The following is a 53,870-nucleotide window of genomic DNA, read 5'->3' as shown; positions in this document are numbered from 1 at the left end:
CGCGGCGGCGAGCGCCGTCGTCACCGCCCCGGCCAGCCACCGCCGGCCCGGGGTGACCGATATCGGTCTGGTCATGGTCTTTGAGTCCTCGTCTGCGATGAATGTGCAGCCCAGGACGGCTCCAAGCCCCCCCGAGCGGGAAGCAGCCTCCCATGAAGTTCGATCACGTGCTAGCACGATCTCGCAGGACACCGGTTCGAGGAGTCCCTCCGGTCAGGGCCGGTAGGCGTCCGACGTGGTGAACTCCCAGCCTCCGCTCTGCACCGTGTAGACGGAGAACTGGCGGTTGGTGGTGTCACCGTAGGGGTCGAAGGTGACGGGTCCGGTCACGCCGTCGAAGGAAACGCGCTGCATCTCGGCCAGCACCGTCCTCGTCGAACGGCGGGTGGCCTTCGACGGCGTGGTAGAGGGTGGCCCCGAGGGCCCACAGGTCGTTGGCGGGGGTGGGGCGCTTGCCTTCGAACTGCTCGGGCGGCATGTAGAGCGGGGTGCCGATCACGGTGCCGCTGTGGCTCAGCCTGGTGGTGGCGTCGGCGAGGTGGGCGATGCCGAAGTCGGTGAGGACGGTGCGGTCGCGGGCCAGCAGGATGTTGTCGGGCTTGAGGTCGCGGTGCACGATCCCGGCGTCGTGGGCGGCGGTGAGGGCGCCCAGCAGGGCGGCGCCGATCTCGGCGGTCCGCCGGACCGACAGGGGGCCGTGTTCGCGGAGTTCGGCGGCGAGCGAGCGGCCGCGGACGAACTCCATCACGATGACGGGCGCGCCGCGGTGCTCGACCACGTCGTGGATGGTGACGATGCCGGGGTGGCTGAGGATCGCCGCCGCGCGCGCCTCGCTGGTGAACCGCTGCAGCAGCAGGGCCCGTTCGGCGTCCTCCAGCCCGCGCGGGAAGAGGATCTCCTTGACCGCCACCTCGCGGTCGAACAGCTGCCGGTCCAGGCCGAGCCAGACCCGGCCCATCCCGCCCTGCCCGATGCGCTCCACCAACTGGTAGCGGCCCGCGATGAGTTCCGGCTCCTCGGTCACAGTCAGCACTCTAGGCGGCGCCGGAGAGCCGAACGGCCTTAATCTGCAAGGGTGCTGACATGCCGTCCGCTCAGTCGGCCAGTGCCAGTCTGACGCCGAAGCCCAGGACGGCGACCCCGGTGACCCGGTCGAGCACGCGGCGGGCGGCGGGGCGGCGCAGCCACCCGCGCAGCGTGTGCGCGAAGGCGATGAGCACGGCCGACCAGAGCGTGCCCTCGGCCACGTGCACGCAGGTCAGCAGCACGCCGGTGGCCAGGTGCGGCGCACCGGCGGGGATGAACTGCGGCAGCACGGCGACGTAGAACACCCCGACCTTGGGGTTGAGCAGGTTGGTCAGCGTGCCGCGCCGCCACCCGTCCCACAGCCCGCCGTGGGCCGCCGCGGTCCCGGCGGCCTCGTCCACCGCGCCGCCCCGGGAGCGCAGCATCTGCACGCCCATCCACAGCAGGTAGCACACGCCGGCCCAGCGCAGCGTCTCGTACGCGGCCCGGGAGGCGGTCAGCAGCACGCTGATGCCGGCCGAGGAGGCGGCTCCCCACAGCAGTGTGCCGGTCTGGATGCCGAGCACGACGCCCCAGGCGCGGCGCCGCTCACCGAGGGCGGCGGTCCGCAGGATGAGCGCGGTGTCGAGTCCGGGGGTGAGCGTCAGCAGGCCCACCACGAGGGCGAAGGAGGCCAGGGCGGTCGTCAGGTCCATGGACCGCCATCCTACGAAACGGCCCGGCGCCCGTAGCGGGCGAGGAGGTGCCAGACCCGCTTCAGGTCCTGCGGGTCGTGCCGGCCGGCGCGGGCGGCGGCGCCGATCAGCCGGGCGTCGAGGACGCCGTCGCGGGCGAGTTCGGCGCCGAGGGCGGTGAACCCGGGTCCGCGGTAGTCGGGGTGGCGGGCGAGCTCCTCGACGGTGAGCAGGTAGCCGGGGTGCCATTCGAGGCGGCAGGGCAGCAGCCGGGCGGCGGCCTCCACCTCGGTGTCGCGGAAGCACGGGTCGAGGACGAGCGCGTCGACGTGGTCGGCGAGGCGGACCGGGCCGTGCAGGTGCGCCTCGACGTAGTCGTCGAGCGCGTCCCGGGTGTCGGCCTCGGCGAGCGCGATCAGCGCCATGGCGGCGGCGGTGCCGAAGTCCTCGGGGTCCAGCACGCTGTCGGGGTAGCAGAAGGTGGCCCGGTGCAGGGTGGCGGCGGTGAGCCGGAAGTACCCGGAGCCGAACCGGGGCGCGCCGCCGTACGGGCTGCGGCGGTGGTTGAGCGCGCCGTAGACGGGGCGGCGCTCGGCGGGGGCGTCGTCGTACGCGCCGCCGAACATCCGGCTCTCCCAGTGCCAGCGGTCGCCGCCGGGGTGGGCGGTGAGGCCGCCGTTGCTGGTCCCGGTGGAGAACTGGGAGCGGTAGACGCCGTCCTCGGCCATCGACGCGAGGATCGGGCGGCCGGCGATCAGCCGGTCGGGGTGGAAGTGCAGGGTGACGTCCAGCCCGGGGGGCAGGGGGCCGCCGGTGCTGCGGGCGGCCACGTGGCGCAGGGCGAGGTCCTCGACGGCGTTCATGCAGGCGAGTCTGCCGCCCGGGCGAACCGCGGTGCAGCCGGTTTTCTCCTGGGCGCCGAATGTTCGACACCGGGACTTGTCCAGACACCTACTGACGGGTAGTAAGGTCCTGGCCCGCCGCCGCGCCGGACCGCTCCGCACGACCTGGGGCGCGGGCGGGCCGATGCGCCGCCACCCTTCCCCTCACCCTCTCGGGATGGCCATGAAGAGCTTGCTCCAACGCGTCCTGGCGGCCGGTGCCGCCCTCTCGATCAGCCTCACGCTGACCACCACGACCGCCGCCGTCGCCGCCTCCACGGCGACCGGCGCCCCCGCCGTCCTCACCGGGCCGCAGCTGGCCGCGTCCTGGACCGGTCCGCTCAGCACCCGGGGCCGGTACATCGTCGACGCGAACGGCGGCCGATTCAAGCTGAAGGCCGGCAACTGGGCCGGCGCGCAGGGGACCTGGGAGGGCAGCGGGTCGACCACCGACCCGGCGAACAACCAGGCCGGGCAGGTCTCGTACAACATCCCGCTGGGGCTGGACCGGGCGCCGATGGCGGACATCCTGGCCGGGTTCCACCGGCTGGGGATCAACAGCGTCCGGCTGCCGTTCGCCAACGCGCTGATCCACGACACCGCGGCGGTCCCGGACGCGGCGGTGACCGCCAACCCGCAGCTGCGCGGCCGGACCCCGCTGCAGGTCTACGACGCGGTGGTGGCGGCGCTGACCGCCGACGGATTCGCGGTGATCCTCAACAACCACACCACCAGCTACCGGTTCTGCTGCGGCCTGGACGGCAACGAGCGCTGGAACAGCGGCCAGTCCACGCAGGCCTGGGAGGACGACTGGGTGTTCCTGGTCAACCGCTACAAGGCGAACAAGCGGGTGGTCGGCGCCGACCTGCGCAACGAGGTCCGCCGCGACACCTGGGACGACCCCAACTGGGGCCTGGGCGACGCCCACGACGAGTTCTCCGCCTTCGAGGAGGCGGGCAACCGGATCCTCCAGGCCGACCCGGACATGCTGGTCGTGATGGAGGGCATCAACTGGTACGGCATCCCGGCCGCCGGGTTCAGCCACGGCCGGCCGCAGCTCACCCCGGTCCGCACCCTGTCCCACACGCTGATCGACTCCGGCAAGCTGGTCTACTCGGCGCACTTCTACGGCTACACAGGCCCGGCCAACACCGGTGCGGGCAGCGGCCCCGGCTCCACCGGTGACCCGCGCTACCAGGACTTCACCCCCGACCAGCTGGCCCAGGTGGTCGACGACGAGGCGCTGTTCGTCACCCAGTCCGGCCAGCACTTCACCGCCCCCGTGTGGATCAGCGAGTTCGGCGCCGGCGGGCGCGGCGACACCGACGCCAAGGAGCACGCCTGGTTCGACGCCTTCACCGCGATCCTGGCCGCCCACGACACCGACTTCGCCATCTGGCCACTGGTCGGCTGGCAGAACGCCGGTGTCCCGAACGACAGTTGGGCGCTGCTGCACTTCGACACCGCGGGCCGCGCGCTCAGCCTGGAGGACCCGGGCGACTGGCGCGCCGAGTACTGGAACCGGCTGGTCAGCGCCCCGTCCGCCACCGGCCGGATCGCCCCCGTGACACACTGGAACCTGCTGGACCTCGACCACGCCGACTTCGACGTCTCCCGCCGCATGCTCTCCCTGCCGGACTGGAGCGGCGGCAACCGCAAGGCGAACTGCCCGGACGGCCAGCGCGTGGTCGGCCTGGGACGCGGCTCCTCCCGGGGCCTGTGCACGGACGCCACCGAGCCCGCCACCGCCGCGGGCGACTGGGTGACCGTCACCGACGAACGGTACGTCAGGTCCGACTGGGCGTCGGGCTACAACAAGCTCCAGTGCCCCGACAACACCTTCGCGGTCGGCTACAGCGTCCGCTCCAACGCGATGTCCGCCCTGCTCTGCGCCCCGGCCGCCGCGCCGCTGCCCACCGGCGGCCGCAACGTCTGGTTCGACCACGGCGACAACCGGCCCGCGACTGGCGGCTCGCAGGCGAGCGACTGGGCGCCGGGCTCCTACAAGGGCCAGTGCGCCGACAACGAGTACCTGGCCGGCGTCGCCTACACCTGGAAGTGGCTGCACTACGGCGTCCCGGACGCCGTACTCTGCCGCCCGCTCGGCTGAACTCCGGCAGCACGAACGGCGGTGCGACCCCCGGGCCGCACCGCCGTTCCCCCGCTCCTTGTTCTTGCGGCGAACCGACGCCGCGTCAGCCCGCGTTGATCTGGGCCGCCTTGCGCAGCAGCCCGGGGCTGAGCCGCCCCAGCAGTCGGGCCGCCTTGGCCTCGACGGTGACCGGGACGACGGGCTTGCCGGTGCGGACGGCGCGCACGATCTCCGCGGCGACCTTCTCCGGCGGGAAGCCCCGGCGGGCGTACATCTTGGACACCTTCGCCTGCTTGTCGGCGACTTCGGCGTCGCCGAGGCCGGAGAAGGTCGTGGTCCGGGTGATGTTGGTGTTGACGATGCCGGGGCAGATCGTGGAGACGCCGATCCGGTGCGGGGCGAGTTCGGCGCGCAGGCAGTCGGAGAGCATGTAGACGGCGGCCTTCGAGGTGGCGTACGCGGCGAGCACCTTGGACGGCAGGTAGGCCGCGGCGGAGGCCAGGTTGACGATGTGTCCGCCCTGGCCGCGCTCGACCATCAGCTCGCCGAAGGCCCGGCAGCCGTGGATGACGCCCCACAGGTTGACGTCCAGGACCCGCCGCCACTCCTCCTCGGTGGTCTCCAGGAAGGTGCCGGAGTGGCCGATGCCCGCGTTGTTGACCACCACGTCGGGCACCCCGAAGTCGACGGCGACCTGCCGGGCGAAGGCGTCCACCGCGGCTCCGTCGCTGACGTCCACCTGGTACGCGGCGGCCTTGACGCCGGACAGCGCGCAGAGTTCGGCGGTGCGCTGCGCCGCGGGCAGGTCGCGGTCGCAGACCACCACCCGGGCGCCCCGGTCGGCGAAGGCCAGCGCGGTGGCCCGGCCGATGCCGCTGCCGCCTCCGGTGACCACCACCAGCTCCCCGCCGCCGGACGGCTCCTGCACCGGGTCGGTGTGGTCGCGGGCGGCGAACTCGCGGACCAGGCCGGCGATCGCCGGGCCCTTCTCCAGCAGCGCCGACCAGTGGGTGGCGTTCACCGCGCGCCGGGTCAGCCGCGGCACCCACTGCTCCAGCCCCTCGGAGAGGAAGTCGGAGACGTAGTGGTCGCGCTGCAGGGTGATCAGCTGCACCGGCACCTCGGTGAACCGCTCCCGCGGGCGGGAGACCGCGGGCCGCATGTTGGCCCGGTACAGCTCGATGCCGTGCACGGCGTCCCTGGCCAGCGTCGGCTGCGGGTGCCCGACCCGCGGGGTGACCGCCTCCAGGTCGTGCAGCACCCGCGGCCACAGCCGGGCCAGGCCGAGCCGCCAGGCGGCGGGGGCGAGCACCGGCAGGTGGAACAGGCCGATGTACCAGGAGTGCAGGCCCTGCCGCAGCAGCTGGCCGAGGTGACGGGGCGTCGGGCGGCGCAGCCGGTGCCGGATCCAGTGGCCCATGTGGTCCAGGCACGGCCCGGACATCGTGGTGTAGCTGGCGATCCGCCGGTACGAGCCGGGCGTGGTGATCGCCTCCCACGACTGCACGCTGCCCCAGTCGTGCGCGACCACGTGCACCGGCCGGTCCGGGCTGACGGCGTCCGCCACCGCGAACAGGTCCTGCCCGAGCAGCTCCAGCCGGTAGTCCTCCCGCCGCGCCGGCACCCCGGAAGCCCCCGAACCGCGCGTGTCGTACCGCACCACATGGTGGTCGACCGCCAGATCGGCGGCCACGTCATGCCACACACTGTGGTCGTCCGGATACCCGTGCACCAGCACCACGGTGGGGTTCGCCGGGTCGCCCTGCTCGTACACGGCCAGCGTCAGACCACCGGAGTTGACGGTGCTTCGGCGGATCTCGGTCATGCGGCGTCCTCCAGGAGTGCCCAGCGCCGCACGTGCGGCAGGTCGTCGTCGAGCCAGAACGCGTCGTCGTCGGTGACGACGAGGAGTTCCTCGAACTTGATGCCCACCTCCCGGAAGCCGATGTGCGGTTCGACCGCCCACAGGCCGGGTGTCGGGGCGTGGCGGGAGGCCTTGCCGCCGGCCCAGAGCGGGGAGCGGCCTTCGAGGCGTTCCTTGACCAGCTCGCGTCCCAGGGTCTGCAGCGTACGCACTCCGAAGCCGAACAGGTTCACCCCGGCCGGGCCGCGGGCGGTCGTGCGGGTCACCTGGTGGCCGATCACCCGGCCCGGGTAGACCTGGTGGCGGTTGTCGTAGCCGTGCGCGGCGATCTGCGCGTCCACCGCCGCGTACACCTCGGAGAGGGTCCGGCGCGCCTTCACCTCACGCAGGATCAGCTCCCGGTAGACCTTCAGGTCCTGCGCCAGCCGGTCCCAGACGGCGTTCTCGCCGACCTTGCCGCCGTAGCCGATGTCCGCGGTGTACCCGTCGACCACCGGCGCGCAGTCCAGCACGTAGGGCATGCCCTCCTCGAGCACCCGGGAGCCCGCGAAGAACTGCAGCGGGGTGTGGAAGTGCCGGAACGCCGTCCGGTCGCCGAACCAGGCGAAGGGCACGTGGAAGAAGTCCTGCACGCCCTCCTGCACCAGGCAGCGCCGCAGCTTCGCGGTCGCCTGACGCTCCGTCACCCCGGGCTCGATCCAGGCCGCGACCTGCTCCGCGCAGTGGTACGCGAGCTGCTGGACCTCCCGGAACCTCGCCAGGTCCCGCTCCTCGAACGGGAACTGCGGCAGGTCGTGCTTCATCTCACACCTCCAGGACGAGGGTCTCGCCCTCGCCGGCCCGGGACACGCACGGCAGCACCAGGCCGGCCGCGCGCTGTTCGTCGGTCAGTCGGCGGTCGCGGTGCTCTGGCGTCCCCGACGCCACCTTCAGCACGCACGTCCCGCAGAACCCCTGCTTGCACGAGTACGCCAGCTCCGGCCGCACCTCGCGCACCACGTCCAGCGCCGAGCGGTCCGCCGGAACGGTCAACGTCTCGCCGTCGGCGCCGAGTCGGACGGTGAACGGCCGGCCGTCCAGGATCGGCGCCGCCCCGAACCGCTCGTAGTGCAGCGCCGTCGCCGGCGAGGCGTCCAGCGCCCGCTGCACCGCCACCAGCATCGGCGCGGGCCCGCAGACGTACACCGCCGCGCCGGGCGGCGCGCCCGCCAGCAGCTGTGCCGCGTCCGGGACGCCGTGCACGTCGTCGGTGCGGATCTCCACCCGCGACGGGTCCAGCGCCTTCAGCTCCGCGGTGAACGGCAGCGCCTGCGCGGTCCGGCCGGTGTGCACCAACCGCCAGTCGAGGCCCGCGAGTTGGGCGGCCCGGGCCATCGGCAGCAGCGGGGTGACGCCGATCCCGCCGGCCAGGAAGAGCACCTTCTCCTCCCCGCAGAAGGCGAACCCGTTCCGCGGCCGGCGCACCCGCAGCCGCACCCCCACGTGCAGCTCGTCGTGGATCTCCACCGATCCGCCGCCGCCGTCCGCGATCCGCCGCACCGCGATCCGGTAGCCGTGCCGGTCCGCGGGGTCGCCGCACAGCGAGTAGTGCCGCTCGCGCCCCGAGGGCAGCGTCACCAGCAGCCGGGCGCCCGGCTGCCACGACGGCAGCATCCCGCCGGACGGGTCCTTCAGCCGCAGCTCCACCACCCCGTCGGCGACCGTCTCGTGCGAGGTCACCACCAGGTGCAGCGGTGGCACCGCGCGCGCCTGGGGCCGCCGCGGGCTGCGCCGCAGTCCCGGCCGCCCCAGCGCCGGGCTGTACCAGTCGCCGAACGAGGTCAACCGCTGGAAGAACCGATCCGCCCTCGGTCGGCCGTACAGGTCGGGCGGCGGGGTCGAGAGATCCATAGAACACGGCTCCGGAGGAGAAGGGGGGACGGTCGGGGGCGCGAGGGCGGGCCGCTAGGGCCTGTCTTCCCGACGCGGGGCTGCGACGGCAGTGTGAAGACAGGCCCTAGTGCGTGGCCGCCGCGCGCGACGCGGGCGAGGTCGCCAGGTATGCGAGCGCCTGCGAGGAGCTCCCCTCCCGGGTCGGGTGGTAGCCGGGGCCGAAGTAGCGCAGCGCCGAGCGGAGGAACCGCACCGGCTCCGGCAGCAGGCCGCGCCTCGCGGCGCGCCCGGCCTCGCGCCAGGTCGGCACGATGCTCCCGTGCAGCGACGGGTCGGCGGCGAGCATGAAGCGGGTGCCGCGGATCCACAGGTGGATGAGGAGCGGTCCGGAGACGGCCATACCGCGGATCCGGCGCAGGTACCCGGGGTCGAGGTGGCGCATCAGGTCGAAGGCGACGCTGCGGTGCTCGACCTCCTCCGCGCCGTGCCAGCGCAGCAGGTCGAGCATGGTGGGGTCGGCCTTGGCGCGGTCCAGGCCGGGCGAGTTGAGGGCCCAGTTGCCGAGGAAGGCGGTGAAGTGCTCGATCGCGGCGACGAAGGCGACCCGTTCGATGACGTTCTCGCGGCGCTGACGGGCGGTCAGCCCGGGCTTGTCGCCGAGCACCCGGCGGAACAGCCAGCTGACCTGCCGGACGTACGGCCGCGGGTCGAGGCCCTGGCCGAGCAGGTGGTCGAGCACCTCCTGGTGGGCCTCGGCGTGGATCGCCTCCTGCCCGATGAAGCCCAGCACCTCCTCGCGCAGCTGCTCGTCTCGGATCAGCGGCAGCGCCTCCTTGAACACCTTGACGAACCACCGCTCGCCCTCGGGGAGCAGCAGGTGGAGCACGTTGATGGTGTGGGTGGCCATGGGCTCGTCGGGGATCCAGTGCAGCGGCAGCTGGGACCAGTCGAAGTGCACGTCGCGCGGTTCGAGGACCAGGTTGTCGTGCACGGCGACGTCGGCGGTGGAACGGGGCATGGGGGGTGACTCCTGACCGGCGGGTGGAGTGTCGGGCTCAGGGGCAAACTACTCGCGGGTAGTGGGGTCGACAAGGGTTTCGACACTTCTTATCAACATCGCGTCTAATAAGCCGCCCGCTAGGGTGACCCCAGCCGAACCGGGAGCCCCGCATGCCGCACCGCACCGAACCGACCCCGCTGGTCCGCGCGCTGATCGCCCACCCGGTGCTCCCCACCCGCGCATTGCCGCCGCTCGACCCGGCCGCCGCCCCCGCGGACCCGGCGACGCTGTTCACCGCCTGGCTGCTGGACGCCCTCGCGGCCGGCGTCCCGGACGCCCAGGTGGTGACCCTCTCCACGGTCGACGCCGAGGGCCGCCCCGACGCCCGGGTGCTGGTCCTGCGCGACGTCGACGAGTCCGCCGCCGCCTGGCACTTCTGGACCGAACCGGACTCCCCCAAGGCGGTCCAGTTCACCGCCCGCCCGGACGCCGCGCTCACCGTCTACTGGCCGCAGCACGGCCGCCAGGTCCGCCTGCGCGGCCCCGTCCGCCCCGAGCCCGACCGCGCCACCTCCTCCCCCGCCCTGCACTGCTACGCCCTCCACCCCGTCACCGCCGAGTTCTGGCAGGGCCACCCCGAGCGCCGCCACCTCCGCCTCCGCTACACCCGCACCGCCGCGAGCGGCTGGGCCACCACCGTCCTGCCGGGCTGACCAGCGCCCACCCCCCGTCCGGGCGAGCCGACCTGATGGCGCGTCACCGTCGCGGCCCGCCCGTCCCCGGTTCGCCACCGGCCGTTCACCGCAGGTGGTCTGGACCAGTGCGCGGCCCCGCTACCATCGCGCCATGGACGAGGTCGTGATCCCGCCGGAGCCCCGCTGGCCCGGACTCTCCGGCGCGCGCTGGACCGCCATCGGCGTCTTCGCCGCGCTGGTCGCGGCCGGCGGCTGGGCCGCGGGCCGGGCGCAGCGCGCGACGCCGGGCGGGGAGGGCGCCGTCTACGCCGGCCTGCTGCTGGTGCTCGCCTTCCTGGCGTTCCTGTCCGGCGCGGCGCTGGCCCGGGGCGGCGACCGGGTCTGGCCGGTCCTCGGGGCCGGGACCTCGACGCTCGCCGCCCTGGCCCTGGTGCTCGCCGCCGCGTCGGCCGGCGGCACGGGCGGGGCGTGGGGGCTCGGCCTGGCCCTGGTCGGTGCGCTCGGCGCCGTCGCCACCGCCCGGGCCGACCGCCGCAACGGCCTGGCCGACCTGACCCGCCGACGCGAGGACGCCCTGCGGGAGCAGCGGCTGCACACCGAGGGCCTGGTCGCCCGCGCGACGGTGGTCGCGGTCGCCAAGCCCTCGGAGACCTCGGACGAGGGCCGGTTCCGGACCACCCTGACGCTGCGTTACACCGAAGCGGACGGCGCGGAGCACACCGTGGAGCACCCGCACGGCTTCCCCGCGTACGCCCGTCCCCGCGCCGGCCTGGGCGCCACCGTCCGCTACCTGCCCGACCGGCCCGCCGACCTGCGCGTCGAGGTCGACGAGCCGGACGCCCCGCAGGACGTCCCGCCCGGCGCCCCGCAGGACGCGAGCGACCTCCTGTCCCAGCTCGAACGGCTGCACCGCCTGCACCGGGACGGCGGGCTGACCCCCGACGAGTTCGCCCTGGCCAAGCAGCGGCTGATCAGCCCGGGCTGACGGTCACCCCAGGGCCCGGCGCAGCCACGCCGTGCGCGCGGCCCGGGCCTGTCGGCTGACCGCCGCCTCCGGCGCCAGCGTGTCGAAGCCGTGGAACGCGCCCGGCCACACGTGCAGTTCGGCGCTCCCGCCGCACCGCCACAGCCCGTCCGCGTAGGCCGTCACCTCGTCCCGGAAGGTCTCCGCCGAGCCCACCTCCAGGTAGGCGGGCGGCAGAGCGCCGAGTTCGTCCCGGTCGCCCGCCCGGGCCGGGGCGGCGTACGGGGACACCTCGGCGGTGCCGTACCGCTCGCCCAGCAGCGCCTGCCAGGCGGTGGCGTTGGAGGTGCGGTCCCAGGTGTCGTGCCCGGCCGCCTGGCGGGCGGACCGGCTGGTCCCGCGGTCGTCGAGCATCGGGCTGAGCAGCAGCTGCCCGATCGGCGCCGGGCCGCCCGTGTCGCGCAGCAGCAGGGCCAGCCCGGCCGCCAGCCCGCCGCCCGCGCTCTTGCCGCCGAGCACGGTCCGCCCGGCGTCCAGGCCCAGCCGTCCGGCGTTCTCGACCACCCAGTGCATCCCGTCCCGGCAGTCCTGCACCGGTTCCAGGTGCCGGGCGGCGGGCGCCAGCCGGTACTCCGCCGAGACCACCGCGAGCCGCAGCGGCTGCGCCCACTCGCGCAGCAGCCGGGGCAGCACCGACCACGCGTTGCCGCTCACCATCCCGCCGCCGTGCAGGTAGTAGAGCACCGGCAGCAGGCCGTCCGCCCCGGTCGGCCGGGCGCAGACCAGCCGCACCCGGCCGGTGTCGTACTCGGCGACCTCGAACCGCCCGCCGTCGGCGAGTTGACCGACCGTCGGCCGCGGCCGGGCCGCGGCGTCCCGGCGCTGCCACCCGGCCAGCCGCTCCGGTGTGAGCGGCTCCGGCACGCCGCCGCGGGCGGCCAGGGCGGCCGCCAGTTCCGGGTCGACGTAGGGCTCGGCGGCGCGCCTCTCGGCGCCCGCCGTCGCCTCTCCTCGTTGCCTCATCGGTCCGTTCGGCTCCGCAGGATCACCAGTTCGCCGGTCGCCCGGGTCATCGCCACGTAGCGGTCCACCGCGCCCTCGATGCCGTCGCCGAAGGACTCCGGGTCGACCAGCACCACCAGGTCGAACTCCAGACCCTTCGTCAGCTCGGGGCTGAGCGAGCGCACCCGCGCCGTCCCCGGGTAACCGGGGTCGCCGATCACGCACGCCACGCCCTCGGTGTGCGCGGCCAGCCACTCGGCCAGCACGGCGTCCCGCTCGGCGGCGGCGCCGTAGCGCACCGGCAGGCCGCTGCGGCGGATCGAGGTCGGCACGTTGGCGTCCGGCAGGGCGGCCCGGATGACCGGCTCGGCCTCGGCCATCACCTCCTCGGGCGTCCGGTAGTTGACGCTCAGTGAGGTGAGTTCGATCCGGTCCAGGCCGATCCGTTCCAGCCGCTCGGTCCAGCTCTCGGTGAACCCGTGCCGGGCCTGCGCGCGGTCGCCGACGATGGTGAAGGAGCGGGACGGGCAGCGCAGCAGCAGCATCTGCCACTCCGCGTCGGTGAGTTCCTGCGCCTCGTCGACCACGATGTGGGCGAACGGCCCGGCCAGCAGGTCCGGGTCGACGGGCGGCGGGGCGCTCTCGTCGACCAGCGCCTCCTGCAGGTCGCCGACCCGGAACATCGCCACCGCGCCCTCGCCGTCCAGGTCGGCCTGGACCAGGTTCTCGATCACCCGCTCCATCTCCTCCCGGTCGGCCGCGACCCGGGCCCGGTGCCGGCGCATCCGCCGGTCGGCCCCGGGGTCGCCGAGCCGCTGCCGGGCGGCGTCCAGCAGCGGCAGGTCGGAGACCGTCCAGGCCTGCGGGTCCGCCCGCTGCAGCGTCCGGACCTCCTCCCGGGTGAGCCACGGCGCGCACAGCCGCAGGTACGCGGGGACCGTCCACAGGTCGCCCACCAGGTCGGTCGGTTCGAGGATCGGCCAGGCCCGGTGCAGCGCGCCGAGCAGTTCCCGGTCCTTGCGCAGCGCGCGGCGCAGCAGCTCGGGCGAGATCCCGCCGTCCTCCTCCTCGAAGGCGTCCTGGTTCTTCTCCAGCAGGATGGTGATCAGCTCTTCCAGGATCTGGTCCCGGGCCTCGTTGTGCGGCGTCCCCGGGCCGGGCGCGGCGAAGGCCTCCGACCAGTCCTCGGGGTCGACCCACAGCTCGTACCAGTCGGTGACGAGCTTGCGGCCCTCGGCCGGCGGCTCCTCGTAGACCCGGACGGCCGCCTCCACCGCCGCCTTCACCATCCCCGCGGACGCCTTGAGCCGCGCCACCTCGGGATCGGCCTCCGGCCCGGCGTCCGCCCCCTCGGCGACCAGGTCGCGCACGGTGCAGGTCTGCACGCCCTCCTCGCCGAGGCTGGGCAGCACGTCGGCCACGTACGCCAGGTACGGCTGGTGCGGGCCGACGAACAGCACCCCGCCGCGGCGGTGCCCGAGCCGCGGGTCCGAGTACAGCAGGTGCGCCGTGCGGTGCAGCGCCACCACGGTCTTGCCGGTGCCCGGCCCGCCGTCCACCACCAGCGCGCCGCGCGAACCGGCCCGGATGATCGCGTCCTGGTCGGCCTGGATGGTGGCCAGCACGTCCCGCATCCGCGCCGACCGGGAGCTCCCCAGGCTGGCGATGAACGCGGACTGGTCGTCCAGGGCCGCGTGCCCCTCCAGGCCCTCGGCCGTGAACACCTCGTCCCAGTAGTCGCCGATCCGCCCGCGCTGCCAGCGGTAGCGCCGCCGGCTGGCCAGGCCCATCGGCTTGGCGTGCGTCGCCGCGAAGAACGGCTCCGCCGCGGGCGAGCGCCAGTCCACCAGCAGCCGCCGCCCGTCCTCGTCGGCGAGCCCGAGCCGTCCGACGTACACCGGCTCGTCCGCGCCCTCGTGCACGATCCGCCCCAGGCACAGGTCCGCCCCGAACCGCCGCAGCGTCCGCAGCCGGCTGCCCAGCTGGTGCACCTCGTTGTCGCGGTCCATCGCCGCCCGGCCCGCCCCGCCCGGGCGGCGCAGCACCTCCTCCAGCCTCCCGCTCAACTCGGCGATGTTCCGCTCCAGCGTCTCCGCCACCGCGACGAAGTGCCGCTCGTCCGCGGCGATCAACACCGGGTCCGCCTTCGCCGCCAGCCGCTCCGGCAGTTCGAACACACCAGTCGTCAGGGGATTCACCTCATCAACTCCGATCCACGCCGTCCGCGCCCGCTCCGCACCATCCGGCACGGATTGCCCCGTTCTGTGCACATTGCGCGGGTTTCCCGGCTCAGGTGAGCGATTGTGCGCCACCGAGGGGGCCTTGCCGCAAGGCCCCCCATGCGCTATAAGTTGGATACGGCAAGAGAAGCGGAACGGCTTCCTTGCCCTTCGTGTTCTCCGGGCCCGTCCGCCCCCGGGCGTGTCGGCGGCTCCCGGTACGCTCCACCTCGTCGATCACCACGGATCCGAGGGAGCACCACCATGGGCGGCAACGGCTGGCACCAGACGGGCCCGTACCTGCCCGATCTCGCGGCCGCCTTCCGCCGGGCCCAGGACGAGGAGCTGGCCCGCGACGACCACGGCTTCACCGGCCTGACGATCGATCAGCTCTGGCGGGACGAGGACTGGCACGAGTACGTCTTCACCGGCGGAACCGGCACCGTACTCGACCAGGTCCGCCTCGTCGACCCCACCCACCCGGGCGACGGCCCCTCCATGCGGCCCCTCACCCCCGCCGAGATCACCCCCTGGTGCCCCACCGGCCGCCCCACCCTCGCCGAGTGGCTCGACGCGATGCACACCGACGCCCTGCCCTGGCCCGACCGCGCCGCCGGCCACTGCGTGATCCTCCACCGGGGTGGCGCCCCGGACGCCGTCGGCTACTGGGGCATCACGGCGGACTGACGCCCGCCCCGGGCGCACCGCCCGCTGTTCACCCGGCGTCCACCCGGACCCCGACGCGCTGCCGCCCCGCGCTCACGCCGCCCCGTCACGATCCGCAGATGAGCACGCCCGCCTCCGCCGCCCCGACCGGCCGCAGCACGCCGCCGCTCGGCCCCGCCCGCACCGTCGGACTGCTTCTCGGCGCGACCCTCTTCGTCCTGGCCGGCGACCTCTTCGCCACCGGCCTGGTCAACCGCGGGCCCGGCCAGCTCGTCGGGCTCTCCACCTGGCTCGGATTCGGCCTCGGGTACCTCACCATCTGGCCGATGCTGTACCTCGCCCTCGTTCCCGACTCCCCGCGCGAGGCGCTCCCCTTCGAGTCCGTCCTCGCCGCCGCCGCCGGCTGCGCCCTCCTGGGCTCCACGCTGTCCGACGCCCGCACCGGCCCCTGGCCGCTGCCCGCCGCGGTCCTCGCGCTCGCGGTCGCCGCCACCGCCGCCCGCCGCACCCGGCTGCGCCTGCGCCCGACCCGGGCGTGATGCCCCGGCGGTCCTCGCCGAATCACCGAACCCGGCCCGCGCCTTCGGTCTACGCTCCGTCATAGGGCGCGTGGAGAAGCCGAGTTCGGCCAGGAGAGGGCGGCGGGGATGAGCACGGAGATCGTGCAGCTGGTGGAGCAGGCCGGTCCGTACCTGGCCTCGGCCCTGAGCGCCTACGGCGGGGCGGTGCTCACCCGGGCGGAGGACGCCGCCGTGGACGCGAGCGCCGACCTCGGGCAGCGCATCCTCCAGGCCGTCTGGCGCCGCCGCCCCGCCGCCGCCCGGGCGGCGATCGAGGACGCCGTACAGGACGCCGCCGAGGACACCGACCCCGATGCCGCCGCCCTGCGCCGGCAGGTCAAGCGCGCCCTGCGCGAGGACCCCGAACTCCTGGGCGAGATCGCCGCGTTGCTGCCCCGGCCGGTCCCCGGGTCCGTGACGATCACCGCCTCGGGCAGCCACTCGATCGCCGCCCACACCATCGGCACCGTCATCACCGGCAACCACAACCGGGTCACCCCGCCCCCGCCCGCTCCCGGGACCGGTGCGTGAGCACCGAGGCATCCGGTGAGCGGTCGGTCGCCGCGCAGCACGTCACCAACGCCTTCACCGGCGACGTCTCCACCGTCGCCCTGCCGCCCGAGGTCCTGAACGCGGCCCGCGACATCCAGGCGCCACCCGGCCTGAGCAACCTCGCCCCGGTCCCGGTGTGCGTCGGCCGCGAGGTCGACCTCGGCTGGCTGGAGCGCACCCTGGCCACCGGCGGCGGCACCGCGATCACCCAGACCCCGGCCGTCCACGGGCTCGGCGGCATCGGCAAGACCACCCTCGCCCTGGCCTACGCCCACCGGCACCGCGGCGAGTACGGCGTCATCTGGTGGATCAACGCCGACTCGCCCGCCCGCATCGAGCAGTCCCTCGGCGCCCTCGCCCTGAAACTGTTCCCCGCCTGGGCCGGACGGGCCGCCCCGGACGAACGCTGCGCCTGGGCCACCACCTGGCTGCAGTGGCACCCCGGCTGGCTGCTGGTCTTCGACAACGCCGAGGCCCCCGCCGACCTCGACCCCTACCTCGGCGCCCTCAGCGGCGGCCACCACCTGATCACCACCCGCCGCGCCACCGGCTGGCCCCACAGCGTCCCGGCCTACGCGCTCGGCACCCTCGCCCCGGACGAGGCCACCGACCTGCTCTGCTCGTCCGCCTTCCCCGGCGGCCCGCCCACCCCGCACGAGCAACGGCAAGCCGCCGTGCTGGCAGCCGAGTTGGGGTACCTGCCGCTCGCCCTCGAACAGGCCGGCGGCTATCTCCGGCAGAACCCGGCGACCACCGTCGACGCCTACCGCGAGCGGCTTGCCCGCAAGCTCGACAAGGCGGCCGACGGCATCGACGCCGAACGCACCATCGCCCGCATCTGGACGCAGACCCTGCGGGCCCTCGCCGCCCGCAACCCGCTCGCCGTCGACACCCTCCGCACCCTCGCCTGGCTCGCGCCCGACTACATCCCGGTGGCGCTGCTCGAGGACCCCGGCGCGGACCCCGACGACCTCCACGAGGCCCTCGGCCTGCTCGGCGCCTACACCATGGCCACCGTCACCCGACACGCCGTCAGCGTCCACCGGCTCGTCCAGACCGTCCTGCGTGTCACCGCACCGACCGAACCCGACGGCTCACCCGCCGGACGCCGGGCCGCCGAGCAGGCCCTCCTCGACGTCCTGGTCCCGCTCGGTCCCCCGACCGGGAACGCGGCCGCCCTCTGGGACGTGCTGATGCCGCAGCTGTTCGCGCTGGCCGGCACCAGGCCGGCGGGGCACCGGAACGACGCCGTGGACGCTCTCTACGACACCGCGGCCCAGTACCTGCGCGTCCAGGGCCACGAAGCGCACACCGTCGTGCTGCGGCAGGCCAACCTCGCGCACGCGCAGGAGGTCCTCGGCGACGCCCACCCCGACACCCTCGCAGCGGTCGGCAACCTCGCCCACAGCTACCACATGGTCGGGGACCTCGACCGCGCCGTCCCGCTCTACCGGACCGTCCTCGCCCGGCGCGCGCAGGCCCTCGGGGACACCCACCCCGACCTCCTGACGACCCGGGCCAACCTCGCCGCCGCCTACGCCCAGGCCGGGGAACTCGACAGCGCCCTCCCCCTCTACGAAGCCCTGCTGCCCCAGGTCGAGGAGGTCTTCGGCGCCACCCATCCGGACAGCCTGGGCGTGCGCCGCAGCCTCTCCGTGGTGCGGGCGGCGATGGCCGGCCGGCCCCACGAGCCCTTCTGACGGTCGGTCAGAGACGGTCCAGGCAGGCCACCGCGTCGGCTTCGCCCGCCGTCTCGTCCAGTCCCGTGGCGTCGAAGGCCGCGTCGGCGGCTCGGGTGGCGGCCTGGTAGGCGTGGGCGTCGGTGACGGGGTGCAGGGGGCGGGAGGTGCCGCGGGTGAGGCGCAGCGCGGCGAGGGTGTGGCGGTCGTGGGGGCCGGGCCAGATGTAGTTGCGCACGACGGCGAAGCCGCCGCGGGGGTCGAGGTGGGGGGTGGCGGCGCGGATCAGGGCGAGGAACCACAGCGGGTTGCGGAAGGACTCGGCGGCGACGGTGAGGTTGACCAGGGTGAGCGTGGCGCGGGCCGGGTCGTAGGCGAGCCGGGCCAGTTCGGGTTCCTCGGCGGTGCGCAGGAAGGTCCGCAGCTGGGCCCGGTGGTCGTCGTCCGGGTCGGACAGCCAGTGGTCGACGGTCGACAGGTCGGGCTCCGGGTGGAGCGCGTACGGCAGGCCGCGGGCCTCGCCGTCCGCGTCGTACCAGCCGGTCAGGGAGTCCCAGTCGTCCCACCGGTTGCCGCGCACGGGCGTGGCGAGGTAGCGGCGCAGCGCCTCGGGTTCGAGGTGCAGCTGCGCCATCGCGGAGTACGGCTCGGACATCGCGGGACCCTTCGGAGCGAACCGGTCGGACAAGTCAACGACCGTATGGTGGCAGGAAGTTACGACAGCGCGCGGGTGTCGGTGGTCCGGCCGAGGTAGGTGAGCGGGCCCGGGTCGGGGACGGCGACGGGGTGGAAGCCGAGGCGGTCGTAGAAGGCGCGGGCGGGGGTGTTGGCGGTGACCATGCCGAGGTGGACGCGGGGGACGCCCTTCGCCGCGAGCGCGGCCAGCAGGGTGGCCATCAGGGCGCGGCCGTGGCCGGCGCGCTGGTGGCTGGGCAGGAGGTCGATGTGCAGGTGGGCGGGGTAGGCGGCGAGTTCGGGGAGCAGGAGCCGTTCGGGGGTGTGCAGCAGGCCGATCATCTCCTCGCTGGGGGTGCGCGGCGGGCCGGACGGCGGCGGGTAGCGGTCGGTGACGCGCGGGAGCCACTCCTCGCGGAAGCGCCGGACGAAGGCGGGGGTGTCGGCGGCGCCCAGGACGTAGCCGACGGCGCGGGTGCCGTCGTCGAGGACGAAGGCGAGGTCCGGTTCGAGTTCGGCGTAGGGCGCGGCGAAGACGGTCGGCAGCAGGTCCCGGTCGGGGTAGGTCCCGGTGGCGTCGCCGCCGGCGTCCCCGGTGCGGACGCAGATGTCGAACAGGTCGGCCCGGTCGGCGGGTCGGTAGGGCCGGATGACGGGACGGCGCAGCGGTTCGCTCATGCCTCATGCTCCCCGGGTTGGGAACGCTCCCACAAGTCCTCGGAACCACCGGAGGAACTCATGACGCGACGGCGGGTCAGACCGCCATGGCGAGCATCAGCGGGGTCGCGCGGAGGGTGAGGAGTTCGGCGGCCTCGCGCAGCCGGTGGGCCTGGGCGACCGGCAGGGAGGTGGCGAGGCAGCCGACGGTGTTGCCGGCGACGACGGGGACGGCCGCGCAGACGGCGTCCATCGAGTACTCCTGGAGGTCCAGGACGGGGACGGTGGCGGGCTGCCGGTCGAGGCGGTGGAGCAGGCGGTCGGTGTCGGTGATGGTGCGGGCGGTGAGCCGGGCGACGGGGTGCCGGGAGAGGTGGTCGAGCCGGGCGTCGTGGTCGAGTTGGGCGAGCAGACACTTGCCGATCGCGCTGGCGTGGGCGGTGGCGCGGAAGTCGACCCATTCGGTGACGGCGGGGGCGTGGTCGCCGGCGGCGACGGCTTCGACGGAGAGTTCGCCGTCGTGGTAGCGGCTGAAGTAGACGGCGGCGCCGAGTTCGTCGCGGAGTTCCTCGAGCTGGTGGTGCAGCCGGACCCGGACCATCGGTTCGCGCTGCTGGGCGCCGAGCAGGGTGAAGGCGCCGCCGAGCAGCCAGGCGCCGTCCAGGTGGACCAGGTAGCCCTCGGTCTCCAGTTCCTCGGCGAGTTGCCTCACCACCCCTTCGGGGAGGGTGAGTTCGCGGGCGAGTTCGCCGAGGGTGAGGCCGTCCGGCCGCCGGTCGACCGCCTCCAGCAGGCGCAGCGCCCGGCGGAGCACGCCGAACGGGCTGCTGCTGCCCTGCCCCAGCAGGTCGTCCTGGCCCCGGCCTCGGCTGACCGTCGACATGGCATCGCCCTCCCGTTCTCCCCCGGCGGCTCGCGCCTTCCGTTCAGGGTAGTCAGCGCGGTGACGACGCATCGGCGGTCGCCGGATATTCGCCCGGGTGTGCCGGGACGCCCTTGACAGGCATATGCCCGGACACGGCGATGGCCCCTCCCCCACTGCCCGAGGGGGAGGGGCCGCCGCGGCGGCCGGGGTGCAGGTCCCGGCCGCCCGAGGGTGGATTCGATGGCAAGCCTGACGAAACGTCAGTTCTCGTCGCCCGCACGGAGCTTGGCGACCGCGGCGGCCAGGCGGGCGCCGTACTCCGGGTCGGCGGCGTGGAAGTGCGCCAGGTTCTTCTCGATGACGTCCTCGCGGCTGACCTGGGCCAGGAAGCCGGCCAGGTTGGCGATCAGGCGGGCCCGCTCGCCCTCGGACATCAGCCGGTACAGCTCGCCGGCCTGGAAGAAGTCGTCGTCCTTGCTGTGGGCCACGGTGGTGTAGGTCCCGGTGTGGCCGGAGACGGCGACCGGGGCGGACAGCGGCTCGTCGGTCTGCGCGGGGCCGTCGTACGAGTTGGGCTCGTAGTTCTTGCCGCGGCCGTTGCGGTTGAGGGCGCTGTAGCCGTCCTGGCCGTAGTTGGCGGCCTCGGTGGCGCGCGGGGCGTTCACCGGCAGCTGGGTGTGGTTGACGCCGAGGCGGTAGCGCTGGGCGTCGGCGTAGGCGAACAGGCGGCCCTGGAGCATCTTGTCCGGGGACGGGCCGATGCCGGGGACGAAGTTGTTCGGCGAGAACGCGGACTGCTCGACCTCGGCGAAGACGTTGTCGGGGTTCCGGTTCAGCACCAGGCGGCCGACCTTGACCAGCGGGTAGTCGGCGTGCGGCCACACCTTGGTGAGGTCGAACGGGTTGAAGCGGTAGTCGGCGGCCTCGGCGACCGGCATCAGCTGGACGTACAGGGTCCAGGACGGGAACACGCCGCGCTCGATCGCCTGGTGCAGGTCGCGCTGGTGGCTGTCGGCGTCGCCGCCGGCCACCTCCGCGGCCTGACCGGCGTCCAGCGAGCGGATGCCCTGGTTGGTCTTGAAGTGGTACTTCACCCAGTACGCCTGGCCCTCGGCGTTGACCCACTGGTAGGTGTGCGAGCCGTAGCCGTTCATGTGGCGGTAGGAGGCCGGGATGCCGCGGTCGCCGAACAGCCAGGTGATCTGGTGGGTGGAGGCCGGCGAGTGCGCCCAGAAGTCCCAGACGTTGTCGGCCTCCTGGACGCCGGTGTACGGGTCGCGCTTCTGCGAGTGGATGAAGTCGGGGAACTTCACCGGGTCCTTGATGAAGAAGACCGGGGTGTTGTTGCCGACCAGGTCGTAGTTGCCCTGCTCGGTGTAGAACTTCAGCGCGAAGCCGCGCGGGTCGCGCACCGCGTCGGTGGAGCCGAGCGCGCCGGCCACGGTGGAGAAGCGCAGGAAGACCTCGGTGCGCTTGCCGACCTCGGCGAGGAAGCCTGCCCGGGTGTACTGCGAGACCTCGTCGGTGACCTCGAAGTAGCCGTAGGCACCGGAGCCGCGGGCGTGCACCACGCGCTCCGGGATGCGCTCGCGGTTGAACCGGGCGAGCTTCTCCAGCAGCTGCTGGTCCTGGATGAGCAGCGGGCCGTACTCGCCGGCCGAGGCGCTGTTCTGGTTGTCGGCGACCGGGGCGCCGGACTCGGTGGTGAGGAGCTTCTTGGTCATGTGGCGGTCCTTCAGGAGGTACGGGACATCGAGGGCTGACGGAGCGTCAAGGGACGCGCGGCGTCAGGAGGCGTACAGCGGCCGAAGGGCGGTCGCGTCGGCGAGCGGGCGGGCGTCCGCCAGGGCGGCGTCGAGGCCGGCCTCGACGAGGGCCCGGCGGGCCTCGTCCGCGGGGAGCGCGTGGAACCAGCGCAGCGCCAGGGCGTCCTGGCCGGCGGCGGTGAGGCGGCCGGTGAGGCGCAGGCGGGCGAGGCCGCCGTCGGGGAAGACGTCGATCCGGACGTGGGTGACCGGGGTCCCGGCGGGCAGCCGCCAGCGGTGGCGGGTGTCGGGCTGCAGGCGGGTGCGCGGCAGCAGGGTGGTCCAGCCGTCCGGGTCGGTGGCGGGGTCGCCGCCGTTGCTCGCGTCGTATCCGGTCAGCTCGGCCCAGCCGGGGGCGTTGGCGACGAAGCAGGAGGTGTCCACCTCCGCCGCCAGGACCTCGCCGCCCCCGGCCAGGGCGATCCGCACCCAGTCGTTGGCCTTGTCGCGCCGACGCCGGGTCTCCCAGCCGTCGCCCATGACGGTGGCGCGGCCGGGAGCGTTCAGGTTGTGCGGGGAGGAGAAGTAGCGGTCCGAGGCGGCCTCCGCGACGCCGCCGTACTCCTGCGCGGCGAGGTCGAAGGTGAGGCCGGCCAGCTCGCGCGGGTCGGGCAGCACCTCGCCGTGCACCCGCAGCCGGGCCACGCCGCCGTCCGGCCAGATGTTCAGCCGGACGTGGGTGTAGCGGCCCGGGTCGGTGACCGCGAACGCGTGGGCGGTGTCGCCCTGCAGCGCGGTGCGCGGCACCAGGTCGGTCCAGTCGGCGGCGGCGAGCTCCTCCGGGGAGGGGTGGCCGGGCACCGAGGCGGCCTGCACCGAGGCGGTCTCGGGGTAGTTGCCGGTGAAGTGGGCGGTGTCGACGATCACGCCGCGCACCACGCCGGGTACGCCGAGCCGGACGACCACCCAGTCGTGGTCCTCGTCGGTGGGGTGCGGCTGCTCGGCGCTGACGCCCCGTCGGCGGCGGGACTCCCAGCCGTCCATGATCTGGCCCTTGTGCCCGAAGGTGTGCGGGCGGAACTCGGCGGGCTTGGCGACCAGCAGGTTCTCCGCGTCGGCGAAGGTGTCCTCGTTGGTGGCGACCACGCCCGCGCCCAGCAGCCGGGAGGCCAGGTCGACCAGCTCGGTGAACGGTGCGCCCGGGGTCTGAGCGGTACTCAACTGACTCTCCTCTAGCGTCGGATGATCTGGCGGCCGAACGGGGCGGCGTCGGGGTCGACGACCCGGCCGCGCAGCCAGGTGGTGCGGACCTGCCCGGTGAGGGTGCGGCCCGCGTACGGGGTGACCGGGTTCTTGTGGTGCAGTCGTTCGGCGTGGACGGCGAAGTCCGCGTCCGGGTCGAAGGCGACCAGGTCGGCGTCGTAGCCGGGCGCGATGGCGCCCTTGGTGCCGGTCAGCCCGACCAGCGAGGCCGGCCCGGCGGACATCCAGCGGACCACCTCGGCCAGCGTGTGGCCGCGGCGCCGGGCCTCGCTCCACACCGCGGGCAGGCCGAGCTGCAGCGAGGCGATGCCGCCCCAGGCGGCGGCGAAGTCGCCGCTGCCGCCGTAGCGCTGAAGCAGCTTCAGGTCCGGGGTGGACGGCGAGTGGTCGGAGACCACGGCGATGAACTCGCCGTCCGCGAGGGCCCGCCAGAGCAGATCGCGGTTGGACTCGTCGCGGATCGGCGGGCAGCACTTGAAGGCGGTGTCGCCGTCCGGGACCTGCTCGGCGGCGAGCGTCAGGTAGTGCGGGCAGGTCTCGGCGGTGACCTGGACGCCGTCCTCGCGGGCCCGGCGCAGCAGCGGCAGGACCGCGGCGGAGGAGACGTGCAGGATGTGCACCCGGGCGCCGGTGCGACGGGCGCACTCCAGCAGTCCGGCGACCGCGACCGCCTCGGCGTCGTCGGGGCGGGAGGCCAGGAAGTCGCGGTAGTGCACGCCGGGGACGTGCGGGGCGGCGTCGAGGACCGCCGGATCCTCGGCGTGGATGATCGCCAGCGCGCCGAGCCTGGCCTGCTCGGCCAGCGCCGACTCCAGGTCCTCGGGCGTCGCCAGGTGCGGGAACTCGTCGACGCCGGACGGCGCCAGGAAGGACTTGAAGCCGAACACCCCGGCCCGGTGCAGGCCCGCCAGCTCGCCGGTGTTGCCGGGCACCGCGCCGCCCCAGAAGCCCAGGTCGACCCAGGCCTGCCCGTCGGCGGTCTTCCGCTTGGCGTCCAGCCCCTCGACCGTGGTGGTCGGCGGGACGGAGTTCAGCGGCATGTCGATGATCGTGGTGACCCCGCCCGCGGCGGCGGCCTTGGTGGCGGAGGCGAAGCCCTCCCAGTCGGTGCGGCCGGGCTCGTTGACGTGCACGTGGGTGTCGACCAGACCGGGCAGCAGCGCGACCTCGCCGAGGTCGGTGAGCTGCCGGTCGCCGACGATCAGCGCGCCGTACGCGGCGACCTGCTCGATCGCGCCGGCCCGCACCAGCACGTCGGCGGGGCGTTCGCCGTCCGGCAGGACCACCCGCCGGGAGCGGATCACCGTGGTGTCGCCGAGGGGCATGAGGGGACCTCCGAACGTCAGGGAAACCGGGGTGTGCCGAAGGAGTGCTGGGAGCGTAGGCCCGCCTTCAACAAAACGTCAATGTAGGAAAGTACGACGAACCGACGGTCCGTCATCCGAGCAGCCGTGCGGCCAGCCGCGCACCGGCCAGTTCGGCGAGTTCACCCGCGCGGGTCATCGACTCGGCCGGATCCTCCGCCAGGTCGGTCAGCGCCAGCGCCTCCGCGAAGCCCGCCGACCGCCACTCCCGCTCCGCCAGCTCCAGCCGGCCGGCCACGGCCGCCACCCGAACCCCCGCCCGGGCAGCGGCCGCGGCAACCCCGGCGGGGGCCTTGCCGTGCAGTGTCTGCGCGTCCAGGCATCCCTCACCGGTCACGACGAGGCGCGCCCCACGCACAGCCTCGTCGAAACCCAGCAGTTCGAGCAGCAGCTCGATGCCGGGTCGCATCGTGGCACCGAGCAGCGCCAGGGCGGCGAAGCCGACTCCGCCAGCCGCACCGGCGCCGGGCGCCCGCCGCACGTCCCGGCCGGTCACCGCGGCCACGGCGTCCGCCCAGCGGGTCAGCCCGTCCTCCAGCACCACCAGGTCCTCGGCGTCCGCGCCCTTCTGCGGGCCGTACACCGCGGCCGCACCGCGCGGACCCAGCAGCGGGTTGTCCACGTCGCAGGCGACGACGATCTCGACGCCGCGCAGCACGTCGGCGAGCGGCCCCAGTTCGATCCGCTCCAGCCGGCGCAGCGCCGCTCCCCCGGGCGGCAGCGCCGTCCCGTCGGCGTCGTACAGCTCCACCCCGAGCGCCTGCACCATGCCGGCCCCGCCGTCGGTGCAGGCGCTCCCCCCGAGCCCGAGCACGATCCGGGTCGCCCCCAGCGACACCGCCTTCGCGATCAGCTGCCCCACCCCGTACGAGCCCGCCGCCAGCGGCGCCGTCCGCCCCCCGGGCAGCCGCGCCAGCCCCGAGGACTGCGCCAGCTCGACCACCGCGGTCTCCCCCCGCACCGCGAGCCCCGCCTCCACCGGCAGCCCCGTCGGCCCCGCGACCTTCACGTTCACCCGCGAGAACCCCGCCGCGAGCGCCGCCGCCAACGTCCCCTCCCCACCGTCGGCCACCGGCAACTCCCGCACCTCCACCCCCGGCGAGACCTTCCGGATCCCCGCAGCAATCCGCGAAGCGACCTCCGCCCCCTCCAGCGACCCCTTGAACTTGTCCGGAGCGACCACCACATGACCAGCCATGGGACCTACGACCTCTCGTTGCAACATCTAGGGGCTCGGGGAACTGCGAGGCGAGTGGCGACAAGGTCTCAACTCGGCTGCCGCGCCTGGTACTTCTTCGATCAGACCCCAACCCTCCGGGAGGGAAGTGGTGCCTCCTGGCGACGCGGGCACGACCGGACAGGTACACGCCGCCAGGAGGAGCTCTGGGTTACTCGACCTCGCGCCCGGACAGCCGCTCGACCCCGCGCAGCAGCGCCGAGTGGTCCAGCGAGCCGTCGCCGTTGGCACGGGCGGAGGCCACCAGCTGGGCGGCGACCGCGCCGAGCGGCAGCGCCGCGCCGACCGCGCGGGCGGCGTCGGTGACGATGCCCATGTCCTTGTGGTGCAGGTCGATCCGGAAGCCGGGCGCGAACTCGCGGTTCAGCATGTTGCCCTTCTTGCGGTTCAGCACGGTCGAGCCGGCCAGCCCGCCGCCGAGCACGTCCAGCGCGGCGGCCAGGTCGACGCCCGCGTTCTCCAGGAAGACCACGGCCTCGGCCAGCACCTGGATGTTGACCGCGACGATCAGCTGGTTCGCGGCCTTCACGGTCTGGCCGGCACCGGCCGGGCCGACGTGGACGACCGTGGTGCCGAGCGCGTCGAACAGCGGCTTCGCCTCGGCGAAGTCCGCGGCCTCGCCGCCGACCATGATCGACAGCACCGCCTCGACCGCGCCGGCCTCACCGCCGGAGACCGGGGCGTCCAGGGTGCGGATGCCCTTCTCGCGGGCGGCCGCATCGACCTTGATCGAGGTCTGCGGGGTGATGCTGGACATGTCGACGACCAGGGTGCCGGGCGCGACGTTCTCCAGCACGCCACCCTCGCCGAGGATGACCTGCTCCACGTGCGGGTCGGCCGGAACCATCGTGATCACGATCTCGGCGTCCTTGACCGCCTCGGCGATCGATCCCGCGCCGTGGCCGCCGGCCGCGACCAGCGCGTCGATGGCGTCCTGCTGCAGGTTGAAGCCGGTCACGTGGTGGCCGGCCTTGACCAGGTTGACGGCCATGGGCTTGCCCATGATGCCGAGGCCGATGAAGGCGATCTTGCGGCTGCTCATCGCAGTGGTGTCCTTACGTGAGGGAATGGAAGAAGACCGGGTACTGCAGCGGCGGGCGAGACGATCGGCCGAAGGCCAATGACCGGCGACCCGACAATCGGCCTGCGGCCGGTTCGCGGCGGTGCCTGACGGCGGATCAGCCGCACGGTTGCCGCCGATCGGCCAAAGGCCGGCGCCCGGAGGCCCGACAGTCGGCCGCAGGCCGACGACCGGCCGCCCCGACAGTCAGCCGAAGGCCAGCGGCCCCGACACTCGACCGAAAGCCCGCAGCCCGGACAGTCGGCCGAAGGCCAGTGACCGGAGACCGTGACAATCGACCAGAGGCCCCGAAGGTCGGCCGGAGGCCGTTCGCGGTGCCCGACGGGTCGGCCGCGCGGTGGTCGCGGACCGGCCCGGAGGGCTAGCGCAGCGCTCGCGGCAGCCACTCGAAGCTGTCGGCGCTGACGCCGCCGGCCGGGCGGTACTCCAGGCCGATCCGGCCCTGGTAGCCGGCGGCGGTGAGCCGGGCGAAGAGGTCCTCGAAGTCGAGGTCGCCGGTGCCGGGCTCGTTGCGCCCGGGGGTGTCGGCGATCTGCACGTGGCCGATCCGGTCGGCGTACGTGGAGATCACCGCGGGCAGGTCCTCGCCGTTGCGGGCCAGGTGGTAGAGGTCGCAGAGGAAGCGGGCGTTGCCGAGGCCGGTGGCGGCGTTGACCTTGTCGACCACCTCGACGGCCGCGGCGGCGCTCACCAGCGGGTAGTCCGGGGACTCCGGCTGGTTGAGGGCTTCGATCAGCAGGACCGCTCCGATACCGTGGGCGGCCTGGGCGGCGAGCGCGAGGTTCTCCAGCGCCAGCGCGTCCTGCTCGGCGGGGTCGACCCCGGCCACCCGGTTGCCGTAGAGGGCGTTCAGCGCGCCGGTGCCCAGCCGCTCGGCGAGGGCGACGGTGACCGGGATGTTCTCCCGGAAGCGCTCGTTCTCGGCGGGCACGGAGACCGTGCCGCGGGCGCCGCGGGTCAGGTCGTCCAGGAAGTTGAGCCCGGTGAGCTGGACCCCGGCGGCGTCGAACGCGCCCGCCAGCTCGTCGAGTTCGGCCTGGCCGGGGGTGTGGTTCTCGCCGAACGGCCACCAGAGCTCGGCGGCGGTGAACCCGGCCGCGGCGGCCGCGGCGGGCCGATCGAGCAGCGGGAGCTCGCCGAACAGGATGGACAGGTTGACCGTGAAGCGGTGCTGGGCGGCAGCGGTCACGTCGTTCACCTCTCGCTCTCTCGCCCAACTTCCACGATCCGGAAGCTGGATTCTGCTTGATGGAAGCTTCTCCGCCGTCAACCCGCACTGTCAAGGCGACCGCAACAATTTGTTGAAGCAGCCGAAGCCCGCCGGTCACGCCCCTGGTCGACTGTCTGATCGACCAGGCCGCTCGCTAAGGTGAGCGGGTGCGATTGATGGTGGAGTTCACGACAGAGCCGTTCGAGCTGGACGGCTTCCCCGACCACGCCAAGGCCGCGCGCCGGGTGGTCGACGAGGCGGGCCTGGCCGTGTCGGTGGGCCCGTTCGGCACCAGCGCCGAGGGCGAGGCCGAGCAGGCGCTGGCCGCCGTCACCCGCCTGCTGCGGGAGACCCTGGCGGCCGGGGCCAGCCGGATCTCGGTCCAGGTCAGCGTGCTGGACGAGGACGAGGAGCAGGACTCCCCGGAAGGAGTGGGTACGCAGTGAGCGAAGCCCTGGACCACCCGCTCACCGCAGCGATAAAGCCGCTGCTGGAGGCGGTCGGCGCCACCGCGCTGGACCCCGGCGAGGCACGCGCCGACGACGTCGTCCTGGAGTGGGACGGCGCGCCGGCGGTGGCGGTGCGGCTGCCGCACCTGAGCAGTGCGCTGGACCGGATGCTGGCCGACATGGCCCGCCAGTTCGACGGCCGGCCGCTGGCCGAGCTGGACCGCGCGGAGAAGCAGCGGGTGGTGGCGCTGCTGGAGGAGCGCGGCGCGTTCACCGTCCGCCACGGAGTGGAGACCGTCGCGTCGGCGCTCGGCGTCAGCCGCTTCACGGTGTACAACTACCTGAACCGGCAGGAGAAGGCGTAGCCGTCGGCGCGCCCATTGGCGGATCGCACACGACACCGCCCGGCAACACCGGGTGTCGGGAAACGTAACCACCAACCGTTCAACAAAGTGTTGACGGTCCGTCGCGGCCGATCTAGCTTGTGCGGGTGGCACCACTCTTCAGGAGGTCCACCCGTGCCCCAGCCACCCTCTGCTCTCGCCGCCCTGGCCGCCGCTGACGCGGCCGGGTTGCGGGACACCCTGCTGGAGATCTGCTCCAGCCCCGCCTGGGCCGCCGCCGTCGCGGCGTCCCGCCCCTGGCCCGACCGGGCGTCGCTGCTGGCCGCCAACGCGGCGGCGATGGCCGCGCTCACCGCCGACGACCTGCACGACGCGATGGCCGGCCACGCCCGGATCGGCACGCCGAAGGCCGGCGACGCCGTCTCCGAGCGCGAGCAGGCCGGCATCCAGGGCGTCGAGCAGTCGCTGCTCGACGAGCTGCGCGAGGCCAACGCCGCCTACGAGGCGAAGTTCGGCCACGTCTTCCTGATCTGCGCGACCGGCCGCACCGCGGCCACCATGCTCGCGTCACTGCGCGAGCGCTTCCCGCACGAACCGGCCGTCGAGGCGGAGATCGTCCGGGGCGAGCTGCGCAAGATCAACGACATTCGGATCAACCGACTGCTTGACGAGTCCTGACGACTTGACGGACAGTCACCTCCTGCCATCAGTAAGGTCTTTCCACCCATGACTGGCATCTCCACGCATGTGCTCGACACCAGCCTCGGCCGCCCGGCCGAGCGGGTACCGGTCGAGCTGGCACTGCACACCGAGGGTGGCTGGCAGGTGCTCGGCGCCTCCGCCACGGACTCCGACGGCCGGGTCAAGGACCTGCCGGCCGTGGAGGCGGGCTCGGTCGTCCGACTGCTCTTCGACACCACCGCGTACTACGCGGACCGCGCGGAGCAGCCGTTCTTCCCCGAGGTCTCGATCGTCTTCACGGTCGCACCCGCGCAGCACCACTACCACGTGCCGCTGCTGCTCAACCCGTTCGGCTACTCGGTCTACCGCGGAAGCTAGTAGACCGGCCTGGAAGCTTAGGAGCCATGTCATGGCCCACGTGCTCGGTCAGAACCAGTACGGCAAGGCGGAGAACCGCATCGTCCGGGTCTACCGCGACTCCACCCGCCACGAGATCAAGGACCTGAACGTCTCGGTCTCCCTGCAGGGCGAGTTCGAGGACGTGCACCTCACCGGCTCGAACGCGAACTGCCTGCCCACCGACACCACCAAGAACACCGTGTACGCCTTCGCCAAGGAGTACGGCATCGAGTCGGCCGAGGCGTTCGGCATCGTCCTGGCCCGGCACTTCGTGAACGACACCGAGCGCGGCGTGGTGCACAGCGCCCGGATCCGGATCGAGGAGTACACCTGGGACCGGATCAGGACGCCCGACAACAACGCCCGCTTCATCGGCTCCGAGGAGGTCGGCCACTCCTTCGTCCGCAACGGGCAGGAGGTCCGCACCACCGAGGTGGTCTTCGACGGCGAGCGGGTCCAGGTCGTCTCCGGCCTGAAGGACCTGGTCGTGATGAACACCACCAACTCGGAGTTCTGGGGCTACATCAAGGACAAGTACACCACCCTCCAGGAGGCCTACGACCGGATCCTGGCCACCCAGGTGACGGCTCGTTGGAAGTACGGCTTCGACGGCCGCGACGGCCAGGCCGAGCCGAACTGGAACCGCTCCTACAACCACGTGAAGCGGCACATGCTCGAGGCCTTCGCCGAGACCTACTCCTACTCGCTGCAGCAGACCCTGCACGCGATGGGCACCCGGGTGCTGAACAACCGCGCCGAGGTGGACGAGGTACGCCTGGAGCTCCCCAACAAGCACCACTTCCTGGTGGACCTCGAGCCGTTCGGCCTGAAGAACGAGAACGAGGTCTACTACGCCGCCGACCGGATGTACGGCCTGATCGAGGGCACCGTGCACCGCGAGGGCGTCACCCCGGTCATCCCGGTCGCCTGACGCGCCGCCAGGCACCCCCGCACCACCGCACCTCTCTCCCTCCCCCACCCGTTCGGAGATCGTGCCCGCCCTCACGGCGGCCGTCCCGGGAGCTGGAGAGTCCGCCCGAGGGACCCTTGTTCCGTCGTCCCGCCCTCGGGCCTCACACCCTCTCCAGCGCCACGGGCGCGCCGAGAGCCAGGGGCAGCAAAGGGGCTACTTCCATGGCACTCCGCAGTACTCGACGCACCCTCAGCACCCGCACCACAGACGACGGTTCCACCCCCACCCACCCGGTCGACGAGGTGCTCTCCCCGCCGAAGCTGTTCGGCACCGGGCTGCAGCACGTCGCCGCGATGTACGCCGGCGTGGTCGCTCCACCCCTGATCGTGGGCGCGGGCGTCGGGCTCTCGCCCGCCGAACTCGCCCTGCTGATCTCGGCCAGCCTGTTCACCGCCGGGCTGGCCACCCTGCTGCAGACGCTCGGGATCTGGCGGATCGGCGCCCGGCTCCCGTTCGTCAACGGCGTCTCGTTCGCCGGCGTCGCGCCGATGCTGGCGATCGCCAAGGAGCACGGCCCGAAGGACGCCCTGCCGGTGATCTTCGGTGCGGTGATCGTCGCGGGAGTCCTGTGCTTTCTCGCGGCGCCGTACTTCTGCCGGCTGGTCAGGTTCTTCCCGCCGGTGGTGCAGGGCACCGTGATCACCCTCATCGGGGTGTCCCTGCTGCCGGTCGCGGTGAACTGGGCACGCGGCGGATCGCCGTCCGCGCCCGGCTACGGCTCGGTGAAGGCGATCGGCCTGGCCGCGTTCACGCTCGCCGCGGTGGTGCTGGCCAACCGGCTGCTGAAGGGCTTCTGGCAGCAGCTGTCGCTGCTGATCGGCCTGGCCCTCGGCACCGCGGCGGCCTTCCCGCTCGGCCTCGCGGACTTCTCGCCGGTCGGTGACGCGCAGGTGTTCGCGCTGCCCTCGCCGTTCCACTTCGGCGCGCCGATGTTCGACGCCACCGCGATCGTGTCGCTCTGCATCGTCATGGTGGTCTCCATGACCGAGTCCACCGCCGACATGCTCGCCCTCGGCCGGATCGTCGACCGCGAGGCCGACGAGCCGGTGCTGGCCGCCGGGCTGCGCGCCGACGGCCTGGCCACCGCGCTCAGCCCGGTGTTCAACGGCTTCGCGTGCAGCGCCTTCGCCCAGAACATCGGGCTGGTGGCGCTCACCAGGATCCGCAGCCGGTTCGTGGTCGCGGCGGGCGGCGGGATCCTGATCGTGCTGGGCCTGTTCCCGGTGCTCGGCTCGCTGGTCTCGCTGGTCCCGCAGCCGGTCCTCGGCGGCGCCGGGATCGTGCTGTTCGGCACCGTCGCGGCCAGCGGCATCCGCACCCTCGGCGAGGCGGGGATGGAGTCCACCGCGCACACCATCCTGGTCTCCGTGTCGCTGGGCGTCGGCCTGATCCCGATCGCCGCCCCCACCTTCTACGACAGCTTCCCGGAGGCCGTCCGCACCCTGATGCACTCCGGCATCTCGGCGGGCTGCCTGGCCGCCGTCCTGCTCAACCTGCTGTTCCACCACGTCGGCGCCGCCGGCCGTTCCCCCCTAGGAGTCACCCCATGGCAGTCCAGCCCCCGCCCGCCGACCAGCGGATCGTGATCGAGAACGTCGCCATCGCCACGGTCGACGCCGACGACACCGAGTACGCCCGCGGCCACGTCGTGATCCTCGGCAACACGATCGAGTCGGTCGGCGACGGCCCCGCGCCCATGTGGCTGGACAACGTGGTGCGCCGGATCAACGGCGAGGGCCACCTCGTCACCCCGGGCCTGGTCAACACCCACCACCACTTCTACCAGTGGATCACCCGCGGCCTGGCCCAGGACAACATCCTCTTCGACTGGCTGGTCGCGCTGTACCCGACCTGGGCCCGGGTCGACGACCGCCTGGTGCACGCCGCCACCCAGGGCTCGGCGGCCGCGCTGCTGAAGTCCGGCTGCACCACCGCCTCCGACCACCACTACGTCTTCCCGCAGGGCGGCGGCGACATCCTCGGCGCCTCCATCGAGGGCGTCCAGGAGCTCGGCATGCGCTTCACCGCGCTGCGCGGCTCGATGGACCGCTCCAAGAAGGACGGCGGCCTGCCGCCGGACCACGCCGTGGAGGAGACCGAGGACATCCTCGTCGCCTCCGAGAGCGCCGTCGACAAGTGGCACGACGCGTCCTTCGGCTCGATGCTGCACGTCGCCCTCGCCCCCTGCTCGCCGTTCTCGGTCTCCACCGAACTGCTCAAGCAGTCCGCCGAGTTGGCTCGCCGCAAGGGCGTGCGCCTGCACACCCACGGCTCGGAGACCGCCGAGGAGGAGGAGTTCTGCAAGCAGCTGTTCGGGATGGGCCCGACCGACTACTTCGAGTCCACCGGCTGGCTCGGCGAGGACGTGTGGATGGCGCACTGCGTCCACATGAACGACTCCGACATCGCCAAGTTCGCCAAGACCGGCACCGGCGTCGCGCACTGCCCGTCCTCCAACGCCCGGCTCGCGGCCGGCATCGCCCGGGTCCCCGACATGCTCGCCGCCGACGTCCCGGTCGGCCTCGGCGTGGACGGCACCGCGTCCAACGAGTCCGGCGAGCTCGGCACCGAGCTGCGCAACGCCCTGCTGATCAACCGCCTGCACGGCCGGCCGGACGCGCTGACCGTCCGTCAGTCCCTGCGCCTGGGCACCATGGGCGGCGCCCGGGTGCTCGGCCGGCAGGACGAGATCGGCTCCATCGAGGCCGGCAAGCTCGCCGACCTCGCGCTGTGGAAGATCGACGGCATCATGCACTCCTCGATCGCCGACCCGGTCGCCGCGCTCGTCCTCGGCGCGCTCCCGCCGCTCGCCACCCTGTTCGTCAACGGCAACGCCGTCGTCGAGAACGGCCGCCTCACCACCGTCGACGAGGACCGCATCGCCCTCGCCGCCGCCCGCGCCGCCCGCGAGCTCGCCGCCCGCGGCTGACGCCCCGCCAGCCCCGGGAGCCGCCGCCAGGGACGACGACGGCTCCCGGCCCCCGGCCCCGGACCCACGGCGAGGGTCCGGGGCCACCTCGCGTGATCCGGCCCCGCACCTCGGCACCCCGCGGCAGACCCTGCGGGCATTGCAGCAGAAGGTGTTCACGGCTCACGGCTGGGACGGGGAGTGCGACTCCGTCGAGGAGCTGTGGACGGACGACTACCACACCGTCCGCCCGCTCCCGCTCGACCGGCTCGTCCACCACTTCGGCACCGGCCGTCCGACCGTGGAGCAGTACACCCGGGCGATCGCCGGCCGGGCGCTGCAGGACGAGGCGGACATGCGGTGGACGGGCCGCTTCGTCGTCCTGCACACCGACGGCGAGCCGACCCACCTGGGCCTGTTCGGCTACTCCGGCGACTGACGGGACGTCAGGTGCGGGCGGCGGTGCGGGCGGCGACGGGCAGTGCCAGGCCGGCGGCGGCCACGACTGCGCCCAGTACCGCCCAGCCCGCGACGCCGAGGGTGAGTGCGGTGGCGGTGACCACCAGCGGGCCGATGACGTGCGAGGCGGCCTGGCCGCTCATGAACACGCCCTGGTACTCGCCGTGCGCGGCCGGGTCGGCGAGGTCGAGGCTGAGGGTCCAGCCGCCGGCGGAGGTGAGGAGTTCGGCGAGGCTGTGCACGACGATGCCGACCAGCACCAGCACCACGGCCGCGGTCGCCGAGCGCCCGCCCGCCGCGGCGTACACCAGACAGGCCGTCCCGAGCAGGACCCCGCCGTGGGCGCAGGCCCGGGCGGCCGAGCTGACGTCCACCACGCCGCGCCCGGCGCGGACCTGGAACAGCACCACGGCGAGGCAGTTGACGATGCCGACCACCGCGACCAGGGCGCGCGGCGCGGCGGTGTGCGCGGCGATCCACAGCGGGATGCCGATCTGCAGCATGGCGAACTGCAGCTCCAGCACGGCGTGCAGGGCGGACACCAGCAGGTAGCGCCGGTCGCGCAGGGCCGTCCCGCCCCGCACCCGCTCCCCCGCCGCCGCCGCGACCGCGGTCTCCGGCAGCCCGCGCAGCAGCAGCGAGGTGGCCGCGAAGCTGGCGGCGTCCAGCGCCAGCACGGTGGCGTAGCCGCGGTAGCTGTCGGCCTGCAGGGCGAAGACCGCGCCCGCGCCGCCGAGCACCAGCCCGGCGTTCATCACCGAGCGCAGCAGGGCCCGGGAGCGGACCTGATCGTCGGCGGGCAGCAGGTGGGCGATCAGGGCGCTGCGCACGGCCACGGCGCCGCGTTCCAGCACGGTGGCGGCAACGGCGAGCAGAACGAAGGCGGCCCAACTGTGCACGAAGGCGTAGCCGAGCACCGCGGCGCCCTGCAGCGGCCCGAGGACGTAGAGCAGGCGGCGGTGGCCGACCCGGTCGGCGAGGCGGCCCATCGGCACGCCGGCGAGCATCCCGCAGACCCCGGCGATGGTCATGCCGAGCGCCAGCCCGGCGGCGCTGAGGCCGACCTGGCGGGTGAAGTAGAGCGCGCTGACGGTGTAGTAGAGGCCGTTGCCGACGGTGTTGACGGCGGTCATCACGGCCAGGCGGCGCAGCAGCGGGTCGGCGGGCAGCGGGAGTCGGCGCCGGGGCGGCGCTGCGGTGGCGGTCATGACCGTCACGACACCAGGGTTCCCAACCGACCGGAATCCTTTTACCGTGGGGGTCAATGTTCGAGTTCGCCTTCGGTGTGGACGACCTCGCCACCACCTGGATCACCTACTCGCCCCTGCAGGAGGCGGTGTTCAGCCTGCGGGCGCGCCGCTCCCCCGCCACGTACCCGCACCAGCAGCGCTGGATCGCGTCCTGGGAGGCGGCGTACCGCACCCTGGACGTCCCGCTGCTGGATTCCCTGGTGACCCCGCGGGTCTGGGTGCCGGACTTCCTGACGCCCCGGCCGGTCGGCCAACGCCCGTCCTTCGAGAGCGAGTTGGCGATCGTCGCACAGACGCCGGCGGAGACCGTGGTACGGGACTTCCGCGCCGCGTACCGGGGTGACGGGGCACCGCTGCCCGAGTCGGTGGCGTCCGCGCTGGACGATCCGGAGGCGCTGCTGGCGCGCTGCGTGGCGCAGCTGCGGGCGTACTGGGAGCGCTGCCTGCTGCCGCGGTGGTGGCCGCGGGCCCGGACCGTCCTGGAGGCCGATCTGGCGTACCGGGGGCGGAGGTTCGCGGAACGCGGCGCGGAGGGGCTGTTCGCGGACCTGGACTCGCTGCTGTCCTGGCGGGCGGGGGTGCTGCGGCTGGACGACCCGGACCCGCGGGTGCGCGCGCTGGGCGGCCGGTACACGCCGGTGGCGGGGCGCGGCCTGGTGCTGGTCCCGACGCTGTGCGGTCTGAACGCCCACACCGTCATCGATCCCGCCGGGCCGCCGCTGATCAGTTATCCGGCCCGCGGTCAGGCCCTGCTGGGCGAGCGGCCGCCGCCCCGGGTCCCGGACGCGCTGGCCGAGTTGATCGGTGCGCCGCGGGCCGGGCTGCTGGTGCTGCTGGTGCAGCCGGCCTCGACCACCGCGCTGGCGCACCGGCTGGGGGTGACGCCGGGCGCGGTGAGCCGGCACCTCTCGGCGCTGGCCACCGCGGGCCTGCTGACCAGGACCCGCAGTGGCCGCTCGGTGCTCTACGCGCGCTCCGCGCTCGGCGACGCGCTCGCCTCCGGCGGGATCTGACGGCCAATCAGCTCTCCCACCGCACAGCGACGTTCCACCCCGACCTCCAGCCTCTCGGGTGACTCCGACGGTTGATCAGTTCTCCCACGGCCAGTGCGCGTTCCGCCCGGCCTCCAGCAGCGGGATCAGCCGGAACGCGGCGTCGGTCAGCCCGCCGAAGGTGTGCCGGCGGGCACCGCCGGAGGGTGCGTGGCCGGGGCGGTACCCGGCCAGGTTCCAGGTGTAGACCGGGACCTCGGCCGGGATCGCGACCAGTGGATCGCCGCCGTTCCAACTCCCGTACGCCTGCTCGTCGGTGACGATCACCACCCGGTCGTGGGCGCGGTAGTGCTGACGGACGGCCTTGGCGGTCTCGGTGCCGCCGAGGTCGCCGAAGCGGTCGACCGCCTTCAGCACCGACTCGCCGCGGCGCAGGGTGATCCGGCGGCTGGTGGTGCCGAACTCGACCAGGTCGGCGTCGGCCGCCCGCAGCGCGAGGGCGGTGCCGAAGACCGCGGCCGTGTCGGCCCGGTTGAGCTCGGTCTGCGCGCTCGGCCGGTCGAACATCGAACCTGAGCGGTCGACCAGGACGAGCGTGCGGCCGGGCAGCACCGGGACGTTGGCCAGCGAGTGGCGCAGCGCGGTCTCCAGCGCGTGGCCCCAGCGAAGCGAGGGCGCGTGCCGGTGGGCGGCCAGGTAGCGGAACGGGAACTGCCGGGAGCGGCGCACCTCTTCCGGGTCGGAGATCCGCCGGGCGACCCGCTCGGCCACCGCGTCCGAGACGCCCGCCTGGTCGAAGTTGCGCAGGTTGCGCACCAGCGCCATCACGCCCATCGACGGGATGACGGCCTCCCAGACGGCGGCGTCCAGCGGGCCGTGCAGCCAGCCGGCCAGCGACTCCCAGGTCATGCCCGCGGCGGCCAGCCGCTCGGCGCCGCCCACGCCGGTGACCAGGGCGCGGCGACGCTCGACCGGAAGGCCCGTCAGTTCGCGGTGGGCGGTCAGCAGCGCGTCACCGGCCGGCGGCACGGCCTCGTCGGGGCGGTGTCGGCGGTCCAGCGCGTACCGGAACAGCTCGCCCTGCCAGGGCTTGTCGGGGTGCGGCGCGGGGTGCGTCAGCTCCAGGACGTCGCCGAAGCGGTAGCCCTTGGCGGCGGTGTCGTACTTGAGCAGCGCGCGGCCGTGGTAGAGCCGGCGGGCGGCGTCGGCGACGCCGCGCTTGACCGGCTTGGGCAGCGCGCGGCCGTACCGGGAGGTCCAGTAGGCGAGCAGCTCGCCGGGCTCGTCGGGGCGGCGCAGCACCGCGTCGACGGCCTGCCGCGAGTAGCCCGCGGCCCCGGCGTCCAGCCGGGCGCGGGTGAACTCGGCGGCGCCGACCAGCGAGGCGGTGCGCATCGCGGCGCCGTCGCGCAGCCAGCGCAGCAGGCCGAGCGTCCACTCGGGGTCGCTGACGGCCAGGGAGCGGATCAGCGCGGTGTAGCGGTCGTCGCGGGCGCCGCCGCGCTCGTAGAAGGTGTCCTGGCCGACCAGGTTGGCGACCGCGAGCAGGAAGAGTTCGGACTTCTGGTCCCGCAGGAATCCGGCGCCGCCCGCGTGGTTGGCCGTGCGCTGCCCGGTCGTGGTGACGGGCGAGGTCGGGCCGGAGGTGGGACGGCGGACGTTGAAGCGGGACATGGCGGACTCCTCCTGCCTGGAGGCATGCCGAACCGGGGCGTCCGCGTGTGCCGATGGTGCGGGCACCGGACGCCCCGGCGCGGTTGCGGTGACGTTGGGGTCCAGAGGACTTCGGCGGCGGAGGTGACGTAGCTGCTCTGGCCACTGAGCTACACCGGCACGAGTACCGGCGGCGGGATTCGAACCCGCGACCTGCCCATTGAGGAGATGGAAGTAACCCCTGCCTGCGCACCTGGACGAGGAAGACGTTAGCCACCGGTGGGACGGCCGTGCACCTGAATATCGCGACGGTGCGTCAGGCCTCCCGGCCGAGGGTGGCGAGGTAGGCGCGCCAGCCGCCGTGCGCGGTGATCTCGCGGTGGACGCCGCGTTCCAGCTCGCCGCGGGCCAGCAGCATCGACAGGCAGGCGCTGCCGTCGGCCAACTCGATGACGCCGAGCTCGAGTTCGAGGGGTTCGCCGGGGAGTACGGCGTCCCGCAGGTGGGCCAGCGGCAGGTCGTAGAGCTCGCCCTGGATCGCGGTGTCGACGGCCGGGTCGGCGAGCAGGCCGGGGCATTCGTCGCGGATGGAGAAGAACCGGTAGCCGGGGGCGGTGCGGACCGGGCCGATCAGGTGGTCGGCGACCTTGGCGTGGAACGGTCCGCCGGTCATCGCCTGGCCGTTGAAGAAGATGCGTGCCATCGGGAGGGCTCCTGGCGTACGGAACGGAGTAGTCGGGGCGTCGACTTCGCCGCCCCGGCGAAGGGCCGGGGCGGCGGGTGGCGGATAGCTTGTCAGTCGAGCAGGGCGAGCGCGGGGAGGGTCAGGAAGTCGGTGAACTCCTCGGCCAGCGCGACCTGTTCGAAGAGAGCGGCGGCCTCGGTCCAGCGCCCACCGGCGTAGGCCTGCGCGCCGAGCTCGGCCCGCAGCGCGTCCAGTTCCTCGGCCACCAGCCGGCGGACCAGCTCGGCGGTGGCCTTCTCACCGGTGTCGGCGAGCACGACGCCGTTGTGGATCCACTGCCAGATCTGCGAGCGGGAGATCTCGGCGGTGGCGGCGTCCTCCATCATGTTGAAGATGCCGACCGCGCCGTGCCCGCGCAGCCACGCCTCGATGTAGCGCACGCCGACCTGGACGGCGTTGTGCAGCCCGGCCAGGGTGCAACTCCCGCCCGCCCCGGCCACGTCGAGCAGCTGGGCGGCCGTCACAGCCTCGTCTGAGCCGGGGTTGTCCTTCTGGTTCGGACGGCCGCCCAGCACGGCGTCGAAGCACTCGCGGGCCACCGGCACCAGGTCGGGGTGGGCGACCCACGAGCCGTCGAAGCCGCCGTTCGCCTCGCGCTCCTTGTCGGCGCGGACCTTGACCAGCGCCGCGGCGTTCACCTCCGGGTCCTTGCGGGAGGGGATGAACGCGGCCATGCCGCCGATGGCGTGCGCCCCGCGCCGGTGGCAGGTCTGCACGAGCAGCCGGGTGTAGGCCGCCATGAACGGGGAGGCCATGGTGACGGCGTTGCGGTCGGGCAGGATGTAGTGCTCGCCGGCGTCCCGGAAGTTCTTCACGATGGAGAACAGGTAGTCCCACCGGCCGGCGTTCAACCCGGCGGCGTGGTCGCGCAGTTCGTAGAGGATCTCGTCCATCTCGAAGGCCGCGGTGATGGTCTCGATCAGCACGGTGGCGCGGATCGTGCCGTACGGGATGCCGAGCTTCTCCTGGGCGTGGGTGAAGACCTCGTTCCAGAGCCGGGCCTCCAGGTGGCTCTCGGTCTTCGGCAGGTAGAAGTACGGGCCGGAGTTGGGGTCCTGCTCGCCCTTGGCGAGCAGGCGGGCGGCGTTGTGGAAGAAGTACAGGCCGAAGTCGAGGAAGGCGCCGGCCACCGGCTGCCCGTCGACCAGCAGGTGCCGCTCGTCCAGGTGCCAGCCGCGCGGGCGGACCACGACGGTGGCGAGTTCGGCGGCGGGCTTGAGGGTATAGGCCTTGCCCTGCGGGCTGGTGAAGTCGATCCGGCCCTCGAAGGCGTCGATCAGGTTGATCTGACCGGAGACCACGTTCTCCCAGGTCGGCGCGGTGGCGTCCTCGAAGTCGGCGAGCCAGACCCTGGCGCCGGAGTTGAGCGCGTTGATCACCATCTTGCGGTCGGTCGGCCCGGTGATCTCCACCCGGCGATCGTTCAGCGCGCGCGGCGCGGGGGCGACCTGCCAGTCGGCGGAGCGGATCGCGGCGGTCTCGGGGCGGAAGTCGAGCGTGCCGGTGCGGGCGATCTCGGCGCGGCGCTCCCTGCGCAGGGCCAGCAGTTCCCGGCGGCGACCCTCGAACGCCCGGTGCAGACCCACCACGAAGGCCACCGCCTCGGGAGTCAGCACCTCCTCCGAGCGGGCCACCCGGGGACCGGCGACGGTGACGACCGGCGCGAGGGGGGACGAACCCTGATCTGCGGCCATGGGCAGGATACTCCTTGGGCTGTTCCGTTCTGTACAGTGGAGACTAGTTTCCGCGATACAGAATTTCAACGGTTTGTTGATGAATCGCGTGGACTCTACTCCTTCCTCCACAGCAAAGGGAACGTCCGTGGCCAGCACCTCCACCGAACGCGCCGCCGGCTCGGTGCAGTCCGTCGAGCGCGCCTTCCTGCTCCTGGAGGCGCTCGCCGACTCCGGCGGCATCGCCACCCTCAGCGAACTCTCCACCACCTCCGGCCTTCCGATGCCGACCATCCACCGCCTGGTGCGCACCCTGGTCACCCAGGGCTACGTCCGCCAGGACACCGCCCGCCGCTACACCCTCGGTCCCCGGCTGATCCGCCTCGGCGAGACGGCCGGCCGCCTGCTCGGCAGCTGGGCGCGCCCCTACCTGGCGGAGCTGATGGAGGCCACCGGCGAGACCGCCAACCTGGCGGTGCTGGAGGGCGGCGAGGTGGTGTACGTCGGTCAGGTCCAATCCCGGCGCTCCATGCGGATGTTCACCGAAGTCGGCCGCCGCGTCCAGCCCCACTGCACCGGCGTCGGCAAGGCGCTGCTGGCGCAGCTGCCCGAGGACGAGGCCCGCGCCCTGCTCGGCCCCGGCCCGCTGCAGTCCCACACCTCGTACACCGTCACCGACCCTTCCGCGCTGCTCGAGCAGCTCGCCGTCTCCCGCGAGCGCGGGTACGTGGTCGACGACCAGGAGCAGGAGATCGGCGTGCGCTGCATCGCCGTCGCCGTGCCCGGCGCACCCACGCCCACCGCGCTCTCCGTCTCCGGCCCGGAGGGCCGCATCCAGGCGCTGGAGTCCCAGTCCGGGGCGGCCGGCCTGGTCCCGCTGATGCAGACGATCGCCGCCCGCCTCGGCGAGGTGCTCTGACGGACCGTCAGGGCCGCCTTACGCTGAGTGTACCTCCGCACACTCGTCACAGGAGCGCACGTGCACCGTCTGGTCCCCCTCCTCGCCGCGCCCCTGCTGGCGTTCGCCCCCGCCGTCGCGCCGTCCGCCTCCGACCTGCGGGTGGTCCGGCTGGACCCGGATCCCGTGGCGCCGGGCGGGACCACCGCGGTGCACGCCTTCGTTGCCAACGGCGGGCCGGACACCACCGCCTCGCCGTTCACGGTGCTGGTCGACCTGCCGGCGGGCTTCACCGCCGAGGGGCCGTTCTTCCCGTCCGGGTGCACGGCGGCACCGGCCGGCCGCCTGGTGAGCTGCACCTTCCCGGCCGGTCTGCCGCGCTACCGGACGGCGACCGCGCTGGTCCCGGTCCGCGCGGACGCGAACGTGCCCCCCGGCAGCAGCGCCGAGGGGCACGTTCAGGTGCTGAGCGCGGACCACCGCGATCCGGCGGACGACCGGACGGCGTTCACGCTCTCCGTGTCGTGACGGGGCGTCAGCGGTACACGCGCACGTAGTCCGAGCTGAAGCTGATCGGCGCGCTGCCGCTCGCGGCGGGGTGGTAGGCCCCGGCGCTCAGCGACAGGTTGAGGATCAGGTACGCCGACCAGTTCGACCCGACGCCCGTGCCGTCGGAGAAGACCTTCTGCCCGTTCACGTACCAGTCGACCGAGTTGGCGCCGTAGTACGTCCCGATGGTCACCCACTTGTCGGCGCCGACCGAGGCCGCGTCGGTGTAGTACTTCGAGCCGGACTTCACGTGGTTGGTGAGCTCCAGCAGGTTCGGGTTGTCCGGGTGGTACTCGAACGAGTCGATCTCGCCGTTGCCGTTCTTCCAGGTCCACAGCGCCGGCCAGGCACCCGACCCGGCCGGCAGCTTGACCCGGGTCTCGGCGTAGTCGCCGGTCTTCACCTGGAAGCCCTGCTGCGAGTACTCGGTGGTGAGCAGTCCGGTGTCCCAGGCCCGCTTGCCGTTCTCCAGGGTGTGGCTGGAGGGGGTGGCGGTGAAGGTGGCGACGCCGCCGGAGACGGTGACCGCGTTCGGGCTCAGCCAGTCCAGCTTGTTGTCGTCCGGGTTGTGGTTGCCGTACTTGTACGAGCTGCTGCGGTCGCCGGTCCACTTGGAGCCGTAGCCGATCGGGCCGTCGAACTCCTCGGACCAGGCCAGCGACTTCCCGGGCACCGGCGCACCGGTCGACGGCGCGGGCGTCGGGGTCGGCGTGGGGGTGGGAGTCGGCGTGGGCGTCGGCTTCGGGGTCGGGGTCGGGGTCGGGGTGGGCGTCGGCTTCGGGGTTGGGGTCGGCGTGGGGGTCGGGGTGGGCTTCGGCGCCGGGGTCGGCGTCGTGCCGGCGGCCGCGACCGTCAGGGTGCGCGCGGGCAGGTTGTGCCAGCTGCCCGCGGTGTCCTGCCAGAAGCCGAACTGGGTGTAGCTGCCGGCCGGCAGGGTGCGGGCCGCGCTGGTGAAGGTGACGCCGCTCGGGCAGATCCGGACGTTGCCCGCGTTGCCGGGGAAGTCCAGGTTGCGCCCGGCCGCGTCACGCACGCCGACGCCGACGGTCTTCGCGGTGAAGCAGGAGTCCGAGTGCAGGGTGAGCGAGGCGGTGGTGGCGGCGCCGGCGGTCATCGCGGTCGGGGTGAGCCGGTCCTGGACGACGGTGGTGGCGGCGTTGGCGCTGCCGGTGGCCAGGGGCACGCCGAGCAGCGCGACCGACCCGGCGAGGACGCCGAGGCGGGCGGGGGTGGCGACAGGTCGCATGGGGGTGGTCCTCCGCGACGCCTGCGAGGTGAGCTGTCGGGTTCGGGCGCTGAGGCAGCCCGGCCGCGCGTGGCGGCTTCACCCCGAGCCGGGCCCGCGCGCCCCTGGGCAGGGCGGAGGGCACGGCGTACTGCCGTGGTTCCCCCGCTCCTGCCCGTGCTGTGCTCTGGGTGTCGCCGACGGGCGGGCAGGACTCGGCGTCCCGGCGGCGGGTGAGCCCGGTGGGCGTCCCGAGCAGGCTAGGCAGATTGTCCTTATATCTCCAATACCGGTCCGCTGAGACATGGTTCACACCCGCCGCGCCGGGTGATCACCCGCGGACCGCCCCTCGGCCATGGGGCCGACAGCCACACCGGGCGGCCCGGGGTATGCGCCGCACCCATTCCGACGGCACTCCCGCCTCCGTAGCGTGCGCGTACGGGACTCAGCGTGAAGGAGTGAACGCGGTATGTGGAGAAACGGACGCGGGAGGCGCGGCGGCTTGGGCTTCCTGCTCGCGGGCGTGCTCGCGCTGGCGGGTGCGGTCGTCCCGACGGGGACGGCTTCGGCGGCGGTGCCGTCCAACCTGACCCTGGAGGCGAACTACGGCAGCGTCGCCAACGGCTGGGACCACGTCGAGCGGTACCTCGACACCACCTCCGGCTTCCACCAGGAGCAGTACCCGCCGGACGGCCGCGGCGACCAGGACGGGCAGCGCCTCACCTTCTTCGGCGGCGTCAAGCAGCCCTACTCCGGTCGCTTCCTGCTCTACTCGGCGCCGGGCTGGAACACCGGCGCGCACCAGGTCCCCGTGCTGCTGGTGCACGGCGCCAACGACAACCCGGACCGGGCCTGGGCCAACCCCGGCGAGTCCGGCGGCTACGGCTGCGGCGCCGCCTCCTGCCCGAGCACCGGCCTGATGCAGTACCTGGCCGGGCAGGGGTACCGGGTCTTCGCGATCGGCTTCGCGCACAAGCAGGGCGACAACCTGATGCAGGCTCAGGAGGTCGGGGACGCCGTCGCGCTGATCCGCGCCAAGCTCGGCGTCCCCCAGGTGGACCTGGTGGGCTGGAGCAAGGGCGAGATGTCCACCCGGGCCTACGTGTCCTCGGTCAAGCCGTCCTGGGGCCGCCCGTACGCGGGCGACGTGCGCAAGCTGATCACCCTCGGCGGGCCGAACGGCGGCTACGACTACCCCTTCGCGCACGGGTGGGCGCACGACTTCTCGATCTGGCCGCAGTGCGGCGGCGCGGTCAACGCCCCCTCCCCGCACCTGCACATGACCTGCTACGGCACCTACACCGCGCACCCGGAGTTCTCCTTCACCCCGAGCGGCGGCTACGACGACTACCCCGGGCAGCGGCAGATGCTGGCCCGCTGGGACTCGGTCTTCGGCGTCGACCAGACCCAGCAGGACTGGTACACGACCTACTACGGCGGGCAGGGCTTCTACACCGACGGCGGCGGCATCCAGGCCGCGATCAACGCGGGCTCGCTGGTCACGCCGCTGCGCCAGGCCGGGGTGCCCGCCACGGTGACGTCCTACCTGCTGGCCGGCGGCACGCCCAGCATCGTCGGCATCTTCAACGAGAACCGCGGCCCGAGCGACGGCGTGGTCTTCGTCTCCAGCGCGCTCGACACCACCGGCTTCGGCACCGTCGGGGGCACCGCGCTGATCACCCTCGCCAACCACCTGGAACTCGGCTGGGACAGCGCGGCGAGCGCACAGGTCCGCAGCTGGCTGAACTGAGGACCCGTCACATGATCACCGAACGACTGATCACGACCGACCGGCTGACCGTCAGCCACGCCGAGATCGAGGGCCGCACCGGGGAACCGGTGGTGCTGGTGCACGGCAACGTCTCCTCCAGCGCCTTCTGGCACCCCACCATGGCCGAACTCCCCGCCCGCTACCGCCCGCTGGCACCGGACCTGCGCGGCTTCGGCGGCACCGAACCGCTGCCGGTGGACGCCACCCAGGGCCTGCGCGACCACAGCGAGGACCTGCTGTCCTTCGTCCGGGCGCTGGAGCTCGGCCCGGTGCACCTGGTCGGCTGGAGCATGGGCGGCGGCGTGGTGCTGCAACTGCTGCGCGACCACCCGGCGCTGGTCCGCTCGGTCACCCTGGTCAACCCGGTCTCCCCGTACGGCTTCGGCGGCACGCACGGGGTGGACGGGCGGCTCAACTCGCCCGACGGCGCGGGCTCCGGCGCGGGCGGCGCGGCCACCGAGTTCGTCCGGCTGCTGCGCGCGGGCGAGTCGGGCGCCGAGTCGCCCTTCGCACCGCGCTCGGTGCTGGACTCCGCCTACGTCAGCGAGCCGTTGGCCGAGCCGGACCGCTACGTGGCCGCGATGCTGACCACCCGGGTCGGCGACGACCACTACCCGGGCGACATCCGTCCGAGCGACGCCTGGCCGGGCTTCGCGCCCGGCGGGCGAGGCGTGCTCAACTCGATGGCGCCGACCCACTTCCGGATCGACGACCTGGAGCTGGTCGAGCCGAAGCCGCCGGTCCTGTGGGTCCGCGGCTCGGCGGACGTCATCGTCTCCGACACCTCGCTCTTCGACCTGGCCCACCTGGGCGCCCTCGGCGTCGTCCCGGGCTGGCCCGGCGCGGACGTCTGCCCGGCCCAGCCGATGGTGGCGCAGACCCGCGCCGCACTGGACCGGTACGCCGCCGCGGGCGGGACCGTGCGCGAGGTGGTGGTCGAGGGCGCCGGGCACAGCGTGCACCTGGAGCGCCCGAAGGAGTTCCTGGCGGCGCTGGTGGAGACCCTGGGCGGGGCCTGACCGGGCGCGCGGTCCGACCGGCTCGGAGGGTGACGACGGGTCAGGTCGCGTAGGAGCGCGGCCGGCCCCGCCGTCCGCTAGGTTTGACGGGCGCGGCCACCCCGGCCGCGCCCGTCGACCGTCTGCCGCCAAAGGACCGCCCCGCCATGACCGCCCCCCTGCCCGGTTTCGCCGGCCGCACCTACCTCTTCGAGGTCGACAACGGCGCCTCCTTCCGCAACTCCTACTCCGCGGACGGCAGTCGGCTGCGCTGGGAGGGCCTGGGCGAGTCGGCCGGCCAGTACGAGGACGTCCCGCTGCACGTCGCCGCCGTCGCCCCGGGCATCTGGTTCGTCTCCTGGACCGAGCGCAGCGGCATCACGGTCAGCCACGTCATGGACCTGGGCGCCCTCACCGTGAAGGTCTTCTGGACCTGGGAGGGCGAGACCGGCCGGGTCGGCGAACTGCACACCGGCACCCTCACCCCGGCCTGACGCCGTGCCCGGCTCAGACCACCTCGCGGGCCCGGGGCGACTGCCGGTAGAGCACCCGGTGCTCCTGCCGCGTCCTGACCAGCAGGCCCGAGCGGAGCAGGACGCCCAGGTGGTACGAGACCGTGCTGGCCGCGAGCCGGTGACGCTCCGCCAGCTCGGCGGTGGTCCGCGGGGCGACCAGGTCGGCGAGCAGCCGGGCCCGGGTGTCGCCGATCAGCTCGCCCGCCGGGGACGCGGGCGGCCCGCCGACGCCGAGCAGCGGCAGCGCCGGGTAGTCCAGGATCGGCGCGCGCCGGTCGGTGCGGTCGGGAAACGGGTCGAGCAGCGCGTGCACCCAGGACCCGAACACCGCCGGCATCAGCACCAGTGACTCCACGACCCGGATCTCGGAGCAGAAGTCGACGGTGACCAGCAGGTGGTCGCCGTTCCAGGCGATCCGCGGGTCGAGCGACCCGAGCGCGCTCCCCAGGCCGTACCGGCTGATCGTGTGGGCGCGGTGCGCGATGTCGTTCTCCAGCCGCGAGCGCAGCGCCGGCCAGCGCGGGGCGACGGCGGTCTCCCACAGCTGGTGGAGTTCGGCCGCGACCCGCTCGGCGAAGGCCTGTTCGCCCCGTTCGATGGCGTTGAGCAGCGGCCGCTGGGGGGTGCCGCCGGCCAGTTTCAGGCGGGTGCTGCCGGTGAGCATCAGGCTCAGCTCGGCGGCGATCCGGCTCGGGTCGGCGGTCGCCACCTCGTGCAACTCCCGTTCCACCACCTCGTCGTGGCTGTGCGGCACGGGCTGTAGGAAGTCCGGGATGTAGCGCCAGGCCCCCGTGTACAGCGAGTGGAGCACGGTCAGCCCGCGTTCGCGGATCGACTGGCGCACCAGCGGCCCCCAGCCCCGCGGGGACGGCCGGGCGGTCCGGTGGATCAGCCAGAGGCTGTCGGCGGTGGTGTGCAGGGGTGAGATGGCGAATCTGGTGTTCGCCAGGGCTCTGAGGTCCAGGTCGATCCGGAGCACGCGATTGCCTCTTCCGGGTGGGGGGAACGGTTCGGCGCCTACGGCATTCGAACGTCATCGAATCACTGGCCGGTCCAGACCTCCGGGGACTTTGCTGTCTCTGTACCGAGCACCGCGGGCCCGGTCGGAAAGACGCTCAACCCGTTCCGTTTGCAAGGCAGTTCGTACGCTCCTTCGTTTCGTGGGCCGGCCGTACGAGCCGGTGCCACTCAACCTGGAAAGCGAGCACACACCATGCGCGTCATGAAGAAGGCGGCCGTCCTCGCCGCCACCGCCGGACTCCTCGGCTCCGCCTTCGCACTGGCCGCCCCGGCCAGCGCCACCTCGTGGGGCTCGGGCATCGCCGAGGCCTGCGACACCAGCCAGAGCGTCGCCGGCGACCTGTGCCTCTACTACAACTCCAACTACGGCGGCTCGAACATCGGCTTCTGGGGTGCCGACGTCCCGAACCTGGGCGCCTTCACCTTCATCACCGCCGGCAACGGCCAGTACCAGGGCGTCTGGCACAACGGCGGCTCCGACTACAACCACAACACCGTGCACGGTGCGTGGATCTACGGCGCGAGCGGCCACAACACCTGGGTGGGTGCGAACACCTCCAACAACCTGGGTGGCAACAGCAAGAACCTCCAGGAGTCCATCGTCTGGAGCTGACGGCTGCGCGGTACCGGCAGTCGAACGGTCCGGCCGGGTCGCCCCGCAGGCGGCCCGGCCGGACCGGCCCACCCCGTCTTGGAAGGGATGTGACGAACCGTGAGGAAGCCGACCGTCTTCCTGTCGCTGGCCGCCGCGTGCGTGCTGGCGGCGTGCGCACCCGCCCCCGGGCCGGTCCCGGCCGACCGGGCGCCGTCGGTCGGCCCCGCCACCGGGACCCTGGCCGCCGGGGAGACCCTGCCGATCACGGCGTACGAGTTCACCCCCGGCCAGCTGAAGATCGAGGGGGTGGCCTACGTGGTGCTCTACAACCGCTGCATGGCCGCGCACGGCTTCACCGGCCTGGCCGGGCCCTCGGACGACGTCCGCGACTTCGACCCGATGGTCGGCCGGTACGGCGCCGACGCGGACGGGTACGCCGCCAGCGGCTACCACTACAAGGGCTACTACATCAGCGGCCGGGCCACCACCGCCCCGCCCGCCTGGGCCGCCCAGGCCAAGGCCGGCGGCAAGCCGACCCGCTCCGCCGACGAGCAGCACGTCGCCGAGGGCTCGGTGCGCAGCTTCGGCGGCGCCGACGTCCCCGCGGGCGGCTGCGAGGGCGACGCCAAGCGGCAACTCACCGACGGCGGCGGCTACTACGGCCCGCCGGAGCTGCCCGACCGGATCGACGCCGAGAGCTTCGACCAGTCGCTCACCGACCCGCAGGTCCGGGCCGGCTTCACCGCCTGGTCGGCCTGCATGGCCGAGGGCGGCCGGAACTATCCCGACCCGATGGCCGCCGCGGGCGACAAGCGGTGGAACACGCCGGAGCCCACCGCCGACGAACTCGCCACCGCCCGCGCCGACCTGGCCTGCAAGCGCCGCACCGGCCTGGTGCCGACCTGGCTGCACGCCGAGCAGCGCCTCCAGCAGGCCGCGATCGACCAGCACACCACCGAACTCGCCACCGTCAGGGCCGGCGTCCAGGCCACCGTCCGCACCGTCACGTCGGTCGCCGGGGTCAGCCCCACCTCACCGTGATCCCGTCCAGACCCGCCGGCCGGGCCCGCGCCCGGAGCTGACCGGCCGTCAGGCCTTCAGGTGCGGCGACAGGAACTGGAAGGCCGCGGGGAGCAGGCGGATCCAGGTGGTGAAGTTGTGGCCGCCCTCGGGGACGGAGGCGGTGCCGGTGGTGAGCGGGGGCTTGGCGGCGGCGGTGAAGGCGTCGGCGTCCTTGCGGAAGTCGCCGTCGCCCTTCTCGGCGCCGCTGAGCATGATCGCGGTGGGCGGCATCGGCAGGTTCTGCAGGCGCCACAGCAGGTCGGCCTCGTTGCGGCGCTGCTGGCTGCCCTTGAACAGGTCGCCGGTGGTGACGTCCTCGGCGGCGCGCAGGTAGCCGGACATGGAGACGCCGCCGGCGAACACGTCGGGGTGGCGCATGGCGAGCTTGGCGGCGCAGTAGCCGCCGGTGGAGTTGCCTATCAGGCCCCACGCGCCGGGCCCGGTGCCGACCCGGTAGGTGGCGGCGACGGCGCGCGGGACGTCCCTGGTGAAGTAGGTGTCGGACTGCGGGCCGTCGGGGACGTCCTCGCACTCGGGGTCGGCGGGCATCGCGGGCGAGGGCCGCATCAGCACGATGACGGTGGGCTGCATCCGGCCGGCCTGGATCTCCTGCAGCGCGACGCCGGGGTAGTTGAGCCGGGTGATCAGGTTCTTGGCGTCGCCGGGGAAGCCGGTCATCGCGATCAGCGCGGGGAACCTGCGCTGCTCGTTGCCGGGCTGGAAGTACTGCGGCGGCAGGTAGACGTAGCCGTCGGTGCTGAGCCCGGTGCGGGCGCCGGGGATCCGGACGCTGCGGATCTCGCCGACGGTCCGCGGGTCGCGGCCGCCGCGGCCGCCGGTGTCGACGGGCTCCTTGCCGAGTTCCTGGGCCGGCAGCACCGGCACGTTGCTGGGCTCCGGGCTCGCGCTCGGCGAGGGGGCGGCGCTCGCGCCGACCGGGGGCAGCGGCGCGGCGGCGGGCGCGGCGCCCCGGACCGAGACCGCGGCGTCGCCGCCGGTGCCCAGCAGGTCGTTCCAACTGCTGTAGAAGGTGAAGTAGTTGTTGACGACCAGGCCGATCACGGCGAGCAGCGCGAGCTGGCTGCCGAGCAGCATGCCGATCCGGCCGAGCACCGCCCGCCAGTGCGCCTTGGCGACCGCGGGCCACCACCAGACGGTCGCGCCCAGCACGACCAGTGCGATCTCGATCGTGAACAGCAGCAGCGTCGTACTGGTCAGCCCCATGGCCCCGTGGTCCCCGTGTGTCTTCCCTCAGCGGCCCGCGGGTGGCGAGCCGGCCGACGGCTCGGCGCGGCCGAAAACGTGCGCTCAAGTATGCACGCCGCGGTCGGCTGCCCTGCGCCCGGAGAGGTGGTTGCCCACCTTCCACAGCAGCCAGGCCAGCCCGACGAAGACCGCGGCGACCACCGTGCACGCCCCGGCGATCCGCCCGTAACCTCCCGTCAGCCTGGGGTCCATGAACGGGTACGGGTACCAGTCGACGGCGGCGCCGCGGGCCAGGCCGTAGGCCAGGTAGACCAGCGGGAAGACCAGCCAGTACGCGGGGGCGCTACGCGGCAGGGGGGTGCGCGGCGGGTCGACCAGCCAGTCGGCGAGCATCGCCGACGGCATCACGTAGTGCAGGACCGCGTTGACCCACGCCGCCGACTGACCGTCAACCTGCTGTTCCTGGCGGGCTGCTGACCCACCGTCAGACCGGGACCACCGCGACCGGGCAGTGGGCGTGGTGCAGCACGGCGTGGACGGCGGTGCCCATGCGCAGGCCGAAGCGCGGGGCCGGGTCGTGCCGCGAGAGCACCACCAGGGAGGCGGTGCGGGACTCCTCGACCACGGTGGCGGCGGTGCCGCCGGTCAGCTGGTGGCTGTCGACGACGACCTCGGGGTAGTCCTCGCGGACCGGGTCGCAGGTACGGCGCAGCAGCTGCTCGTGGAGCCTGGCCTCCTCGCCGAGTTCGTCGACCATCGGCGCCATCCGGCCGACGTCGGCGACCACCGGGGACCAGGTGTGCAGGGCGCGCACCGGCAGGCCGCGGCGGGCGGCGAGCTCGCAGCCGAAGCGCAGCGCCGCGGCGTCGCGTTCGTCGCGGACCGCGACCAGCACCGGCCCCTCCGGGTGGCCGGTGCCACGGACCACCACCACCGGGCAGGCGGCGTGCGCGGCGACCCGCAGGCTGACCGAGCCGAGCAGCAGCGAGGTGAAGCCGCCGTGGCCGCGGGTGCCGACCACCGCGAGTTCGGCGTGCTCGGCGGCGGTGAGCACCGCTTCGGCGGCGTCCCTGGGCACCACGTCACCGGTGATCCGCAGCGTGGGGTGGGCGGCCTCGAGTGCGGTCTGCTCGGTGTCGAGCAGCTGCGCCGCCTCCCGCAGGATCAGGTCGGTGACGGTGGTTCCGGTGCGCGGCGAGAGGGTGACGGTGCCGGTGTTGACGGCGTGCACCAGGTGCAGGGCGCCGCTGCGCCGCTCGGCCTCGCGGGCGGCCCACTCGGCCGCCGCGGCGGCGGGCGCGGAGCCGTCGATGCCCGCGACCACGCCTTTGACTGCCCGGTGCTCCATGGCGTGCTCCTCGGAGACGGGTTGGTCCTTCCAGCATGCGTCGCCCCGTGCGGCCCGCACAATCGTGGCCGTCCGGTCGCCGCCGGGCGGAGCTCAGTCGTCGACCGGGACGGCGGAGTCGGTGATGCCGAGGTCGGTGCGCATGGTGTGGCGCAGCACGGCGAGGCCGTCCCAGGCGGCGTCGACGGCGGCGGGGTAGGCCGTCAGGTCGTCGCCGGGCCGGGCGGTGCCGTGCGCGATCCGTACCAGGGTGCCGTACAGCACGCCGAGCCGGTGGTTGGCGCGGGAGGCCTCGGCGAGGACGGCGTCCGGGACGGTCATCTGCGCCTCGGCGTAGCGCTGCCGGTACTCGGCGCGGGCGGCCTCCACCGCGGCGAGCTCGGCGGCGGTGCTCGGCTGCTGGCGGCGCAGCGCGTGGGCGTGGTCGTTGAGCGCGGTGAGGTACTGGCGGGCGGCGGTGTTGAGGGCGACGTAGCAGGCCCGCAGGTCGGTGCGGTCGGTGCTGCGCCGCAGCTCGTCGCGGTCCGCCCGGCGGATCCGCTCGGTGAGTTCGCGCTCCTCGCGGCGGGCGGCGTCGCCGCGGCGCTGGGTCAGCACGGCGGAGGCGAGGGTGCCGAGCACGCCGACCACGGCGGCGATCACGGCGGCGAGGCCGGTGGCGTCCATCTGACGTCCTTTCGGGACTTGTGGGAGAGCGGGGGCGGGTCAGCTGCCCTGGTAGCCGAACGCGGCCCAGGCTTCGAGGGCGTCCAGGCCGTCCGCGGCGTCGGCGAGTTCGTCGGGGGTGCCGTCGGGGAGGCGGCGGTCGGGGTCGAGGGCCCAGAGCTGGGTGGCGCGGAGGGCTTCGGCGGGCGGCTCGCCCCGGCGCAGGCGGCCGTGCAGGACGTACATCAGCAGGCCGACCTGGTCGTCCTGGACCTCCCAGCGGGAGCCGATGACGCCGGTGGCGCCGGCGGCGAGGAAGGCGGTGGAGAGGGTGAGCGCCTCGTCCAGGTCGTCGTCGCTGTGGTCGCTGACGCAGGCGTCGAGGACGACCAGGCCGCCCGGCGCGGAGGGCGGGCGGCCCTGCGCCTGGCGGAGGATGTCGGCGACCGGGAGGCGACCGCTGTCCGGCCCGCCGGCGGGGGCGAGTTCGAGGTGCGCCTCGAGCGGGGAACGGCCGAGCGGGCGGGCGTGGCAGGCGAGGTGCAGCACGGAGGCGCCGGGCCGGCCCCGGGCGGGCAGCGCGGCCAGCACCTCGGCGGGCGTGCCGGGACCCTCCGCGCCCAGCACGTAGCCGAGCAGGGTGCCGTGCGGGTAGTGGTCGGCGTACAGGTACTCGGCCTCGATCTCGGCGCCGGGCAGGTTGCGGGCCGGGTCGCCGACGATCACCGGGCGCAGGTCGAGCGGCAGGCGCTCCCGGGCGGCGGTCTGGCAGAACTGCCGGGCCGAGGCGGCGTACGAGAGCACCGCCCGCTCCGCGGCCCGCACCGGACGGCTGCCGTCGCGCAGTCCGCTGCTCAGCAGCCCGGCGTGCCAGGGCACCCGCCCGAACTCGCCGAACGGGACCAGCACCAGCCGGGGCGGCGGCCCGTCCGTGCGCAGCGCGGGGTGGCGAAGCAGCGGCCGCAGGACCGCGATGCCCGCCCAGTCGCAGAGTTCGGCGAGGGCCGCACGCCAGCGGTGGCGGGCGGCGCGGCGCTCCGGGTGCCGGCCGGGCAGCGTGAGGGTGGCCTGCCGGGCCCGGTGGGCGTCGCGGTACGCGCCGAGCGCGGTGAGCGCCCCCGCCCGGACCAGCGTCAGCGGCTGCAGCTCGACCCGGCCGTCGGCGGTCACCAGCACCGCCTCCCCGGTGCGACCGGCACCGGGCGGCAGCAGGTACACCAGCGCGTGCGCCCCGGCGGCCCGCAGCGCGACCGCGATCTCCTCGACCGGCGGCGGCGTCGCCGCCCCCGGCCCGGCGGGCGCCCCGGCCAGCGCGGTCAGCGCACGACGCCGCAGGTCGTCCGGCATCGGCACGACGGCGCCGTCCGGCAACGCGGCGAGCAGGTTCCCGGGCTCCAGCGAGGCCAGCCCCGTGGCCACCCCGACAGCCCCCGACGGCGGGCCGGCCTGCCACGCGGCAGCGAGATCCGGATGCCCGGCCGCAAGCAACTGGTCGGGCACATCAGTGGTCGCCGTAGACGCGTGCAACACCAGCCCCCGCCCAAGCTCCAACGCCTCCACCGCCCCACGCAACGCACCCCGACGCCCCGCCAGCCCGCCACCCGCCTCCGGCAGACCGCCCTCCCCCTCGGCCCGCCGACGACCCGTCAGATCACCCCCCGCCTCCGCC

At 73.7% G+C, this 53,870-nt stretch carries 52 protein-coding genes, 1 pseudogene and 1 riboswitch; of the genes and pseudogenes, 23 read left to right on the top strand and 30 right to left on the bottom strand.

The features are described from left to right. Nucleotides 1-213 precede the first annotated feature (213 nt). The 4 genes from AB0K51_RS17440 to AB0K51_RS17425 all read right to left on the bottom strand — a co-directional run bounded on the left by AB0K51_RS17440 (nucleotide 214) and on the right by AB0K51_RS17425 (nucleotide 2,563). Nucleotides 214-330: a hypothetical protein gene (locus tag AB0K51_RS17440; protein WP_363455645.1), complete on the bottom strand. Its 117-nt coding sequence runs from the start codon at nucleotides 328-330 to the stop codon at nucleotides 214-216. Further along, nucleotides 296-1,024 carry a serine/threonine-protein kinase gene (locus AB0K51_RS17435; protein ID WP_363455642.1) on the bottom strand — a complete coding sequence of 243 codons (729 nt, stop codon included), beginning with the start codon at nucleotides 1,022-1,024 and terminating at the stop codon, nucleotides 296-298. The genes AB0K51_RS17440 and AB0K51_RS17435 overlap by 35 nt, the downstream gene beginning before the upstream one ends. A 70-nt stretch (nucleotides 1,025-1,094) precedes the next feature. Further along, a complete protein-coding gene (locus AB0K51_RS17430) occupies nucleotides 1,095-1,721 on the bottom strand; it encodes a LysE family translocator (protein WP_363455639.1) in 627 nt (208 codons plus the stop codon). 11 nt (nucleotides 1,722-1,732) lie between these two features. After that, complete coding sequence (locus tag AB0K51_RS17425; protein ID WP_363455637.1) at nucleotides 1,733-2,563, bottom strand: DUF3626 domain-containing protein; 831 nt, start codon at nucleotides 2,561-2,563, stop codon at nucleotides 1,733-1,735. Between the two features lie 196 nt (nucleotides 2,564-2,759). On the opposite strand from AB0K51_RS17425, the gene AB0K51_RS17420 reads away from it, so the two are divergent. Continuing rightward, complete coding sequence (locus tag AB0K51_RS17420) at nucleotides 2,760-4,691, top strand: cellulase family glycosylhydrolase (RefSeq protein ID WP_363455634.1); 1,932 nt, start codon at nucleotides 2,760-2,762, stop codon at nucleotides 4,689-4,691. Nucleotides 4,692-4,776: 85 nt separating this feature from the next. On the opposite strand, the gene AB0K51_RS17415 is transcribed toward AB0K51_RS17420, so the two are convergent. The 4 genes from AB0K51_RS17415 to AB0K51_RS17400 form a co-directional block, all read right to left on the bottom strand. Then, complete coding sequence (locus AB0K51_RS17415; RefSeq protein ID WP_363455632.1) at nucleotides 4,777-6,498, bottom strand: SDR family oxidoreductase; 1,722 nt, start codon at nucleotides 6,496-6,498, stop codon at nucleotides 4,777-4,779. Continuing rightward, nucleotides 6,495-7,340 (bottom strand): M24 family metallopeptidase, encoded by an 846-nt coding sequence (locus AB0K51_RS17410; RefSeq protein ID WP_363455629.1) that lies wholly within the window; start codon nucleotides 7,338-7,340, stop codon nucleotides 6,495-6,497. Before AB0K51_RS17410 ends, AB0K51_RS17415 begins: the two co-directional genes overlap by 4 nt. A gap of 1 nt (nucleotide 7,341) precedes the next feature. Continuing rightward, on the bottom strand, nucleotides 7,342-8,427 hold the full coding sequence (locus AB0K51_RS17405; protein ID WP_363455626.1) for a PDR/VanB family oxidoreductase: 1,086 nt from the start codon (nucleotides 8,425-8,427) through the stop codon (nucleotides 7,342-7,344). Between the two features lie 106 nt (nucleotides 8,428-8,533). Next, complete coding sequence (locus AB0K51_RS17400) at nucleotides 8,534-9,427, bottom strand: metal-dependent hydrolase (protein WP_363455623.1); 894 nt, start codon at nucleotides 9,425-9,427, stop codon at nucleotides 8,534-8,536. 152 nt (nucleotides 9,428-9,579) lie between these two features. Between AB0K51_RS17400 and AB0K51_RS17395 the strand changes: the two genes are divergently transcribed. Together AB0K51_RS17395 and AB0K51_RS17390 are read left to right on the top strand one after the other, a co-directional pair. Beyond that, the gene (locus AB0K51_RS17395) at nucleotides 9,580-10,122 is read left to right on the top strand and encodes a pyridoxamine 5'-phosphate oxidase family protein (protein ID WP_363455620.1); all 543 of its coding nucleotides are present in this window, start codon (nucleotides 9,580-9,582) and stop codon (nucleotides 10,120-10,122) included. Nucleotides 10,123-10,255: 133 nt separating this feature from the next. Then, entirely contained in the window at nucleotides 10,256-11,089 is an 834-nt protein-coding gene (locus tag AB0K51_RS17390) for a hypothetical protein (RefSeq protein WP_363455617.1), read from the top strand. A 3-nt stretch (nucleotides 11,090-11,092) separates the two neighbouring features. On the opposite strand, the gene AB0K51_RS17385 is transcribed toward AB0K51_RS17390, so the two are convergent. Further along, on the bottom strand, nucleotides 11,093-12,091 hold the full coding sequence (locus AB0K51_RS17385; RefSeq protein WP_363455614.1) for an alpha/beta hydrolase fold domain-containing protein: 999 nt from the start codon (nucleotides 12,089-12,091) through the stop codon (nucleotides 11,093-11,095). After that, nucleotides 12,088-14,268 carry an RNA polymerase recycling motor ATPase HelR gene (gene helR, locus AB0K51_RS17380; protein ID WP_363455612.1) on the bottom strand — a complete coding sequence of 727 codons (2,181 nt, stop codon included), beginning with the start codon at nucleotides 14,266-14,268 and terminating at the stop codon, nucleotides 12,088-12,090. Before helR ends, AB0K51_RS17385 begins: the two co-directional genes overlap by 4 nt. Nucleotides 14,269-14,553: 285 nt before the next feature. Between helR and AB0K51_RS17375 the strand changes: the two genes are divergently transcribed. The 4 genes from AB0K51_RS17375 (at nucleotide 14,554) to AB0K51_RS17360 (ending at nucleotide 17,767) form a co-directional block, all read left to right on the top strand. After that, nucleotides 14,554-14,976 carry a hypothetical protein gene (locus AB0K51_RS17375; protein WP_363455609.1) on the top strand — a complete coding sequence of 141 codons (423 nt, stop codon included), beginning with the start codon at nucleotides 14,554-14,556 and terminating at the stop codon, nucleotides 14,974-14,976. A gap of 98 nt (nucleotides 14,977-15,074) precedes the next feature. Continuing rightward, the gene (locus AB0K51_RS17370; protein WP_363455608.1) at nucleotides 15,075-15,494 is read left to right on the top strand and encodes a hypothetical protein; all 420 of its coding nucleotides are present in this window, start codon (nucleotides 15,075-15,077) and stop codon (nucleotides 15,492-15,494) included. A 108-nt stretch (nucleotides 15,495-15,602) separates the two neighbouring features. Next, nucleotides 15,603-16,046 carry a hypothetical protein gene (locus AB0K51_RS17365; RefSeq protein ID WP_363455606.1) on the top strand — a complete coding sequence of 148 codons (444 nt, stop codon included), beginning with the start codon at nucleotides 15,603-15,605 and terminating at the stop codon, nucleotides 16,044-16,046. Then, a complete protein-coding gene (locus AB0K51_RS17360) occupies nucleotides 16,043-17,767 on the top strand; it encodes a tetratricopeptide repeat protein (protein ID WP_363455603.1) in 1,725 nt (574 codons plus the stop codon). The genes AB0K51_RS17365 and AB0K51_RS17360 overlap by 4 nt, the downstream gene beginning before the upstream one ends. 7 nt (nucleotides 17,768-17,774) lie before the next feature. On the opposite strand, the gene AB0K51_RS17355 is transcribed toward AB0K51_RS17360, so the two are convergent. The 9 genes from AB0K51_RS17355 to AB0K51_RS17315 all read right to left on the bottom strand — a co-directional run bounded on the left by AB0K51_RS17355 (nucleotide 17,775) and on the right by AB0K51_RS17315 (nucleotide 27,831). Continuing rightward, nucleotides 17,775-18,401, bottom strand: coding sequence for a hypothetical protein (locus AB0K51_RS17355; protein WP_363455600.1), 627 nt, complete (start codon nucleotides 18,399-18,401; stop codon nucleotides 17,775-17,777). A gap of 59 nt (nucleotides 18,402-18,460) precedes the next feature. Beyond that, nucleotides 18,461-19,099, bottom strand: a complete 639-nt coding sequence (locus tag AB0K51_RS17350; protein ID WP_363455597.1) for a GNAT family N-acetyltransferase — start codon at nucleotides 19,097-19,099, stop codon at nucleotides 18,461-18,463. Between the two features lie 76 nt (nucleotides 19,100-19,175). Then, complete coding sequence (locus AB0K51_RS17345) at nucleotides 19,176-19,961, bottom strand: IclR family transcriptional regulator C-terminal domain-containing protein (RefSeq protein WP_363455595.1); 786 nt, start codon at nucleotides 19,959-19,961, stop codon at nucleotides 19,176-19,178. 242 nt (nucleotides 19,962-20,203) lie between these two features. Then, nucleotides 20,204-21,667 carry a catalase gene (locus AB0K51_RS17340; protein ID WP_363455592.1) on the bottom strand — a complete coding sequence of 488 codons (1,464 nt, stop codon included), beginning with the start codon at nucleotides 21,665-21,667 and terminating at the stop codon, nucleotides 20,204-20,206. Nucleotides 21,668-21,730: 63 nt separating this feature from the next. Next, entirely contained in the window at nucleotides 21,731-22,909 is a 1,179-nt protein-coding gene (gene alc, locus AB0K51_RS17335; protein WP_363455589.1) for an allantoicase, read from the bottom strand. 11 nt (nucleotides 22,910-22,920) lie between these two features. Next, entirely contained in the window at nucleotides 22,921-24,276 is a 1,356-nt protein-coding gene (gene allB, locus AB0K51_RS17330; RefSeq protein ID WP_363455586.1) for an allantoinase AllB, read from the bottom strand. Nucleotides 24,277-24,388: 112 nt separating this feature from the next. Next, the gene (locus AB0K51_RS17325) at nucleotides 24,389-25,513 is read right to left on the bottom strand and encodes a glycerate kinase (RefSeq protein WP_363455584.1); all 1,125 of its coding nucleotides are present in this window, start codon (nucleotides 25,511-25,513) and stop codon (nucleotides 24,389-24,391) included. A gap of 190 nt (nucleotides 25,514-25,703) precedes the next feature. Continuing rightward, entirely contained in the window at nucleotides 25,704-26,594 is an 891-nt protein-coding gene (locus AB0K51_RS17320; protein WP_363455581.1) for a 2-hydroxy-3-oxopropionate reductase, read from the bottom strand. A 400-nt stretch (nucleotides 26,595-26,994) separates the two neighbouring features. Continuing rightward, nucleotides 26,995-27,831 carry a TIM barrel protein gene (locus AB0K51_RS17315; protein ID WP_363455578.1) on the bottom strand — a complete coding sequence of 279 codons (837 nt, stop codon included), beginning with the start codon at nucleotides 27,829-27,831 and terminating at the stop codon, nucleotides 26,995-26,997. A gap of 179 nt (nucleotides 27,832-28,010) precedes the next feature. Between AB0K51_RS17315 and AB0K51_RS17310 the strand changes: the two genes are divergently transcribed. From AB0K51_RS17310 to AB0K51_RS17275, 8 genes are all read left to right on the top strand, one after another. Further along, on the top strand, nucleotides 28,011-28,289 hold the full coding sequence (locus AB0K51_RS17310) for a thiamine-binding protein (protein ID WP_363455575.1): 279 nt from the start codon (nucleotides 28,011-28,013) through the stop codon (nucleotides 28,287-28,289). Then, the gene (locus AB0K51_RS17305; RefSeq protein WP_363455572.1) at nucleotides 28,286-28,657 is read left to right on the top strand and encodes a helix-turn-helix domain-containing protein; all 372 of its coding nucleotides are present in this window, start codon (nucleotides 28,286-28,288) and stop codon (nucleotides 28,655-28,657) included. Before AB0K51_RS17310 ends, AB0K51_RS17305 begins: the two co-directional genes overlap by 4 nt. 153 nt (nucleotides 28,658-28,810) lie before the next feature. Further along, complete coding sequence (uraD, locus tag AB0K51_RS17300) at nucleotides 28,811-29,314, top strand: 2-oxo-4-hydroxy-4-carboxy-5-ureidoimidazoline decarboxylase (RefSeq protein ID WP_363455570.1); 504 nt, start codon at nucleotides 28,811-28,813, stop codon at nucleotides 29,312-29,314. A 48-nt stretch (nucleotides 29,315-29,362) separates the two neighbouring features. Further along, complete coding sequence (gene uraH, locus AB0K51_RS17295) at nucleotides 29,363-29,695, top strand: hydroxyisourate hydrolase (protein WP_363455567.1); 333 nt, start codon at nucleotides 29,363-29,365, stop codon at nucleotides 29,693-29,695. A 31-nt stretch (nucleotides 29,696-29,726) separates the two neighbouring features. Beyond that, nucleotides 29,727-30,647, top strand: coding sequence for a factor-independent urate hydroxylase (pucL, locus tag AB0K51_RS17290; protein ID WP_363455564.1), 921 nt, complete (start codon nucleotides 29,727-29,729; stop codon nucleotides 30,645-30,647). A gap of 203 nt (nucleotides 30,648-30,850) precedes the next feature. Beyond that, nucleotides 30,851-32,275, top strand: coding sequence for a nucleobase:cation symporter-2 family protein (locus AB0K51_RS17285; protein WP_363455562.1), 1,425 nt, complete (start codon nucleotides 30,851-30,853; stop codon nucleotides 32,273-32,275). After that, the gene (locus AB0K51_RS17280) at nucleotides 32,236-33,618 is read left to right on the top strand and encodes an 8-oxoguanine deaminase (protein ID WP_363455559.1); all 1,383 of its coding nucleotides are present in this window, start codon (nucleotides 32,236-32,238) and stop codon (nucleotides 33,616-33,618) included. Before AB0K51_RS17285 ends, AB0K51_RS17280 begins: the two co-directional genes overlap by 40 nt. A gap of 139 nt (nucleotides 33,619-33,757) precedes the next feature. Then, complete coding sequence (locus tag AB0K51_RS17275) at nucleotides 33,758-34,036, top strand: hypothetical protein (RefSeq protein ID WP_363455556.1); 279 nt, start codon at nucleotides 33,758-33,760, stop codon at nucleotides 34,034-34,036. A gap of 7 nt (nucleotides 34,037-34,043) precedes the next feature. Here the strand turns inward: AB0K51_RS17275 and AB0K51_RS17270 are convergent, their stop codons facing one another. Further along, a complete protein-coding gene (locus tag AB0K51_RS17270; RefSeq protein WP_363455554.1) occupies nucleotides 34,044-35,264 on the bottom strand; it encodes an MFS transporter in 1,221 nt (406 codons plus the stop codon). A 56-nt stretch (nucleotides 35,265-35,320) separates the two neighbouring features. Between AB0K51_RS17270 and AB0K51_RS17265 the strand changes: the two genes are divergently transcribed. Further along, complete coding sequence (locus tag AB0K51_RS17265; protein WP_363455552.1) at nucleotides 35,321-36,319, top strand: ArsR family transcriptional regulator; 999 nt, start codon at nucleotides 35,321-35,323, stop codon at nucleotides 36,317-36,319. 75 nt (nucleotides 36,320-36,394) lie between these two features. On the opposite strand, the gene AB0K51_RS17260 is transcribed toward AB0K51_RS17265, so the two are convergent. The 3 genes from AB0K51_RS17260 to aceB form a co-directional block, all read right to left on the bottom strand. Next, nucleotides 36,395-37,972, bottom strand: a complete 1,578-nt coding sequence (locus AB0K51_RS17260; protein WP_363455549.1) for a TROVE domain-containing protein — start codon at nucleotides 37,970-37,972, stop codon at nucleotides 36,395-36,397. A gap of 295 nt (nucleotides 37,973-38,267) precedes the next feature. Continuing rightward, on the bottom strand, nucleotides 38,268-38,654 hold the full coding sequence (locus AB0K51_RS17255) for a gamma-glutamylcyclotransferase (protein WP_363455547.1): 387 nt from the start codon (nucleotides 38,652-38,654) through the stop codon (nucleotides 38,268-38,270). Between the two features lie 92 nt (nucleotides 38,655-38,746). Beyond that, nucleotides 38,747-40,390, bottom strand: coding sequence for a malate synthase A (gene aceB, locus AB0K51_RS17250; protein WP_363455544.1), 1,644 nt, complete (start codon nucleotides 40,388-40,390; stop codon nucleotides 38,747-38,749). 127 nt (nucleotides 40,391-40,517) lie between these two features. Here aceB and AB0K51_RS17245 point away from each other — a divergent pair, with 127 nt between their 5' ends. Together AB0K51_RS17245 and AB0K51_RS17240 are read left to right on the top strand one after the other, a co-directional pair. Further along, nucleotides 40,518-41,288 carry an IclR family transcriptional regulator gene (locus tag AB0K51_RS17245; RefSeq protein WP_363455541.1) on the top strand — a complete coding sequence of 257 codons (771 nt, stop codon included), beginning with the start codon at nucleotides 40,518-40,520 and terminating at the stop codon, nucleotides 41,286-41,288. 60 nt (nucleotides 41,289-41,348) lie between these two features. Next, on the top strand, nucleotides 41,349-41,795 hold the full coding sequence (locus AB0K51_RS17240) for a hypothetical protein (RefSeq protein ID WP_363455539.1): 447 nt from the start codon (nucleotides 41,349-41,351) through the stop codon (nucleotides 41,793-41,795). A gap of 7 nt (nucleotides 41,796-41,802) precedes the next feature. Here the strand turns inward: AB0K51_RS17240 and AB0K51_RS17235 are convergent, their stop codons facing one another. Beyond that, a complete protein-coding gene (locus AB0K51_RS17235) occupies nucleotides 41,803-43,062 on the bottom strand; it encodes a glycoside hydrolase family 16 protein (protein WP_363455536.1) in 1,260 nt (419 codons plus the stop codon). 5 nt (nucleotides 43,063-43,067) lie between these two features. Next, nucleotides 43,068-43,200, bottom strand: a riboswitch (cyclic di-AMP (ydaO/yuaA leader). Nucleotides 43,201-43,510: 310 nt separating this feature from the next. Here AB0K51_RS17235 and AB0K51_RS17230 point away from each other — a divergent pair. The 3 genes from AB0K51_RS17230 to AB0K51_RS17220 all read left to right on the top strand — a co-directional run bounded on the left by AB0K51_RS17230 (nucleotide 43,511) and on the right by AB0K51_RS17220 (nucleotide 46,304). After that, the gene (locus AB0K51_RS17230; RefSeq protein ID WP_363455534.1) at nucleotides 43,511-44,791 is read left to right on the top strand and encodes a lipase; all 1,281 of its coding nucleotides are present in this window, start codon (nucleotides 43,511-43,513) and stop codon (nucleotides 44,789-44,791) included. Nucleotides 44,792-44,802: 11 nt separating this feature from the next. Further along, the gene (locus AB0K51_RS17225; protein WP_363455531.1) at nucleotides 44,803-45,831 is read left to right on the top strand and encodes an alpha/beta hydrolase; all 1,029 of its coding nucleotides are present in this window, start codon (nucleotides 44,803-44,805) and stop codon (nucleotides 45,829-45,831) included. A gap of 146 nt (nucleotides 45,832-45,977) precedes the next feature. Continuing rightward, nucleotides 45,978-46,304, top strand: a complete 327-nt coding sequence (locus tag AB0K51_RS17220; RefSeq protein ID WP_363455528.1) for a hypothetical protein — start codon at nucleotides 45,978-45,980, stop codon at nucleotides 46,302-46,304. Nucleotides 46,305-46,317: 13 nt separating this feature from the next. On the opposite strand, the gene AB0K51_RS17215 is transcribed toward AB0K51_RS17220, so the two are convergent. Further along, complete coding sequence (locus AB0K51_RS17215) at nucleotides 46,318-47,304, bottom strand: helix-turn-helix domain-containing protein (protein WP_363455526.1); 987 nt, start codon at nucleotides 47,302-47,304, stop codon at nucleotides 46,318-46,320. A gap of 243 nt (nucleotides 47,305-47,547) precedes the next feature. Between AB0K51_RS17215 and AB0K51_RS17210 the strand changes: the two genes are divergently transcribed. Both AB0K51_RS17210 and AB0K51_RS17205 read left to right on the top strand, forming a co-directional pair. Continuing rightward, nucleotides 47,548-47,958, top strand: a complete 411-nt coding sequence (locus AB0K51_RS17210) for a hypothetical protein (RefSeq protein ID WP_363455524.1) — start codon at nucleotides 47,548-47,550, stop codon at nucleotides 47,956-47,958. Nucleotides 47,959-48,057: 99 nt separating this feature from the next. Beyond that, entirely contained in the window at nucleotides 48,058-48,981 is a 924-nt protein-coding gene (locus tag AB0K51_RS17205; RefSeq protein WP_363455521.1) for a hypothetical protein, read from the top strand. 48 nt (nucleotides 48,982-49,029) lie between these two features. On the opposite strand, the gene AB0K51_RS17200 is transcribed toward AB0K51_RS17205, so the two are convergent. The 5 genes and pseudogenes from AB0K51_RS17200 to AB0K51_RS17180 form a co-directional block, all read right to left on the bottom strand. After that, nucleotides 49,030-50,226, bottom strand: coding sequence for an alpha/beta hydrolase-fold protein (locus tag AB0K51_RS17200; RefSeq protein WP_363455519.1), 1,197 nt, complete (start codon nucleotides 50,224-50,226; stop codon nucleotides 49,030-49,032). An 84-nt stretch (nucleotides 50,227-50,310) separates the two neighbouring features. Next, a pseudogene (locus AB0K51_RS17195) lies at nucleotides 50,311-50,631 on the bottom strand (Pr6Pr family membrane protein); the annotation flags it as partial. A gap of 61 nt (nucleotides 50,632-50,692) precedes the next feature. Beyond that, nucleotides 50,693-51,556, bottom strand: a complete 864-nt coding sequence (locus AB0K51_RS17190; RefSeq protein WP_363455516.1) for a universal stress protein — start codon at nucleotides 51,554-51,556, stop codon at nucleotides 50,693-50,695. Nucleotides 51,557-51,649: 93 nt separating this feature from the next. Beyond that, nucleotides 51,650-52,222: a hypothetical protein gene (locus tag AB0K51_RS17185; protein ID WP_363455513.1), complete on the bottom strand. Its 573-nt coding sequence runs from the start codon at nucleotides 52,220-52,222 to the stop codon at nucleotides 51,650-51,652. Nucleotides 52,223-52,261: 39 nt separating this feature from the next. Continuing rightward, a complete protein-coding gene (locus AB0K51_RS17180) occupies nucleotides 52,262-53,620 on the bottom strand; it encodes a CHAT domain-containing protein (protein ID WP_363455510.1) in 1,359 nt (452 codons plus the stop codon). Nucleotides 53,621-53,870 lie beyond the last annotated feature (250 nt).

Source organism: Kitasatospora sp. NPDC049285 (genome assembly GCF_040678815.1).
Classification (GTDB): domain Bacteria; phylum Actinomycetota; class Actinomycetes; order Streptomycetales; family Streptomycetaceae; genus Kitasatospora.
Note: the sequence above shows the minus strand (reverse complement) of the source record. Positions and strands in the feature narration are given on the sequence as shown.

Excerpts from the sequence above, each read along its gene's own strand:
- AB0K51_RS17325 (WP_363455584.1), bottom strand. The coding sequence starts at position 25,513 with ATGGCTGGTCATGTGGTGGTCGCTCCGGACAAGTTCAAGGGGTCGCTG.
- AB0K51_RS17400 (WP_363455623.1), bottom strand. The coding sequence starts at position 9,427 with ATGCCCCGTTCCACCGCCGACGTCGCCGTGCACGACAACCTGGTCCTC.
- AB0K51_RS17270 (WP_363455554.1), bottom strand. The coding sequence starts at position 35,264 with ATGACCGCCACCGCAGCGCCGCCCCGGCGCCGACTCCCGCTGCCCGCC.
- AB0K51_RS17235 (WP_363455536.1), bottom strand. The coding sequence starts at position 43,062 with ATGCGACCTGTCGCCACCCCCGCCCGCCTCGGCGTCCTCGCCGGGTCG.
- AB0K51_RS17220 (WP_363455528.1), top strand. The coding sequence starts at position 45,978 with ATGACCGCCCCCCTGCCCGGTTTCGCCGGCCGCACCTACCTCTTCGAG.
- AB0K51_RS17280 (WP_363455559.1), top strand. The coding sequence starts at position 32,236 with ATGGCAGTCCAGCCCCCGCCCGCCGACCAGCGGATCGTGATCGAGAAC.
- AB0K51_RS17395 (WP_363455620.1), top strand. The coding sequence starts at position 9,580 with ATGCCGCACCGCACCGAACCGACCCCGCTGGTCCGCGCGCTGATCGCC.
- AB0K51_RS17230 (WP_363455534.1), top strand. The coding sequence starts at position 43,511 with ATGTGGAGAAACGGACGCGGGAGGCGCGGCGGCTTGGGCTTCCTGCTC.
- AB0K51_RS17365 (WP_363455606.1), top strand. The coding sequence starts at position 15,603 with ATGAGCACGGAGATCGTGCAGCTGGTGGAGCAGGCCGGTCCGTACCTG.
- AB0K51_RS17410 (WP_363455629.1), bottom strand. The coding sequence starts at position 7,340 with ATGAAGCACGACCTGCCGCAGTTCCCGTTCGAGGAGCGGGACCTGGCG.
- AB0K51_RS17420 (WP_363455634.1), top strand. The coding sequence starts at position 2,760 with ATGGCCATGAAGAGCTTGCTCCAACGCGTCCTGGCGGCCGGTGCCGCC.
- AB0K51_RS17265 (WP_363455552.1), top strand. The coding sequence starts at position 35,321 with ATGTTCGAGTTCGCCTTCGGTGTGGACGACCTCGCCACCACCTGGATC.
- AB0K51_RS17405 (WP_363455626.1), bottom strand. The coding sequence starts at position 8,427 with ATGGATCTCTCGACCCCGCCGCCCGACCTGTACGGCCGACCGAGGGCG.
- AB0K51_RS17320 (WP_363455581.1), bottom strand. The coding sequence starts at position 26,594 with ATGAGCAGCCGCAAGATCGCCTTCATCGGCCTCGGCATCATGGGCAAG.
- AB0K51_RS17390 (WP_363455617.1), top strand. The coding sequence starts at position 10,256 with ATGGACGAGGTCGTGATCCCGCCGGAGCCCCGCTGGCCCGGACTCTCC.
- AB0K51_RS17375 (WP_363455609.1), top strand. The coding sequence starts at position 14,554 with ATGGGCGGCAACGGCTGGCACCAGACGGGCCCGTACCTGCCCGATCTC.
- AB0K51_RS17425 (WP_363455637.1), bottom strand. The coding sequence starts at position 2,563 with ATGAACGCCGTCGAGGACCTCGCCCTGCGCCACGTGGCCGCCCGCAGC.
- AB0K51_RS17285 (WP_363455562.1), top strand. The coding sequence starts at position 30,851 with ATGGCACTCCGCAGTACTCGACGCACCCTCAGCACCCGCACCACAGAC.
- aceB (WP_363455544.1), bottom strand. The coding sequence starts at position 40,390 with ATGGCCGCAGATCAGGGTTCGTCCCCCCTCGCGCCGGTCGTCACCGTC.
- AB0K51_RS17185 (WP_363455513.1), bottom strand. The coding sequence starts at position 52,222 with ATGGACGCCACCGGCCTCGCCGCCGTGATCGCCGCCGTGGTCGGCGTG.
- AB0K51_RS17415 (WP_363455632.1), bottom strand. The coding sequence starts at position 6,498 with ATGACCGAGATCCGCCGAAGCACCGTCAACTCCGGTGGTCTGACGCTG.
- AB0K51_RS17260 (WP_363455549.1), bottom strand. The coding sequence starts at position 37,972 with ATGTCCCGCTTCAACGTCCGCCGTCCCACCTCCGGCCCGACCTCGCCC.
- uraH (WP_363455567.1), top strand. The coding sequence starts at position 29,363 with ATGACTGGCATCTCCACGCATGTGCTCGACACCAGCCTCGGCCGCCCG.
- pucL (WP_363455564.1), top strand. The coding sequence starts at position 29,727 with ATGGCCCACGTGCTCGGTCAGAACCAGTACGGCAAGGCGGAGAACCGC.
- AB0K51_RS17340 (WP_363455592.1), bottom strand. The coding sequence starts at position 21,667 with ATGACCAAGAAGCTCCTCACCACCGAGTCCGGCGCCCCGGTCGCCGAC.
- AB0K51_RS17255 (WP_363455547.1), bottom strand. The coding sequence starts at position 38,654 with ATGGCACGCATCTTCTTCAACGGCCAGGCGATGACCGGCGGACCGTTC.
- AB0K51_RS17200 (WP_363455519.1), bottom strand. The coding sequence starts at position 50,226 with ATGGGGCTGACCAGTACGACGCTGCTGCTGTTCACGATCGAGATCGCA.
- AB0K51_RS17190 (WP_363455516.1), bottom strand. The coding sequence starts at position 51,556 with ATGGAGCACCGGGCAGTCAAAGGCGTGGTCGCGGGCATCGACGGCTCC.
- allB (WP_363455586.1), bottom strand. The coding sequence starts at position 24,276 with ATGCCCCTCGGCGACACCACGGTGATCCGCTCCCGGCGGGTGGTCCTG.
- AB0K51_RS17345 (WP_363455595.1), bottom strand. The coding sequence starts at position 19,961 with ATGTCGACGGTCAGCCGAGGCCGGGGCCAGGACGACCTGCTGGGGCAG.
- AB0K51_RS17430 (WP_363455639.1), bottom strand. The coding sequence starts at position 1,721 with ATGGACCTGACGACCGCCCTGGCCTCCTTCGCCCTCGTGGTGGGCCTG.
- AB0K51_RS17225 (WP_363455531.1), top strand. The coding sequence starts at position 44,803 with ATGATCACCGAACGACTGATCACGACCGACCGGCTGACCGTCAGCCAC.
- AB0K51_RS17210 (WP_363455524.1), top strand. The coding sequence starts at position 47,548 with ATGAAGAAGGCGGCCGTCCTCGCCGCCACCGCCGGACTCCTCGGCTCC.
- AB0K51_RS17355 (WP_363455600.1), bottom strand. The coding sequence starts at position 18,401 with ATGTCCGAGCCGTACTCCGCGATGGCGCAGCTGCACCTCGAACCCGAG.
- AB0K51_RS17385 (WP_363455614.1), bottom strand. The coding sequence starts at position 12,091 with ATGAGGCAACGAGGAGAGGCGACGGCGGGCGCCGAGAGGCGCGCCGCC.
- AB0K51_RS17350 (WP_363455597.1), bottom strand. The coding sequence starts at position 19,099 with ATGAGCGAACCGCTGCGCCGTCCCGTCATCCGGCCCTACCGACCCGCC.
- AB0K51_RS17370 (WP_363455608.1), top strand. The coding sequence starts at position 15,075 with ATGAGCACGCCCGCCTCCGCCGCCCCGACCGGCCGCAGCACGCCGCCG.